Origin of the sequence: Paenibacillus sp. MCAF9, from assembly GCF_052114265.1 — a bacterium.
In the GTDB taxonomy this organism is placed as follows: Bacteria; Bacillota; Bacilli; order Paenibacillales; family Paenibacillaceae; genus Pristimantibacillus.
Map to the genome: position 1 here is coordinate 1 of NZ_JBFREL010000005.1, position 57671 is coordinate 57671.

Consider the following 57671-nt stretch of genomic DNA (forward strand, 5'->3'; position numbering starts at 1 on the left):
CCAGTATGTAAGACCCCTTGAAGACGACGAGGTTGATAGGTTCGGGGTGGAAGCACAGCAATGTGTGTAGCTGACGAATACTAATCGGTCGAGGGCTTATCCTAAACACGTTTACTGTGACCCATACATCCAGTAGACAGCAGCATAAAAGGCTTCAGCAAGCCTAATCTTTCGTATCCAGTTTTCAGGGCGCAACTTGATTGCCTGATTATAAACAATTGATCTTACATAAGATTTATGTTTATGCTTAGGGCCTTTAGCTCAGCTGGTTAGAGCGCACCCCTGATAAGGGTGAGGTCGGTGGTTCGAGTCCACTAAGGCCCACCATATTTTCCCTGATAGCTCAGTTGGTAGAGCACTCGACTGTTAATCGAGTTGTCACAGGTTCGAGTCCTGTTCGGGGAGCCAAGTTTGGAGAGATACCCAAGTGGCTCAAGGGGACCCTCTGCTAAGGGGTTAGACTGCGTAAGTGGTGCGAGGGTTCGAATCCCTCTCTCTCCGTTCCAATTTTTCAAGGCCCGTTGGTCAAGTGGTTAAGACACCTCCCTTTCACGGAGGTAACAGGGGTTCGAGTCCCCTACGGGTCACCATATTTTTTCTTTCAAAATGACGCGGGGTGGAGCAGCCCGGTAGCTCGTCGGGCTCATAACCCGAAGGCCGCAGGTTCAAATCCTGCCCCCGCAACCAAAACACCTTTAAATGGTGAAAAAAATCCATATGCCGTTGTAGCTCAACTGGTAGAGCAACTGACTTGTAATCAGTAGGTTGGGGGTTCAAGTCCTCTCGACGGCACCATTTTTTCTTTCGATGCTCCTTGGTTGCTGCCAGGCAAGCATCAAAACTACCTGCAAAGGTAGACATAACCGTTACGCCGTTGTAGCTCAACTGGTAGAGCAACTGACTTGTAATCAGTAGGTTGGGGGTTCAAGTCCTCTCGACGGCACCATTTTTCTTAAGATGCCTCTTGGTTATGCCAAGCAAGCATCAAAAACCACCAGCATTGGTGGACATAATCGATGTGCCGTTGTAGCTCAACTGGTAGAGCAACTGACTTGTAATCAGTAGGTTGGGGGTTCAAGTCCTCTCGACGGCACCATCTTTTCTCGGGACGTAGCTCAGCTTGGTAGAGCACCTGGTTTGGGACCAGGGGGTCGCATGTTCAAATCGTGTCGTCCCGACCATCTTTTAACAGAATGATTGACAACATAAACCGCTATTTTCAAAGTCTACAGGACTTATGGAAATAGCGGTTTTTTTATGTGTTTGTGGGGAAATATAAACGCAATATGCGGATGAAGTGCAATCACTTCATTGAATAAGGAGGCTTTACTGTTGAAGCAAAGGGTTAGAGTCGCTGTCATGCTTATTGCGATCTTATGGGGCGTTATAAGTCCAGCAGCTGCATTTGGGCAGCCAGGGGTATTCCACTTCGGGTTTAAGAAAAGCGTGGAGGGGCGTCTGCCTTCGATCGATGAGGAGGGCTTTAAAGAAATCGTAATGAAGCACGGCGCTTTGTTTCTAGGGGATACAACGCAAAAGGAGCTATATCTTACTTTCGATAACGGCTACGAGAATGGCTACACACCGCGTATTCTTGATGTATTAAAAGATAAACAAGTACCAGCGGTCTTTTTTGTAACGGGTCATTATGTCAAAGATCAGCCGGAACTTTTAAAGCGGATGGTGCTGGAGGGGCATATTGTAGGCAACCATTCTTGGAGTCACCCGGATATGTCGACCCTCTCAGAAACAAGCATCAAAACGGAGCTCGATAAGGTCAAGGAGCATGTAGAAACGCTGACCGGTCAGAAGGAAATGAAGTATCTGAGGCCGCCAAGAGGCATATTCAGCGAACGGATGCTTGCCGCTAGCAAACAATTCGGCTATACGAATGTATTTTGGTCAGTGGCGTACAAGGACTGGGATGTGAATGCGCAAAGAGGATCACAATATGCGTATAACGAGGTTGTTAAGCAGCTCCATCCCGGAGCGATCATCCTGCTGCATTCCATTTCCAAAGACAACACCGAGGCGCTCGGCAGAATTATAGACGAGGCTCGCCGGCAAGGATATCTATTCAAAAGCTTAGATCAGATGGGCATTGATTTAAATATCTAGTAAAGTACGTCCAAAAGCCTTAACCTCATTACAGGGGTTGAGGTTTTTTTTGTTATTCCGAACCATTTTATATTGCAAACGCAATGTTAAAATCTTTAGAATTCTGTCCTCATCCCTTACTTTGCCGCATGTTTAGCTATTTTAACTTCCATTATAATTAAGTAGAGTGTGCCTAAGCCCACTTAGGCGATGAGAGGTGAATGATGATGTTCAGCAAAAAAAAATGGGGAACGTTTGTTAAAAAGTTATATTATTCTCTATCGCTTAAGCACAGAATATGGCTGACCTTCGTTGTTTTAATCATGTTTGGCCTTACAGCAACAGGAGGGATTGCTTATTGGATCGCTTCGAAGGAAATACAGAGGAATGCGCTCAAAACGAGTCAGGATACGGTCAACCAATCTGCTCAAATCGTAAATGAACGGCTTAAGAACATCGGTATTGCCGTTCGTGCGCTTATGTTCAGCGACCCGTTCAAGCAGGTGATGACCGATGCACAAAACAATGACCGAGACCACTATTACAATACGTGGACCTCACTTCAAGGTGTTTTCTCGCAGGTGAAATTCAATGACTCGATGATTGACAGCATTTTGATTGCTTCGCCAATTGGCGATTATTATCATACCTCCAATGTCCGGGACACGGCAAACTCGTTTTATGATTCGGATCTGTATAAGCATTTCAAGGAAATAAAGCGAGGCTTTTGGACGAAAGGGCATAAGGATGCCTTTTTTATGGACAAACAGGATGTGATTTCCCTTGTTGTGGAGGGAGTCAATGAGCTGGGCGAGAAGCGATCGAATGTTTATGTGGTCATTAATGTGAAGCAAGATGATTTGTATGAGCTGTTCATGGAAAATCTGTCGACAGCGGAGAAACAGTATTATTTTGTAGATTCAGCGGGCGAAGATGTGAATTTGGATAATCGATCGAGTCAGGAGGATCAGTTGACAAAGCATTCTTCATTCACGAAACAGCTGACCGATGAAATGATGGGATCGTTTTTTTATAAGGATAAGAAAAAGGAATATCTGGTGAACTACGCAAGACTGGAGGTAAAAAATGATTGGATGATTGTTGGTATCCAGTCGAAGAGCGACCTGCTAGCGAAACTGAACGGCATCAAGAAAGCAACGATTTACGTCATACTGGGATTGATGGTTCTTTCATTATTCATAGCGAACAACTTGATCTATTTATTGTTAAAGCCGTTGTACAGTCTTCAAAGATTGATGAAACGGGTGGAAGAAAATGATCTGAACGTACGTTTCGAAAGCGAATACAAAGATGAGGTATCCCAGGTGGGGTTTCGCTTTAATCGGATGCTGGACGAAATCAAGCAGCTGATTGAAGACGTCAAGGTGCGGGAGAGTGAGAAGCGAAAGGCTGAGATCAAGGCGCTTTCCGCACAGATGGACCCTCATTTTTTTTACAATACGCTTAATACAATTTATTGCAAATCAGTGCTTGGCGAGAATAAGGACGTTAATGAGATGATTCTGGCTTTATCCCAAATGTTTCAGCTTAGTCTTAGCGGCGGGAGAGACTTAATTACGCTGAAGGATGAGCTTGACCATGTTCGCAAATATTTAGCCATTCAGCAGATTTCTTATGAGGAGCTATTCGTTTGCCATATCGAGGTGCAGCCGGAGCTGCTTGCCTGCGGAATTCCAAAAGTCGTCATTCAGCCGCTTGTAGAAAACAGCATTTTGCACGGTTTCCAAGATCGGGAATCAGGCGGTGAAATTTATATTAATGCGCAATCGGAAGAGGACTGGCTGCATTTGACGGTAGAGGATAATGGGACGGGTCTCGTTCCCGAGCAGCTCATGGCTTCGATTATTCATCCAACGACGATGGATGAGGGCTATGCTCTCCGCAATATATATCATCGGCTCCAGCTGTACTACGGCGACCAGCAGCGCATGATCATAAGCAATAATGATAGTGGCGGAGGCCGGATTGAGATTTGGATTCCGAAGCAGACGGAAGGGATGGGGTAACATGGGTCAACCGGTGAAATTGTGCATTGTAGATGATATTCGAAGTGTAGTAGATATGCTGAAGCACAAAATCCCTTGGGCGGAGCATGGGATCGAGGTGGTCGGCAGCGCCACGAATGGCGAAGAGGGGCTTGTGGTCATCCGGCAAACGTCGCCGGACATAATTTTGACCGATATTCGAATGCCGAAGATGGACGGGCTTGAAATGACGCGGAGCATTGTGGAAATGCTGCCTCATAGCAAAATTATTATTTTGAGCGCTTACACCGATTTTGAATATGCGAAAAAAGCGATCCAGTACGGGGCGCTTGATTATGTGAAAAAGCCGTTTTCAATCGAGGATATTATCAAAGTTGTCTTAAAGGCGAAAGAAGCCTCAGAGCAAGACAAACGGGAGCGTTCGCATGTCATTGGGCTGGAGAAAAAGATCAAGGAAAGCCTGCCCGCGCTGCGGCAGGAGTATATGTCGCTGCTTGTCCATCATCAGACCGAAGAGGCGGATATTTCACAGTGGTGGGGATTTCTAGATCTGCCGCCTTTGCAGGCTCCGCTTGCGGTCATGGTAATTCAAATTGACCAATTTACGGACAAATATGGCGGCTTGGTTGTGAAAGAGCTGGAGCTGGCGCGTTTCTCCCTGCAAAATATCGTTGAGGAGACGATCAAGGAGCATACATCGGCTGTTATCTTTCGGGAGGCGCTTAATCGCTACGTCTGCATTATGCAGGCGCAGCCTGGGGATCGGTTGATGCGGATTGCTGATTCCTGCTGCGAAAATATCGCCAGCTACACGAAGTTTACTATTTCCATCGGCATCGGGATGGAGGCGGGGAGTGTACGTGAGCTCCCGAAGAGTTATCAGCAAGCGCTTAGCGCCTTGTCTTATCATTTCTATACCGGGGGAAATGGCGCATTTAGCTCCCAGCAAGAAGCGCAGGACAGCGCCGCTGGATGGATTTATACGACAGAGAGTGAAAACGAATTTTTATTTGGGTTTCGCTCGGGCAATAAAGAGAAGACACTAGAGTGGCTTGCTTCCATTTTTGATGAAATGCAAAGCTCCTCCGTGCTCCCCGAGCCTAGCGATGTCGAGCATCTCTTTCACGGCCTGTCCCTGAGAATGCTTAGGGTGCTGCTGGAGAAGTTTCCACGCAGCAGCCTGAAGGAGTTTGAGTCGAAGGTGCAGGAGGCGAGACGGGGAAGCCGTTCGTCGCTGCAGGAGTATAGGCAATGGTTGACTGAGCTTTGCGAAATCGGCTGCAGGCTGATCGATAAGGAGAGGGCAAGCGAATCGCAAAAAATTATATATAGATCTATCGATTATATTAAATCGCATTTGCAGCTTGACCTAACTTTGGAGCATTGCGCAAGGCAGGCGAATTTAAGCTGGGGTTATTATTCCAATTTATTCAAGAAAGTGTCGGGAACGACCTTCCAGCAATTCGTCACGCAGGCCAAAATCGAGCGGGCGAAATCGATGCTAATCGAGGACTTTCAAGTGCAGGAAATCGCGCAGGAGCTTGGTTATGAACACCGGCGTTATTTCAGCGAGGTATTCAAAAAGCAGACCGGCCTTACGCCGACAGAGTTTAAGGAAATCTCCTTAGGCAGGTCGCCAAAGCCATAGAAGCAGGGTTTTGATAAACATGAAATATCTGCCCTTATTCGCAAGGTAGCCACATTACCTATGTGGCTCTGATCTCTTATAGTTAAGAAGCAAGCAAACGGTTTCACCTACAAAGGGAGGATCACCAATGTACAAAAAACTCGGAACGATCGTGCTGAGCTCATTTCTAGCCGTATCACTGGCAGCATGCGGAAGCACAAACAACAATTCGCCAGGGGCGGAGAGCGGAGCTTCCAACAAGCCTGCGGAATCGGAGGGCGCAACAACTCCAGCGAAAAGCGGTAAAAAGACAAAAATCGTGTATTGGACCGGAGATCGCCACGATATGGACTATATCAAGGGGGTTGTTCAAAGCTTTAATGACACGAATACGGACAACATCGAGGTGGAAATGGTCGTCAAGACGGATGATTACGATCAGGCAATCGACTTGGCGTTTTCTTCCGGACAGGGACCGGATGTGTTCAGAGTTAAGGAGAATACGATCAAGACTTACGTAACTAAGGGTTATCTTGCACCGATTGATGCAATGCTGACAGACAAGATGAAGGAGCAGTTCCCAGTCATTCAGGACTTTAACCAAATTGATGGCAAAATGTACAGCTTGCCGAACTATGGCTCGACATTAAGGCTGGTGTACAACAAGGATTTGTTCGCCAAAGCAGGCATTGCCGCTCCTCCAACAAGCCTTGCGGAAATGGTCGACGCAGCCAAGAAAATAACGGCTGTCGGCAAGGCAGATGGCGCTTACGGCTTCGCGCAAAACTTCAAAAATGCAGATAGCGCGTTTGGCCGTTCTGCACGTGTCATTGCTGAAGTGAGCGGTTACGGCGGCTTCGGATATGATTTTAAAACTGGAAAATTCGACTTTGCAGGCTTCAAAGACATAATTCAATCCTTCAAACAAATGTATGACGACGGAAGCACGCTGCCGGGCATGGAGTCGCTTGATATCGATCCGCTGCGCGCGCAGTTTGCGGAAGGCAAGCTAGGCATGTACCTTTCCTTCTCTTCCGAGCCGGGTGTATACAAAAACCAATTCCCTGCGAAAATCGATTGGGCTGCGGCACCTGTGCCAACAATTGATGGCACAGTCAAAGGAGCAAGCTCGTTCCTTGGCGGCCAATGGCTGGCGCTGAGCAGCTCCTCCAAAAACAAAGAAGCGTCGTGGAAGTTCATGGAGTATATGTACGGCGATGAAATTTTGAAAACGTATCATGAAAAAGGTTTTGGCATCTCCATGGTACCTTCGATTTCGGCAGTTGCCGCGAAACCGGACATCAATGGCATTGATGGTTTCCTGCCAAGCGACAACGATGCTACGTGGCCATTAAGTCCGGCTGTTACGGTTGAGGGCATTAAGTACAATGATGCATTCTTTAAATATATGCTGGGCGGCGGGGATCTGGGTGCGATCATTCAGGATTTGAACACAAGATACAATGCGGCGCTTGATAAAGCGATTGCTAGCGGCGATGTGACCACGGCAGCGAAACCAGAGTTTGATCCAACGAAGCTGGGTGCCAAATAAAGGCTTCACCATAAGAACAGCAATGCGGGGTGGAGTGCAGACTCCACCCTTTGCTTTCCCCTAAGACAGAGTGTACGGGAGTGGAAACGATGATCAAAGCGCGTCAAATGAGTTTTTCTTATCTTTTTTTATTTCCAAGCTTGCTGCTAACGGTTGTACTAGGCATCTATCCGCTAGGCTGGGCTATCCGGTATATGTTTTATGATTATAAAGGCTATGGCGAAGCTAGATTTACCGGCTTGTACAACTTTCGCAGGCTGCTTGCCGATACCCAGTACTGGGACTCCGTAGTGAATACGTTCATTTATGCGGGAGGCAAGCTGATTGTAACAATACCGCTGTGCCTGCTGCTAGCCGTTATTTTGAACCAGAAGCTCAAAGGCCGCAATGTACTTCGTGCAATCTATTTTATGCCAACGGTCATCAGCTCCGCGGTTATGGCTGTCGTGTTCTTTATTATTTTTAATTCGTATAACGGGGTGCTGAATCAGTATTTGCTTAAGTTTCATATTATCTCCGAGCGAATTGACTGGCTTGGACCCAAAAACGCAATGATGACTACGATTATTATTGCCATCTGGGGCGCCGTGGGCAACTATATGCTGTTGTTCTTGGCCGGACTCCAGAATATTCCGAATGATGTGTATGAGAGTGCTTCGCTAGACGGTGCAAACAAAAGACAGCAGTTTTGGTATTTGACGATTCCGATGCTTGGACCTGTTCTGCAAATCGTTATTATGCTGGCAATTATCAACTCGCTTAAAGGCTATGAAACGATTATGGTACTGACCGAGGGCGGCCCGGTTGGAAAAACTGAAGTTATGTATTTATACGTATATAAGCTATTTTTCCCTACGCCTTCCTCCGGTGCGGTCGTTGACCAGCAGTTCGGCTACGGAAGCGCAGTCGGCTTCACTACAGCCGTAATTGTAGGCATCATTACGCTTGTCTACCATCTGCTGTCTAATCGCATGAATAAAATGCAATAAGGGAGGATGCTATGAAGACGGAAGTTATACCCCATGTTCAAACGAACCAGAAACGAAAACCGCTTCGCACAGGGAAATTAGGCGGTCAGCTGCTGCTCTGGATTTTCTTGATTGCAACGGCGCTCCTGATCTTGTTTCCCATAATCGTTACGTTGTTTGGTTCATTTATGTCGAATGCAGAGATTTCTACGGGCGGCAACATTTTGCCATCGGTATGGCATTTTGAAAATTATGCAGAGGCGTGGGTGCAAGCGAACTTTTCCCGCTTTACTTGGAACAGTCTCATGCTTAGCGGCATGACAACGATCGGTACGCTTATCGTTGCTTCGATGGCTGCTTATGTTGTAGAACGGATGAATTTTCCGGGCAAAGCTTTGTTCGTGGCGATACAGGCATCGACGATGTTTATCTCGATAGGTGCGGTCGTCATTCGCCCCCAATACGAGCTGATGATCAAGCTGCATTTGCATACCTCTTTATGGGGCGTTATTTTGATATTAATCAGCGGCCACGCTTATATTTTTTTCATCCTGCTTAGTTTCCTGAAAGGAATATCCAGAGAGCTGGATGAAGCGGCGCGGATTGACGGCTGTTCTAATGCAGGAATCTTTTGGAAAATTATTTTGCCGCTCCTTAGACCGGGTCTTGGCGTGGGAGCGTTGTTCACGTTCTGCGGGGCGTGGAACGAGTATTTGAGGCCGCTCGTCTTTACGATGAATACGCCCGAGCTTCAAACATTAACGGTGGGACTCTCCTACCTGCGCTATGGAGCGTCGGCAGCGGTTCAGACGCATTATATGCTGGCCGGGGCTTGCTTGTCGATTTTACCGCTGCTTATCGTCTATATGCTCGCGAACAAATCGTTTATGCAGATGACGGCAGGATCACTGAAAGGGTAGGGAAAGAGGCATGCGTTATGAATGATAAACGGCTGGTGAAAATGAGAACAAACGCATGTCTGCCGCAGTTTGAGGCGGCTATGCGGCTGCTGCGACAGGAAGCGGAAGAGGGATCACGCATCTCGTATACGATAGGCCCGGCAGAATATGGAGAATGGATGCATCAGTACTACTGCCATCATGACGGTGCGAAGCTCTCCTTTGAATGGGGGCAGCCGCACGCGCATGTATGTCCGGTATGCGGGACGGTATGGTCTGGCGAACCCTTTGACTCCGCATGGACATCCTTTGTGCATGCGAATATAGGCCGAGCGGTTTTCCATATGGCGATGCTTCACGCTATTGAGCCGGATGAAGCGCTGCTCTATCAAACGAAGCAGTTTCTTCTGTCTTATGCAGACTATTACGAAGGGTATAAGATTCACGGGAGCATCCCGTACAACGGTCCGGGTAAGCTGTTTGCCCAGACGCTTGATGAGGCGCATTGGATTATTGACTTGTCCGTAGGCTTTCAATTCATTCGGGCTTCGTTGTCTGATGAGGAAGAGGCTCATATCCGTTATGGCTTGCTGGAGCCTTGCGTACATTTTTTAATCGCGCACAAGGAGGAGCAAATCCATAACCATGCGGTGCTGATTACTTCCGCGATCGCTTCCCTTGGCATTTTGCTGAACGATGAGGGGATTATTCATGCCGGACTCTCTGGAGAGTATGGGCTATATGACCAAATAAAGCGGGGCCGATTTGCTGATGGACTGTGGTACGAGGGGAATGTTCAGTATCATTTTTATGCGTTCAAGTCGCTGCTGAACTACGCGCTTATGGCAGAAGGAACGCCTTGGGATATTTGGCAGGAGTCTGGCCTCCAATCGATGTTTGATTATCCGGTTCATTGGATATTGCCAAATGGCTATATGCCTTCTTTCAATGATGCAGGAAGCGCGGGCGGCATTCATACCTATGCACCTTATTATGAAATAGCGCTGGATATTTTCGGAGAAGAAATCTATCGCTCGCTGCTGAATACGGCCTATGGCACGCCGTGGGCGGAAACGGCATTTACAGGCGTGAAGACAGTGGAGCGAGACTCTATTCTAGCGTTATTGTTTGGCTGTGAGCTTGCACCTGCGGACGCTTCTGAAGATGAACAGCTGTGGAAGGCAACACACCGTTCGGTATCCATGCCTGTGAGTGGGATAACGAAGCTGGTTAATGCGAAGCGCTGGCAGGCGTTCATGAAGCACAGCAAGTTCGGCGGCGAGCATGACCATATGGACCGGCTCGGCTTGTCTGTCGTATGCGGGGAAGTGCCGCTGATCGTTGATCCGGGCACGACCGCTTATGGCGTGCCCGCGCATTACGGATGGTTTAAGCATACCTTCTCGCATAATACGGTGTGCCTGAATGGCGCCGACCAGCCTCCGGCGGATGGGCGGGTTGTTCGGTTTGAGGAGCATCCGTGGGGAACATGGACTGAAACGATGGTAGACTGGAAAGCGGAAGCGTATGAGATGAAGGACCGGATTATTTTGCCCCCGGAGCTTAGCCCATGGGATCTCTTGGCTTATGAAGGTGCTTCTATTAGAAGAATAAATGTGCTGACTGAGCTTTATTTGCTTGATATGGTCAAGGTAGATGTAAGCGAGCCGCGGGAAATCAGCTGGATGAATCATTTTAGCGGGAGGCTTGAAGAGGAAGAGGACAAGGTCTGGCAATCGACAGATGTATGCTTAAGCAGGCTTGATCAGCAATGGTTTAAGCACAAAAGTAGGTTTGTAGCTGGTGGAATTTCCGAAAGAACGCTAACTTTTCGCTATAAAATGGAGAAAGGGAGCTTGAGGCAGCATTTTTGGAGTTCTCAGCCTGTGGAGATCTATTCGGCTTTGACGCCGGATAACCCGCCGGATCGGGACCGGACCTCACTTATTATGCAGGTGAAAACCAGCCAAACGATCGTTTTTGCGCAAGTGCTGTTTTATGATTCGGAGCAAGAGCCGTTGCCCGAAGGAGCAAAGCTGGTTGGGAACGTTGAATCAGTAGATTATGCTGATACAATAGAGTCTATAGAAACAGTAGAGGTTATTGAAAAAATAGCGAAAACGGAAGCTTTGCAGATAACTGAAATGTCGGATCAGAGCTACCGAATGACAATCACAGCAGATGGTATCAGGGATGAGTACTCGCTGATGTGGGACGATGGCGGAGCATGGCTAGACAAATGGGATGGTAGAAGGTAGAGGAGGAAATCGGATGAGCAATATCGGAGTATGGGAAAATGCGGAGCCTGGCGTTACACGTAAAATTTTGCAGCCGGGGAAAACGCTGATGCTGATGGAGGTTCATTTTGAGCCTGGTGCGGTTGGTTATGAGCATGCTCACCCGCATGAGCAGCTGAGCTATTGCTTGAGGGGCGCCATTGAATTTACAATTGACGGCGAGAAGCAAGTGATCCGGCAAGGAGAGTCCATCGTTATACCAAGCGGGGCGAGGCACGGAGTAACCGCATTGAAAGCCTCGGCGCTGCTCGATTCCTTCACGCCGCTTCGCGATGATTTGATTAAGTAAGGGTTAGTATACAGTTATAGAGAGAAGAGCGATTCCATGGCTGAGCGAGCATGGGTGCTCTTCTTTTTTTTGCAGGATGGTTGTTGCCGCCTTGTAGAGGGTATATTCTTTGTAATAGGGCTGCAATCATTAGAAACTTTGAAAACGTGGTAATATAGAGTAGGATATCCATACAAATAGAAAATGCTGCCTAGTCAAATAGAGCTTGAGCATAGGGTAAGGGGTTTACATATGAGTAAAATGACATTGCTGCGCGAGCCGAAACAGCGGAAACTGTTGTTTAGCGCGGGGCTTAGCTGGCTTTTTGATGCGATGGAGGTCGGAATGATCTCCTTTATCGTAGCTGCTTTGGCAGTAGAATGGCAGCTTGGTTCACAACAAGTTGGGTTGCTGATGGCAATTAATTCGACCGGTATGGCAGTTGGAGCCGCTGTATCCGGTTTGATGGCCGATCGATACGGACGCAGGGCGATCCTGCTCTGGACACTGCTCATCTTCTCCATTGCGAGCGGTCTGTCCGCTCTGGCAACGAGCTTTATCGTCTTATGCGCGCTGCGTTTCATAGCCGGATTTGGGCTTGGCGGGGAGCTGCCAGTTGCGTCGACGCTTGTATCGGAATCTGTGCCTGCCAAGGAGCGGGGCCGGGCAGTCGTCCTATTGGAGAGCTTCTGGGCGATCGGCTGGATTGCTGCGGCTTTGATTGCCTACTTCATCATTCCCGATTACGGATGGAGGATGGCGTTTGCGCTCGGTGCTGTTCCTGCACTTTTTGCCCTATATTTAAGAAGAGCCATTAAAGACTCGCCCAGCTTCAATGCGCAGCAGAGCCGCAAGCTGAGTCTGAGCGACAGAATGAAATCCATATGGTCCTTGCGCTATCGAAAAACGACAGTAACATTGTGGATCTTATGGTTTACAGTCGTATTTTCCTATTACGGCATGTTCCTATGGCTGCCTTCAGTGATGGTACTCAAGGGCTTTGATTTGGTGAAAAGCTTTCAATATGTTCTGATTATGACACTCGCCCAGCTGCCAGGTTATTTCACTGCTGCTTATTTTATCGAGAAGTTTGGGCGAAAATTTGTGCTGGTGGTTTATTTGCTGCTAACCGCGGGCAGCGCCCTTTGGTTCGGCAGCGCAGAGACAGAAGGAGTACTGCTGGCTGCGGGCATTTGTCTCTCATTCTTTAACCTTGGAGCGTGGGGAGGGATGTACGCCTATACGCCTGAGCTCTATCCAGCCGCAGTTCGTGGAACTGGCGTCGGCTTTGCCGCCTCATTCGGCCGGGTCGGGGGTATCATTGGGCCCTATCTTGTTGGGATGCTCGTTGCTAAACAAGTCGCGATACCATCTATTTTTATGATCTTTTTTGTAACGATTGTCATAGGCGCGCTAACGGTTTTATTCTTTGGCAAAGAAACGAAAGGGATCGATCCGGATAATGAGGGCTCTGATTCTGCTCTTACAAGTTGAAGGGATGCTTATTGAAAATGCAAATAAGCCGTCCAGAATGGGTTGAACCCATCGGGACGGCTTTTTTCTGTGGTTTTATTAGGCACCGGTCACTTGCTTGGAGAAAAAGGTTTTAAGCGCTTTGTACACTTCGCCTTTCTCCTTAATGACCGAATACATAAACTTTTTGTGGTTGATGTGTTTGTAGGCGGACATTAGAGTACTGCTTCGATTGTATTGGTTGACCTCTCCGTATCCGAACATATTGCTTCTTTCCATCAGCTGACCGATTAGCTTCACACAGCGTTCGTTGTCTGAGGTTAGGTTGTCGCCATCAGAGAAGTGGAACGGGTATATATTCCAATTGGGAGTCGGGTACCGGCTATCGATGATGTCGATCGCTTTCTGATAAGCGGACGAACAGATGGTGCCGCCGCTTTCCCCACGATTGAAAAATTCCTCCTCAGTAACTTCCTTTGCTTCCGTATGATGCGCGATAAACACAATTTCCACATGCTCATATTTGCGCCTTAAGAAGCGTGTCATCCAGAAGAAAAAGCTGCGCGCGCAATATTTCTCGAACGAGCCCATGCTTCCGGATGTGTCCATGAGGGCAAGAATGACCGCGTTGGATTGGGGTTTGATGACTTCATTCCATGTTTTGTAACGAAGATCGTCAGGCGAAATGCCGCCAATGCCGGATTTGCCCGCATTAGCGTTGCGGCGCAGGTTTTCGATTAATGTTCGCTTCTTGTCAATATTGGACATAATGCCTTTTTTTCGAATATCGTGAAAAACGATTTCGGTAGTTTGCAGCTGATCTTTTTGCTTTTGCTCCAGATTAGGAAGCTCCAGCTCCTCGAACAACATATCCTCCAATTGATCGATACTTATCTCAGTATCAACAACGTCTTCTCCGGGCTGGTCGCCTGCATCCTGACCCTTGCCGGGCCCCTTAGCAGCTTGTGGATCGACGCCGAGCACATCCCCAACCTGAGAGTCGCCATCGCCTTGTCCGACGTGCTGCTTCTTGTTGTAGTTGTATATAAAGTGGGACTCGTCGAGACTTTTAATAGGGACCTTAATCGTTCGCCTGCCATCGGACAATACGATGCTTTCATCGGAAACCAGATCGGGAAGATTTTGCTTAATGGCTTCGTGCACCTTCTCCTGATGTCGCGCTTGATCCTCATAACCTTTGCGGTGGAGCGACCAATCTTCCCTTGAAACAATAAATAGCGGCTCTGACTCCATTTCCCTCACCTCATTCCATTATGTTAACGCTGCAGAATGAAAAAAAGCTTTACATGCTCATCGCTTATTTCTTGTCTGTTACTCAATATATTCAAGAGCAGAGCGGTTATGTGAGGGAAAATGAACAGGGATCACATGAATTTATCCCCATAAACAGCTTCTAGAAGTTTAAATCCGCTTTAAAATAGGTATCTTTTCCGAGCATCCTGCGTTGCTTTACGAGGTTATTTTTGAGTCATAACAGCAATCTCAGAAACAATTTGGAAGAAGCAGCGAAGTAGCCGCATACGCTAGTCTATAAGGACCGCTGATGGTCTCATCCACGGTTCAATCTATTATAGAAGCGGCAGCCGCGAAGGAGGAAAGGAAGGCATGGGCGTGAATGAGGCAGCAATGAATGAAGAAGACAAAGCAGCGCTGTTAGAGAAGGACCGGAACTATTTATGGCATCATATTTCTCCTCATAATGAGAATCCAATGGTTATCGTGTCGGGAGAAGGAAGCTGGCTAACGGATATGGACGGGAATCGCTATTTCGACGGCATGTCCGGGATGTGGTGCGTCAATGTCGGTCATGGGCGGGTCGAAATAGCTGAAGCGGCTGCGGAACAAATGAAGACAGTAGCTTATGCGACGCTCATTCAATCTCATGTTCCGGCAATTGAGCTGGCTGCGAAGCTGAATGAATGGCTCATTGGCGATTATCGATTTTTTTTCTCCAACTCAGGTTCAGATGCCAATGAAGTCGCCTTCAAAATCGGCCGCCAGTATCATCATCAACGTGGGAAGGGCTCTAAGTACAAATACATTTCACGCCACCGCGCCTATCACGGCAATTCTATGGGGGCACTTAGCGCCACAGGGCAAGCGCAGCGCAAGCTGAAATACGAGCCGCTAGGTGTGGGATTTTCCCATGTGCCTCCGCCCTATTGCTATCGTTGTCCTTTCGGGCAAACGAAAGGCTCCTGCAAAATGCAATGCGCTCAAGCCTATGAGGATGCCATCCTATGGGAGGGTGCAGATTCGGTCGCTGGCATTATCGTTGAGCCGGTTATTACCGGAGGTGGAATGATTGTGCCGCCTGATCCATATTTAGCTCGGCTGCGAAAGATCTGCGATAAGCATGATGTCCTGCTCATTGTTGATGAGGTCATTTGCGGCTTTGGCCGCTCAGGAGAAAAATTTGGGCATCAGAACTTTGGGGTAAGGCCGGATATAGTGACGATGGCGAAAGGGCTGACAAGCGCATATTCTCCATTATCTGCAACGGCAGTGTCCGCCGAAATGTATGAAAGCTTCAAAGAAAGCGGAGCAGACAATCACTTCCGTCATGTGAATACCTTTGGAGGCAATCCTGTATCCTGCGCGGTGGCGCTAAAAAATATAGAAATTATAGAACGTGAAAATTTAGTCAGCCGTTCTGCCTATATAGGGAAAGAGCTGTTTAGCCGAATCAAGCCGCTTGAATCACATCAGTACGTAGGCGAGCTTCGAATTTTTGGTTCGGCTATCGGTATCGAGCTGGTTGAGGATAAACGAACAAAGGAGCCGGCATCTGCTGCTAGAGTTGCTGCTATTATTGCGGAGTGCAAGCAAAAAGGACTGCTCATTAGCAAAAATGGCGATACAGTGCCGGGTTTTATGAACATTTTGACGCTGAGCCCGCCTTTGTCGACTACGGATGATGAGATTGTATTTATCGCCGAAACGCTGCTTCAGGTTTTCGGTGTCTGAGGGAGGCGGATAAAAGAGTGGAGAAAGAACTCAGCATTAATGCGGAGCGGCTGCACAAGCGTATTGATGAGCTCGCTCAGATTGGCAAAATTGGTGATACAGGCGTTTGCAGGCTGGCGCTGTCGAAGGAGGATTTGGCAGGTGTAGAGCTGGTGCGGAGCTGGATGCTTGAAGCGGGGATGGAGGCGCGGATTGATCCGTTCGGCAACTTGATCGGCGTGCTGGAAGGAGCTGGCTCGGCAGCACCGGTACTTATGCTTGGCTCCCATATTGATTCGCAGCCGTACGGCGGGCGATTCGATGGCGTTATTGGCGTATTAGGGGCAATTGAAGCCGTTCAAACGATGGTTGAAAAAGGCTTTAAGCCAGCTAGAAATATTGAAGTTGTCGCTTTTTGTGATGAAGAAGGCTGCAGATTTAACAAAGGGTTGTTTGGCGCAAGAGGAATGACCGGGAAGCTTGAGGAGGGGGAGCTTGATCGGACGGATAAAAATGGTGTGACTCGCAGGGAGGCATTGATCGCGTTTGGATGTGATCCTGCTGCGTTTGAAGGATATGTCTTTGAGGAAGGGCGGATAGCTGCTTTTCTGGAGCTGCATATTGAACAAGGTCCAGTGCTGGAGTCGCTCCATGAACCGATTGGAATCGTCAGCGGAATATCCGGCCCTGTCTGGTGGACGGTAGAAATGACAGGTTTCGCAGGACATGCGGGTTCCGTGCCAATGTCTATGCGCCAGGATGCATTGGTCGGCAGCGCTAAGGTTATCATTGCACTCCACGAATTAGCTAGCGCTGAACCTGGCGCACCGACTGTAGGAACGGTTGGTTCGCTGTCGGTATTTCCGGACTCGCGCAACATTATTGCAGAGAAAGTAAGCTTCACCGTTGATTTCCGTGATATTGATCTGAGTCGCAGGAACAGGCTGGAGGAACAGCTTCTTGCGAGGATAGATGCTGTTTGTTTAGAGCATGGCTTGACGTACACGATTCGTGAGGATACGAGGAGTGATCCGCGTTACTGCGCGCCTGAGCTTAGGGAGCTAATGCAGGAGGAAGCGGCGAAAATAGGGCTTGCCCCGCCCGTTCTGATGAGCGGCCCGTTCCATGATTCGTTAACGATGTCTTATGTTTGCAACTACGGAATGATATTTGTTCGCTGCAAGGACGGGATAAGTCATAATCCGAAGGAGTATTCATCGCCGGAAGATATCGAACTCGGTGTAGAGCTTCTATACCGAACAGCGCACAGATTAAGCGGCTAAAAGTGAAAGATTATAGTAGACCAGTAACTCTTGCCCAGGTTATAGACCTGTAAAGCTTTAAGCGCGACTGAATACTTGAAACCTATAAAAATATTGAAGTTGAATAAGGAGGAGATGGGTATGGGCGCGATAGGAAAGTCGGTGTTTATTCCTGTCGAATCACTGCGGCGAAACTTTGCAGAGGTGAAGGCAGGCATGCGGCCAAAGGAAGCTATAGAGGAATCGAACCGCTGTTTGTACTGTTACGATGCTCCGTGCATAAAAGCGTGCCCGACGGGCATTAACATCCCTTCTTTTATCAAAAAAATTGCTTCCGGCAATATGAAGGGATCTGCTCGCGTCATTATGGATGCCAATCCTGTTGGAGCGACCTGCGCCAGAGTATGTCCGACTGAGGAGCTGTGCGAGGGCGCATGCGTAATGAACGAATCCTCAAAGCCTATTATGATCGGCAGCCTGCAGCGCTATGCCACGGATTGGGCGATAAAAAATAATCAACAGTTGTTCGCAGCTGGTCAAAGCAACGGCAAATCGGTGGCAATTATAGGCGGCGGACCAGCAGGTCTGTCTGCTGCGCGCGAGCTTGCGAGATTTGGCTTCGCCGTTACGATATTCGAAGCGAAGGAACAAGCGGGCGGTCTTGATACATATGGCATTGTTTCGTTTCGTTTGCCGCAGAGCATCGCTCTGTGGGAGGTTGAACAGGTGAAGAAGCTGGGCGTTGATATTCGGACGAATACAGCAATTGGTTCTAACGTAGCCACAGATTCGCTGCTTGCGCAGTATGATGCGGTTTTACTGGCGATAGGAATGTCGAAGGTACCTTATCTTAACATCGAGGGCGAACAATTAACCGGTGTGTATGACGCCATTGATTTTGTAGAAGCGACCAAAACGGAGCTTACAAATGATTTTGCTGGCAAACGTGTAGCGGTAATCGGTGCGGGCAATACGGCGGTTGATGCGGCCACCTGCTCGGTGAGGCTCGGGGCTTCGAAAGTGAAGATGGTATACCGCAGGACGAGAGAGGAAATGACCGCCTACGATTTTGAATTCGAATTCGCGAAGCAAGATGGCGTGGAGTTTGAATGGTTAAGCGCTCCCAGCCGGATTATCGGAGATGCTGATGGAAATGTCGAGGCGCTTGAATGCATGAGGATGCAGCTTGAAGAGGATGAACAAGGGGGAAGAAAGAGGGTGACACCAATAGAAGGCTCCTCTTTCCTGCTTGATGTTGATGTTGTCATTAAGGCAATTGGTCAAACACGTCACCTGCCGCTAATTGAGCAGCTGGGCTTGCATCATAAGCGGGGAATGGTGATAGTGAATACGGAAACCTATCAGACCTCAAATCCCAAAATTTACGCTGCTGGCGACGTTATTTTCGGTGAAGGCCAAGGGGATGCGATGGTGGTTGCCGCCGCACAGCAAGGCAAGCTGGCAGCTTATTCGATTTATAAAACGCTAGTTGCAGGGAGGGAAAATGATGGCTGATCTGCGCATTCAATTAGCAGGCATAGCTTCTCCAAATCCTTTTTGGCTTGCATCAGCGCCGCCAACAAACACCGGCTATCAAGTTCAGCGAGCATTTGAAGCGGGCTGGGGCGGAGCGGTATGGAAGACGCTGGGCGATCCAATTATTAATACATCCTCGCGATTTGCAGCTATTCATTTCAATGGACAACGAGTAGCAGGATTCAACAATATTGAGCTGATTTCGGATCGCCCGCTTGAAGTGAACTTAAAGGAAATATACGAGACAAAGAAGCGATTTCCGGAGCATGCGCTTGTCGTTTCATTGATGGTGGAGCCTAAACGCGAGAAATGGCATGAAATTGTAAAAAAAGTAGAGGCTGTCGGTGTGGATGGATTGGAATTGAACTTCGGATGTCCCCATGGCATGGCGGAGCGGGGGATGGGCGCTGCTTCCGGACAACAGCCGGATCTGGTTGAAATGCAGACAATGTGGGTCAAGGAGGCAGCGAGGACGCCAGTCATAGTCAAGCTTACGCCAAATATTACGGACATTACCGCGACAGCGAAAGCAGCCGTTCGCGGAGGAGCGGATGCGATCTCGCTGATCAATACCATTAATTCACTAGCAGGAGTGGATATCGATACATGGAATACGATTCCGCATGTTGGCGGAAAAGGCGCGCATGGGGGCTACTGCGGGCCTGCTGTTAAGCCGATTGCGCTTAATATGGTTGCAGAATGTGCCCGAAATCCTTTAGTCGGGGTGCCCATTTCCGGGATAGGCGGAATATCGAGCTGGCGGGATGCGGTTGAGTTTATTTTGATGGGCTCAACTGGCGTTCAAGTATGTACAGCGGCCATGCATCATGGCTTTAGCATCGTAGAGGATATGATTGATGGTTTAAACAATTATTTGGATGAAAAGGGTTTACAATCAGTCAATGAGCTAATAGGCAAATCGGTAGAGCGCTATTCGGATTGGGGAGATCTTGACCTTAATTACGCGGTCGTTGCACGAATTGAACAGGATACTTGCATCGTTTGCAATAAATGCCATATCGCTTGCGAGGATACTTCGCATCAGTGCATTGAGCGGCATATAGACGATACTGGCGCAGCATACCTGAAGGTTCGCGAAGAAGATTGTGTAGGCTGCAACCTTTGTTCTATTGTTTGCCCGGTTGAAGGTGCAATTGAGATGGTTGAGGTTCCCTCTACGGAGCCGGCTCTAAGCTGGAATCAACGGCAAGCGGCAATTGCGTCACTAGGAAAAAGCAATGATTCTGACGATGGCGATAAGAAGGAGGCTGTATAGGATGACGGTGAAGCTCATTAAAAATGGGGTTATTGTAACGGCAGCCGACACGTATAAAGCTGATGTGCTGATTAAGGAAGGCATCATCGCCAAAATCGGCATTGACCTCGAATCGGAAGCGGATGAGATTATCGATGCTACAGGCAAATACGTATTTCCAGGCGGCATTGATCCGCATACCCATCTTGATATGCCGTTTGGCGGCACGGTTACGGCGGATGATTTTGAGACAGGCACAAAAGCTGCAGCTTACGGAGGAACGACAACGATTGTTGATTTCTGCTTGACGACGAAAGGGAAACCACTGAAGGAATCCATTGCGGCATGGCATCAAAAAGCAGGCAGTAAAGCCGTAATCGATTATGGTTTTCACCTCATGATTAGTGAAATAAACGATGCAGTGCTTGCCGAGCTTCCATCGATTATTAAAGAAGAGGGCATTACCTCGTTGAAGGTGTTTATGGCGTACAAAAACGTGTTTCAAGCGGATGACGGCACGTTGTTTCGGACGATGCTCGCAGCCAAGGAGCATGGAGCGATGGTGATGGTTCATGCTGAGAATGGCGATGTCATCGATTTTCTCATTCATAAAGCGTTGGAGGAAGGCAACACCGATCCTATTTATCATGCGCTTACGAGACCATCGATTATTGAAGGAGAGGCAACTGGACGGGCAGCAAAACTAGCCGAGCTTGCTGGAGCGAGACTGTATGTTGTGCATGTGACATGCGCCGAAGCCGTCCAGCAAATCGCAGAGGCGCGCAATCAAGGCGTGGACGTGTGGGGCGAAACCTGTCCGCAATATTTGGTGCTCGATCAGTCGCAGCTGGAGAAGCCGGATTTTGAAGGGGCAAAATACGTATGGTCGCCGCCTCTTCGTGAAGCGTATCATCAAGAGGAGCTTTGGAATGCACTGAAGAGCGGCCAGTTGCAAACGCTGGGTTCGGATCACTGCTCTTTTAATTTTGACGGACAAAAGGATTTGGGGCGGGGGGATTTCAGTAAAATCCCAAATGGCGGCCCCGTTATAGAGGATCGATTCTCGCTCTTCTATTCGGAGGGCGTTCATCAAGGTCGTATTACGCTTAATCAATTCGTAGACATTGTATCGACGCGCAGCGCCAAGCTGTTTGGTCTTTTCCCCCAGAAGGGCACGATTGCAGTTGGCAGTGATGCGGATATCGTCATCTTTGATCCGCTAGCAGAGCGTATTCTCTCAGCTGAAACACATCATATGAACGTTGATTATAACCCGTTTGAAGGATTGAAGGTGACAGGCTTGCCCGTTAGCGTGCTATCACGCGGTGAATTTGTTATTCAAGATTGTCAATTTGTTGGCTCTATTGGAGCTGGACGATACGTGAAGCGGACTCCTTACAAGGCGGCTAATCGATAGCTGCTTGTCGCAACTCTGTTTCGCGACATGAGGGATAAAGGGAAGCCATAGCGCCAAAGGAGGAAGAGACATGTCCGCCTATGAGCAATACGTCGAGGAGAAAAACAAGATTGATGCGTACTTGAATCAGGAGTATGTCATTACTGGCGTACGTGAAGGACTAAGCGGCGATTGGCTGGAGCTTAAGCACCCCGGCGGGGATGAAGCTTCGCTGCTCATTGAGACGGCGGATGCTCGCAAATATTTTGTTAATGTGCTGCTTAAACAAGATGTTAGAGAACAAAGAGACGCGCAGTAAAAATTGGAGCGTAGTTTTCCAAAAGGAGATAGCTCCTTGAGTGCGACAAAGGGTAAAAGGTTTGTTCCCAACGATAATTAACAAACATAGGAGCTGATAGGATGGCTATAGAACCTATTTCCCTACAGGATTCGCTTAAATTACGTAATTTTATAAACGGTGTTTGGGTGGAGTCTGTAAATGGACGAACAGATAAAGTGATCAATCCAGCTACAGGTGCAGTAATCGCATACGTCCCGTTATCCGTCCAAGAGGATGTTGAGGCTGCTGTGCATGCCGCGGAGCAGGCTTATCCAGCATGGAGCAAAACCCCTGTTCCACGCAGGGCGAGGGTGCTGTTTCGTTACTGGCAGCTTCTGCAGGAGCATGCGGAGGAGCTGGCGGAGATTATAACGATGGAGAACGGAAAAAGCTACAAGGAAGCGTTCGGAGAAGTGCAGCGCGGCATCGAAAATGTGGAGTTTGCGGCAGGAGCGCCGACGCATATGATGGGAGAAACGCTTGCGAACATAGCTACAGATATAGACTCGGAGCTGTTCCGGGTGCCGCTTGGTGTAGTCGGGGGCATCACGCCATTTAATTTTCCGATGATGGTACCGTGCTGGATGTTCCCGCTTGCCATCGCGCTTGGCAACACTTTTGTGCTCAAGCCATCAGAACGTACGCCGCTTACCGTTAACAAGCTTGCGGAGCTATTACGGGAAGCGGGATTGCCGGATGGTGTACTTAATGTGGTGCATGGCGCTCACGATGTTGTAAATGCATTGACGAGCAGTCCCAGTGTTAAGGCCATTTCATTTGTCGGCTCGCAGCCTGTTGCCAAATACGTATATGAGCGAGCTGCCTATAACGGCAAAAGGGTTCAAGCGCTTGCCGGCGCCAAAAACATCCATATTGTAATGCCGGACGCGCATATCGATAAGACGGTTGAGAACATCATAGCCTCATCCTTTGGCAGTGCTGGTGAGCGATGCATGGCTTGCTCTGCTGTCGTTGCAGTTGGTGATGGGAGCAGCTTTATGAAGGCGCTGCAAGCTGCAGCGGAAGCGATGATCATCGGTTCGGGAATGCGCGATGACGTCACCTTAACGCCAGTCATACGCGATGATCATCGCAAGCGCATCGAAAAGTATATTGCGAATGGGACTGCTGAGGGGGCTGTGCTTCTGCTTGATGGCAGGCTTGCAACGGAACGCAGCGGCGAAGGATATTTTCTTGGACCGACGATTTTTGACCAAGTGAAGCCTGAAATGAAGATTGCCACGGAGGAAATATTTGGCCCAGTATTATCTGTCCTGCGCGCGGAAGATTTAAATGAGGCGCTTACTATAGTGAACAGTTCTAGATTTGGTAATTCAGCAGTCATTTATACGGAAAATGCTAAGGCGGTTCGAAAGTTCCGCGAGGAAGCGGAAGCCGGTATGCTGGGGGTTAATGTAGGCGTGCCTGCGCCAATGGCTTTTTTTCCATTTTCGGGCTGGAAGGACTCTTTCTACGGAGATTTGCATGCCAATGGAAAGGACGGAGTGGAATTTTATACGAAGAAAAAAATGATAACATCGAGATATTTTTGATAAGGCTGCCTAGTATAAAAAATGCCCCCGCAGCGTGCTGAGCTTCAGCACTGGCAGGGGCATTTTTATTTACAATATGGCATTCCTATTTCTAAGCATGCGATAAAGAATGATCGAAGTGACCGAGCAGGCAAGCGCACATGCCCCGATGAATAGATAACCTCCTTGCAGACCTGCAACGAGGCTGGCTTGCGAGTTTCCACTTCCGGCGAACAGCTGCTTCGTCCATTCTGTAATGGCGCCGATAGCGAGGTTGCCGATGACACTCGCTATACCCATTAAGGTTACGGTAAAGGTAATAGCGGTATCGGCGTTGTTCGGGTAACGTTTGGCAAGCAAGGCCATGACGGTTGGATAGATTGGGGCGATACCAACTCCTGCGAGTGCAAACAGAAAGGCACCTGGTTCACCGATGATAATGGCTGCAACTGAGCATAACCCAGAAAAAGCAGATAGTAAAATGAGCGATCTCGTGTAGCCAATTTTGTCAGTGACGGGGCCGAGAACGAGCCTTGCGAGCATAAAGCAGAAGAAAAAGGCAGATAGCATTTTAGCCGAAGCATCGCCGCTCCAGCCGTAAGCCTTCTCCAAAAAGTTAACGAGCCAGCCGCCAACAGCAAGCTCCGATATTACTCCGAAAGATAGTACGACGACAATGAGCCAAGCGATCTTGTCACGAGCAAATTCCTTTAAAGTGATTCGTTCCTCGTGTTTTTGCTCATCACCGGCATATTTTGCGAAAAGTCCTGGAAGCATTGGCAAAATCGAGAGCGCGAGCATAAGCATGTACATTCCCCGCCAGCCTAGCGCAGAGCCAAATACTTGAACACCCATCAGCGAAGCAGCGATGATTGGAGCAAAGGTTGAGCTGAGCCCATAAAAAAAGTGTGCGAGGTTCATCATCGTGCCCGTGTTTTTGATGAAAATTCGAGCGGCAAGGATGGCTAGCGCGATTTCCAGCATCCCATTTCCGACATACATGAGGAAATAAGCGGATGAAAGTGAGGTGTAATTGGCTGCAAAATAGATGCAAACACCAGATACCGCCATAGAGCCAAATGTGAGCACCAAGGTGAGTTTCATGCCTGCTTTGCGGGTAAGCCACCCGGTAAAGCTGCATGCAAGCAAATAGCCAAGGGAGTTAAATGCTAACAAAATTCCAACTTGCAGCTCGTCAAGCTTCAATTCACTCTGCATTCTAGGAAGCGCAGGACCTTTAATATTTTCGGAGAAGCCAAAGATGAGAAAACCTCCGAATACGACAGTAAGCAGCAGTATGTAGTTTTTGGATAAAGTAGAAGTGAAACGAGACAATTTGGTAGTCCTCCATCGTTGTCATTATAATAGGAATAGAGTTTGATAAACGTATGCCGTGTCTAACTTTATCGTGTATTTATGCGATGTGCAATAGATAGCGGAAAGCAATCTCAGCTTTACTATGCGGCATGATGAATCGGATGTTAAAATAAATGATAGACCAATAACGTGTTAAGATAGATAGAAATGCAAGGAAGGGATGTTTGTGACGAATGAAGCTATTTCATACTGCGGACTGGCATTTGGGCAAGCTCGTTCAAGGCGTATATATGACAGAGGATCAGCGTTATGTTCTGATGCAGCTGCTGCAAGCGATCGAAATAGAACGGCCGGATGCGGTCATTATTGCTGGCGATCTCTATGATCGGGCTGTACCGCCTACGGAAGCGGTAGAATTGCTGGATGAGCTGCTCAGCCGGATCGTCATCGATTTAGGTACGCCAGTGCTTGCAATATCAGGGAATCACGACAGTCCAGACCGTATTAATTTTGGTACAAAAATGATGGAAAATCGCGGTTTATATTTGGTGGGACAGCTCCGCAAGAAGCTCGGACCAGTTGTGCTAAATGATGAATTCGGCGAGGTTCACTTCCATCTTGTTCCGTACGCAGATCCTGCGCAAGTACGCTACGAGTTTGGCGATGAATCGATAAAAACGCATGACGATGCGATGCGGGCAGTTACAGCAAACATTGCTGAGTCTATGAATCCAGAAGCTCGGCATGTGTTTGTCGGGCACGCTTTTGTTACGGCAACCGGAGAGCCGGAGCTTAATACAAGCGACTCCGAGCGGCCATTGTCTGTTGGCGGTGCTGAACATGTGAGTGCGGCTTATTTTGAGAAATTTAATTATACAGCGCTTGGACATTTGCATCAGGCCCATTTCGTTCGCAATCACAAGATAAGGTATGCGGGTTCCCCGCTTAAATATTCGATTTCTGAGGAGAACCATGCGAAGGGTTATTTCGTCATTGAGCTTAATGAAGCGGGCGATGTGGAGATCGAGAAGCGCGAGCTGCTTCCGCTTCGCAACATGCGCCGTGTAACTGCTACTATTGAAGAGATAACGAAGCATGAAATAAACGAGGATTATGTTTTTGTTACTCTTTTGAATGATAATCCCGTATTGTTTCCAATGGAGAAGGTGCGTGCGGTTTATCCGAATGCGCTTCATGTGGAACGCAGGCCATTATCTTCAGGCAGCCATTCGAGCGATGGCAGCAGCTTGGACGCTGGAGTGGCAAAAGGACGGCGTGAGGCTGATCCAATCGAGCTGTTCGCAGCTTTTTATCAAGAAGTAAAGCAGCAGCCACTCACGGAAGCGAAAAAACAGTTGTTTGCGAATACGTATGCAGAGCTGCTGCGTGAGGAAGGAGGTATCCTATGAGGCCAATCAAATTAACAATGACAGCTTTCGGCTCCTATCGAGACACGGAAACGATTGATTTCAGCATGCTGGAGGATCGACGCCTGTTTGTTATTTCAGGCAATACAGGCGCAGGGAAAACGTCAATTTTTGATGCGATTTGCTTTGCTATCTATGGAACGGCTAGTGGAGAGGATCGAGCTGATCCCCGAATGCTTCGCAGTCATTTTGCTGCAGAAGAGATACACACCGCGGTTCATTTCGATTTCGCTATCGGTCGCAGAAGCTACTTGGTCCTTAGGCAAATGCCTCATCGCAAGGGCGGGAACAAAAGTGAAACAGGCGGTAAATGCGAGCTGTACGAGACGACTAGCGGGGAACCCATTCCAGCTGTAGACCGTTTTATTTTGTCTGACGTGAATGCTAGGCTGGAGCAGATTATTGGCCTCACCAAGGAGCAATTCAGTCAGATTGTCATGCTTCCACAGGGAGAGTTTCGAAAGCTGCTGACTTCCGATACGGATAATAAGGAAGAGATTTTACGCCGAATTTTTCGGACAGAGCTGTATGAGCGTTTGGAAAATCGTTTTCAGCAAAAAAACCGTGCGCTGCAGGATCAGCTGAAAGAAGCAAAAGCGACTCTTAATGCTTATATGAAGCAAGTGCAAGAGGCGCTGCCAGAGCGAGAAAATAGTAAGCTTGTTGAAACTTTTAAGCAGGAAGTATATAGTGCGACGCAAGTGACGGACGCTTTGGGGCTGGAGTTCGAATTTTATAAGAAGCTTGCAGGAGAAGCGGAAGAGCAAAAGGAGCTGCTTGCAGGAAGGCTTGAAGCGGCAGAAGTGCAGCTAAGGCTTGCGATGACGCTGAATAGCAAGTACGAGGAGCATGCGAGGAAGCGGTCGCAGCTTGAGCAGCTGGATGGGCAGAAGCCGGATTATGGCTTGAAGGAGCAGCGGCTGGCGCTTGCTGAAAAAGCAGCCCATTTGGCACCTTATCAGGAGCATGCCGAACGAACCGCTGCTGATGCGAAGTTGAAGCGGGAACAATTTGCTACGAGGCAAGCGGAGCTGGAAACCGCGGAGCGCGACTTTAAGGTTGCAGTTGAGCGGTTTGCAGTAGAAGAGCAGCGCAGCGACGAACGACGAGAAGCGGAACGTGAGCTCAGCAGATTGCTAGAGATGGCTCCAATCGTAAGAACGCTAGCTAGTCAGCAGCAAGCGATCGACAAGCTCGTACTTGCAGAGAAGGGTTGTACAACTAAGCTTGAGGCATTGGATGCAGAGCTTATAAAGCTGCGAGAAGCGAAGCTCGCTGCAAATGCACAAGTGAAGGAAACAGAGCTAGAAACGGCAGAGCTGACAGATAAGCTGGACAAGCTGCGTCTTATTGAGCAGCAGGGGAAACAATTAAAGCGAGTAGTTGACGTCGAGAAGGAAATGACAAAAATCGCTCTATTAGAGAAAGAATTCGCTCAGGCTCTCAGCAAAGAAAAAGACAACCACGATAAGCTTGAGGCTGCATGGCTTGAGGGGCAAGCGTCTCTGCTGGCTGCCCATCTGCATGAGGGCATGCCTTGTCCTGTGTGCGGCAGTGAGGAGCATCCAGCAAAGTCAGTCATACATTCAGAGATTCCTTCTCGTGAACGGCTGCAAGAGGCAAAATTACAATTAGCCGCAGTGGAGCGGGAATGGCTTGAAGCGCGAGCACAAGCAGCTGCAGCACAAGCAACACGCGAGGATGGTGCTAAAGAGCTGGCGGAATTTGGATTGAAAGCCGTCATGCTGGAGGAGCAACGAGCGCAGCTGCTGCAGCTTTGGCGCGGCCTTAAGGAAGAAACGGACAAGCTTCTATTGAAAGTGAAGCAGCTTCCTGAGATCAAGCAGTTGATCGAACGTCAGGAGCAGCAGCTCGAGAAGCAACAGCTTAGTAAGGAACAACTACAGCAGGAGCAGCAGCGCTTAATCGTTGAGCGAACGTCACAGCAATCGGCGCTGCAGCAGGAGCTGGGCCGCATCCCAGAAACGCTGCGTACTCCTGAGAAGCTGACTGAAAAACTAAACGAGCAGCAGGTAGTTTATGACCGAATGTCAGCAGCATGGAAATCTGTTCAAGAGCAGCAGCAAAAAATGACAGCGAAGCTGGCCGAACAGAAAGCATATGCCGTGCAATCCGAGCAGCAGCAGCAAGAATCGGAAAAAAACAGGCAGTTAGCAGAGCAGCGATTGCTGGATGAGCTCGTGAAAGCGGGCTTTGACACGGTTCAGCAATATCGAGAAGCAGCTTTGCTTGACTCAGCTAGAGAACAGTTGAAAAAAGAAATTGCTGCATACCAAGCAGCCGTTGCTTCACTTATGCAGCAGCTGGTTGAACTGCAAAGCGAGCTTGCAGGCAAACCTAGAGTTGATCTGTCGCAGCTTCAAGAGCAGCTTGCTGCTTTGAAGCAGCAGCAGGAGAAACTATTTGCCGCCGCACAAACGGCAATGCGGACCGGTCAAGTTGCTGAGCGACTTGCCATCTCAATTGGAAAAGCCAATGATTATGTGAGCGAGCTTGAGGCTAAGCTAGAAGAGGTCATGGATGTATTCCAGATGCTGAAAGGAGATAATGCGCTCAAGGTATCGTTCGAGCGCTATATTCTAATCGAGTTTTTGGAGCAGATTCTCTTTGCTGCCAATTCGCGTTTGCATGATTTATCGAATGGACAGTTTATGCTGCAAAGAAGTGATCGCCTTGAAACTCGCGGCAAGCAAAGCGGGCTAGGACTCGATGTCTATGATGCGTATACAGGTCAAAATCGTGACGTGAAAACATTGTCCGGCGGTGAGAAATTTAACGCCTCGTTATGTCTTGCACTTGGAATGACGGATGTTATTCAATCCCACATGGGCGGCGTGACGATTGAAATGATGTTCATTGATGAGGGCTTTGGTTCACTGGATGAGGAATCGCTTCAGAAAGCTATTACAGCACTTGTTGATTTACAGAAATCGGGAAGGATGATCGGTGTTATTTCTCATGTTCAGGAGCTTAAGGATGCATTCCCGGCTTGCCTTGAGGTTAATAAGACGAAGGAAGGTTTTAGTCGGACGAAATTAACGGTGAGATAAGCGGCTTGAAAAAGAAAAGCCTGCTTCGAGCACTCCATTGAGGCTGAGACAGACTTTTTACAGCTGGCCGAAATTTAATTAGGCAACAGACGAAGCAATAGAAGCAGAGCCTACAAAAAATAAGGCAATACCGCCTACAAATACAACAACGTTAAGTACAATGCCAATAACGCCAAACGTTTTACGACGCTTGCTGGAGACGGCACCGATAATGGCTAATATAAGACCTGCAAGGGAGAGTAGTCCTGCTCCAAAAATACAAACGATGGTAAGCATCATAGAAACAAGAACTTCTTGACCAAGCGCTTCGATTGAAGCTTTAAAAGCTGCACTATCAGAAGGGTCTGCTATAATGACGTCTGTATTTGCGATCTGATCAGCGAATGAGAAGCCTGAGACGATTGCAATAATAAGCAATACGGCTGAGAGCAGCCCAATGATGAAGGATGTAATGCCAATTCCTGAATGCTTCTTAGGACCTTCATAGATGGTTTGGTCGTTTGAGAAAACGGGTCTTGAACCATAAGGCTCATTGCTGGAAGATGGATTAGCATTGTTATTGGTTTCATTTTCCATTTATATCAGCTCCTTTACTAATTACGGTAAAATTATACACAAATACGAGAGGATTGAAAACAAATGTTTCCAAAATATTTTGCAATCGGAGCAATAAACGCGGCTTTAGCCATTGCTTTAGGCGCATTCGGAGCACATGGATTAGAAAAACAATTGAGTGATCATTATTTAGAGGTTTTTGAAACAGGCGTTCGTTACCACATGTACAGCGCACTCGGTTTAATGCTAATTTCCTTGTTCGCCAAACAAATGGGGACAAGCAAGCTTGCTTTAAATGGCGGCCGATTAATTCTAACAGGAATGATCATTTTTAGCGGCAGTTTGTACGTATTATCAATTACGAGCTTCAGCAAGCTTGGCATGATTACACCTATTGGCGGCGTTGCGATCATTGCTGGCTGGATATGTATTATTACTGCAGCATTTAAGAAAGAAAGTAATTAGTTAGAAATAAATAATGAATTGACGACATATTACTCTGTAATACAACAAAAAAACAAGTTGCTTTAGTAAATATTTCTATACCAGAGCGCGTACATCGTTTATAATAAAGCGAACACTGACTTGACTCGAAATAGAGGAAGGACGTTTGTGCGTGACGAAACGGATAGATGGTTTTCCTGATAGAAAGCGGCAACTCCTCAAGCAATCATTGAATGGATCGTTGGTTATTAGCTGTTTGCTGGCAGCACTCGGGTTGGTCTGGATTATCGTTTCATTTATATTAATTTCTAACTCGATGTACAAATGGACCGCTTTGGCCATCGCTGCATCATTAATCGTAACTGCAGTAATTGTTTATATAAAGCGAAATGTGACGTTTAGCTTCCAAAATTATCATACGGCAATTGTAGAGACCTTGCTTCGTTCAGATGCCGTTCCACTTGCGATATTAGATAAAAATGGGATTGTCATGGAGTTGAACGAGGCTTCTGGCCGTACACTTGGTTATGACCGAACCGAGCTTCTCGGTGAAACGATCTTGCGACTAGTTGAACCGGGCAGCCGGCAATTGCTGCAAGAAACATTTGAGCAGGCTTTGCTGGGTGAAACGAAACAGATCAATATTAACATTACGCATGGTTCAGGTTTTCCGCTCGAGCTTCAGGTTGTTTGCTCTCCTATGATACAGATGGAAGAAGTCATCGGAACGGTAGTGATAAGCCAGGATCTAAGCGATCGTAAACGTAATCTTGAACGAATTCGCTACATGGCCTATCACGACGATATGACCGGATTGCCGAATCGCACTTTGTTTCAAATGAAACTGACGGAGACGTTGACAAGGGCGAAGGAAGAAGAACGTATCGTTGGTATTTGTTATTTGGATTTGGATCGCTTTAAGCTGGTTAATGCATCCTTTGGACGCGAATTTGGTGATATTCTTCTCATGCAAGTTGCAGAAAGACTAAATCGAGATCTTGATGACAATGATTTTGCAGCGCGTATGGAAGGCGATGAATTTGCTTTATTATTTTGCAATTTACGATCGGAGAAGCATTTGCTTGAGCTGTGCAGAAATCTCCTCAAGTCGATTGAAGAGCCCTATGAGCTGAGCGGCTTCCCGTTACATATTACAGCGAGTATTGGTTTGGTTACAAACCGCAACGCGGATGATGATAGTTATTCGCTTATCAAGAAAGCAGATATGGCGCTTGTCAAAGTGAAGGAAAGCGGGAAAAATGATTGCCTAATTTATTCGGAGGACTGGAGCAATTCGTCATTGGAGCGACTTACGCTGCAGCATGAGATGTACCGTGCGATTCAGCGCGAAGAATTTATTTTGCATTATCAGCCGCAATATGATTTGAGCTCAGGTACTATGGTTGGCGTAGAAGCGCTTGTAAGATGGAATCATCCGCTTAAAGGCATGATACCGCCAGGAAACTTTATCCCGTTAGCTGAAGAGAGCGGCATGATTGTCCAAATTGGCGATTGGGTGCTGGAAGAGGCCTGCCGTCAAAACAAAGCATGGCAAGACGCTGGATTGCCGCTAATGCCGGTATCCGTCAATTTATCGATTAGGCAATTCGTTCAAACGGATCTCGCAGGCAAGGTAGCGGCAGTACTTGAGAAAACAGGCCTCGATCCAAAATATTTGGATCTGGAAATCACGGAGTCGATGACGATGGATGTTAGCCATGTGTCTCGCTGTTTGCTCGATTTAACGGAACTAGGCGTTAATATTAGCGTTGATGATTTTGGCACCGGTTATAGTTCATTTCATTATTTGAAAAACTTCCCGATTGATCGGTTGAAAATTGACCGCTCCTTCGTACGTGATATTCAGCAGGACCCGAGTGATGCAGAAATCGTTGCAGCAATTATTGCAATGGCTCATAACCTGAATATTCAGGTTATCGCAGAAGGCGTGGAGACTGAAGGGCAAATGGAGTTTCTTCGCAAGCACAAATGCGATGAAATGCAGGGCTTCTTCTGGAGTCCGCCTGTATCAAGTGACAACATTGAACAAATGTTATCTCCGGGTTATGCCTAAAAAAACCGTTCTATGGCTGATAAACAGTCATTGGAACGGTTTTTTTTCTTCACGCGTGGATTAGTATGAGAAGTCTTCAATTTCGTTCATTCGAAACGTATACACTTGCTTCTCGTCGACATGATAAACGGTAATAATATTTTCCGACTCATCCATATTAATGATTCGGCATGGAATGCTGAGCGTAATACCTAAGCCTTTATTAACGAGGAGCCGGATTAAGGTATTGTTTTTCATGAGCGCTCTTATTTTGTCGTAATAGCTCAAAGCTTCTAGAGCATCTGCTGCTGGTTTGTCGGCCTTTTTAGCTTCTTTTGTTTGCTCAGGAGTGGTGGTTGAAGTTCTGTTAGGTTGTACGTTGTCAGCATCTTTAGTTAGGTTAGGCGACAAAGGAATTTCTCGGGTGGAGCTAGTATTGTTCTTGCGATGTTCGATTTGCTCTCCAAGTTGGATGCCGGATAATATACGGAAATCAACAAAGTCAGAACCATTTAGCGAATGAAGCAATTGCTCAAGCGCTGCAGCGTTGTTTTTCCCTTCTACAAGCACCTCAATATTAAAAATAAAGGATGCTCGGTCTTGTGAAGAGTTATGTTTTTCCATAGGACCTCCGGACGATTCGATATAGTACTAATATACCACTAAATCGATTTTTCATGTAGTAGTGAGCAGCGACAACTCGAGTGATGCAAGAAAATGTATCCGCATTCAAATGGATAGATACAGGATTTAGATTAAATCTGTGCTATACGGTATAAAGACCTAACTACTTATAATAAAGTTATGGCTGATCTATTTTAGCATATATTATTATTTCTTTGAAACATTAAACGGAAGTTGTGATGTAAAGATTAAATGCAGAATAAATGTAAAATTTTATAAAGAAATAAAAAATGGATTGTTGGTCTCGATATATTATGTGGTCTTTGTATGGGAAGGATTAGACAGGTTAAAAGTAGTGAAAAAGCTAGAGACACTTTGCCTTGATGAAGGCAAAGTGTCTCTATTTTTAGGTATGTACTAAATGACTATTATTTGGAAAATACGGCTTGAGTACAATCAAAAACTGAGGAAAATTCATTTACTATTAATAGAGTCTGCCGATAGAGGGGTAGAATGTTTTCTGTTTCTGGGAGAATTTTTATTTTAGATGATAAGTTTTATATAAATTCAATGATAGGAAAATTGGAATTGAAAATTTTCATCGATTCTAATTTTTAATGATATATGTATTCGAGATTGTTGTACAAAGGATGGGGGGCTAATGGATATGTATTGTGGCAGCTCAAAACTTAACAGATCGCAATGTTCAAGTAGCAATTGTTCATGCTCCGGTTCATTAAGCTGCGACGGGACGCGTAAGAAAGGCATAACTGGCGCGACGGGGGCGACAGGTGAAACAGGGGCGACAGGTACAACGGGAGTAACGGGAGTAACTGGAGTAACTGGAGTGACAGGAGCAACTGGGGAGACAGGGGCGACCGGGACGGTAGGAGCAATCGGAGCAACTGGCGTAACCGGCGCTACAGGAGGGACGGGAGAAGGAGTAACGGGAGCAACTGGAGTGACAGGAGCTACAGGTGCGACGGGAGTAGGAGTAACGGGAGCAACAGGGGCAACCGGCGCTACAGGAGCGACGGGAGTGGGAGTGACTGGAGCAACAGGGGCAACCGGCACGACAGGAGCAACGGGAGTGGGAGTGACAGGAGCAACTGGAGCAACCGGCGCTACAGGAGCAACGGGAGTGGGAGTGACAGGAGCAACTGGAGCAACCGGCGCTACAGGAGCAACGGGAGTGGGAGTGACAGGAGCAACTGGAGCAACCGGCGCTACAGGAGCGACGGGAGTGGGAGTAACAGGGGCAACCGGCGCTACAGGAGCGACGGGAGTAGGAGTGACAGGAGCAACAGGGGCAACCGGCGCTACAGGAGCGACGGGAGTAGGAGTGACAGGTGCAACAGGTGCAACCGGCGCTACAGGAGCGACGGGAGTGGGAGTAACAGGTGCAACAGGTGCAACCGGCGCTACAGGAGCGACGGGAGTAGGAGTAACGGGTGCAACAGGAGCAACCGGCACGACAGGAGCTACGGGAGTAGGAGTGACCGGAGCAACAGGGGCAACAGGGGCAACCGGGGCAACCGGCGCGACAGGAGCGACGGGAGCAACGGGAATAACAGGGGCGACGGGAGTAGGAGTGACAGGAGCAACAGGGGCAACCGGCGCTACAGGAGCAACGGGAGTAGGAGTGACAGGAGCAACCGGCGCTACAGGAGCGACGGGAGTGGGAGTGACAGGAGCAACAGGGGCAACCGGCACGACAGGAGCTACGGGAGTAGGAGTGACCGGAGCAACAGGGGCAACAGGAGCAACCGGCGCTACAGGAGCGACGGGAGTAGGAGTAACGGGTGCAACAGGAGCAACCGGCGCTACAGGAGCGACGGGAGTAGGAGTGACCGGAGCAACCGGGGCAACCGGCGCTACAGGAGCGACGGGGGTAGGAGTGACAGGTGCAACAGGAGCAACCGGCGCTACAGGAGCGACGGGAGTGGGAGTGACAGGTGCAACAGGGGCAACCGGCGCTACAGGAGCGACGGGGGTAGGAGTGACCGGAGCAACTGGAGCAACCGGCGCTACAGGAGCGACGGGAGTAGGAGTGAGCGGAGCAACAGGTGCAACCGGCGCTACAGGAGCGACGGGAGTGGGAGTGACAGGTGCAACAGGGGCAACCGGCGCTACAGGAGCGACGGGGGTAGGAGTGACTGGAGCAACAGGAGCAACCGGCGCTACAGGAGCGACGGGAGTAGGAGTGAGCGGAGCAACAGGGGCAACCGGCGCTACAGGAGCCACTGGTCCGAACTTTGCTGCTGAAGGATTTTCAGCATTTTTATCTTCTCTTACTTTATCAGCAACGGGTCAGCTTATTAACTGGTCTGTAGCGAATCCTTATTATGGAAATGCGAATTTCAATGCCGCAACAGGCAATTACACGATACCGGTCACTGGTAGATATTCTATTTTAGCAACAGTAAATTATATAACCACTGCAGCTATTGGCATAAGCCTCGGAGCTGGAATAAACCCCTTTTTTCTAGTTCAAAGAACAGCGCCTACAACAACAAGTCTTGTTACGGGATTATTACCTATTTTAAATGTTAATATTGCATTGCTTCTAACCTTAAGAGCTGTACTCGGTAACGGAACAGTAACCTTGGCAGGTGAGGTTACGCTCACTGCTGGTGATGTTGTTGGGCTTTACTATAATGCGAACGGTCTGACAATCTCGCTTAATATAGGTGGCGGATCTACAAATGGTGTAGTTTGGTCCATGCATGAACTTACGTAATAATCAATCATGCATTTCGTTTCGTTAATGGAGGTTAAATCTACTAGGCATATGACTTCTTTTGGAATAAATTCAGATAATGTATAACCATGTGCCGGAAAGATACATTTAATATAAGTATGAATTGGAATATGCTTTTTTTGAAAGAGGGGGGAATATGCTGAAAAGGAGATTCTGTTCAAAGACAAAGCCCTTATTTGAATCAATGAATGTTCTCATGGTGAAACCCTCTTTTATTCAAATAAATAAGCAAAAATCAAAATATATAATAAAGAAAAAATGCTGTAAGAAAAGAGCCCGAAGGAAGAGATGTTTCCCGATATTTCCGTGTCCTCCTAAGCGATGTCACAGGCCAAGACCGAGACCATGTCCAAGGCCTAGGCCGTGTCCTTGCCCGGATTCACCTTGCGTTGATCCTGCGACTATGCTGGTCGAAAAAGAATGCTGTGGAAATATATTACTTCAAGGTAATCTAACGGGACTTCAAATATGGGAAACAGATATTGAAGCAAAAGTTAAGTTGGCGCAAATTACTATATACTCGAGTCCATCGAGCACAGATCCTTTGGAAGTAGAAATTGTTGGTACAGAAACTAAACTAATGATTGTACCACCTGGTAATACAGTTAATTTTATTGGTGAAGGCATTAAATCTGTAAAGGTTTCTGCAAAAGGTAATGAGTTACTTTATATTGAAGGAAAATATGTAATTTCAACTACCATTGGTCTGCATTCAAACCCCATTCCATTAAATGAACAATAATAAAGGGTGGTTCTTCAATAAATGAAGAACCACCCTTTATTATTAAGTTATAAGATTAAAGACTATAACGGACAGTAATACAAAACTCCCCTTGTGCTGCTGCCGTCGTAGTTAAGGAAATGGTATTAAATCGTGCTACCGTAAATGATGCACTGCCTCCAACAGGAATAACTATGGTTTGAATAGCTGCTACGATTCCTGTTCTGAAGAAGTTTACTGTTAATGGTGCTGTACCGGTTTCGTACGAAACATACCCTGTACCGGTAATGATTTGCGAAATGTTGTCCGTATATAAAGTTTGGGTACCAGCTGCAGCCAACTGCCAATTCAAGCACACTTTATCTTGCACAATGATTTTTTCTGAGCAGCAACTAAGTGTAGAATTTGTTTCACACATATTCCTTTATCCCTCCACTCGTTTATTTTATTGGACAGGGTAACGGGTAGTTATGCAGAATTCACCTTGATAAGTACCTGGTGATGCTGCGGGAAGCGTTATTTGAATGGCACTAAAGCGCCTATACGTAAAAGCAAGACTAGTTCCTGGAGAGAGTGAAAAAGGAGCAGCATTAATCGGAGTTCCTGTGCTGTCAAGAAAATCAAATGTGATAGCAGCTGGACCGATGTCATATTGCAAATATCCGGTACCCACAATATTTTGGTTAATGTTATTTGTGAAGACGACAACTAGGACATCAGCAGCGACAACGGTGCCACTCCATGGTGTACATACTTTATCTTGCACAAAGTTTTTATCAGCACAACAAGTTAAAGCAGTTGCAGAATTATTACAACCCATATCTAAATCCCTCCTAATTATAATTTCTAACTATTTAATGCAGGCATTAACCTGCCCGCTTGGACATCTGCCTGAGGTGAGAAATATCTTTTAAATATGGCGACATACGATAATGCGATTTCTATGGGTAGTAGACTAGAGAGAGGAAGTAGAACCATACAAGATGAAGAGCGTAGGGATTTATCATTGGAGAAGCATAATTAGAGACTAGCATTTTCAGAAGAATGCAGGAGCATAAATAAGCAAACATCCAATAATGCCAACTTACTTTTGCATATACTGATGTTGCAGTGCCTTGCTTTTTACTTTATGTAAAAGAAGGGGGCCAAAACCCTCGGAAAAAACAAAAAAGCCCAATCATAACAAGCTTTCATATGGTTTTTCATGATTATTATCTTTAATGAATATTAAGTATAAACTTTTTTAAATAACTAGTTTTTTCCCTAATCTTGTGACCAGTTTGTGAGTTTGGTGAGTCGAATTGTGATTGTGAAAACTATATGTAGCTGGCTTTCCTTGACTGAGGGGAGTCTTTTATTGATTCATTTTGATTCGACATAGTTTGCGACAAATTATTATTAAATCATTTAATTTTTAGGAAGATAGGAAGGTATAGTTAAATGGTTGTTTTATGGGGAGGAGAAATGTTTAGAATGATGTAAATACATATAAAGAGTGGCTGAGGAACTTGAGTGAAGGTGACGATGTTGTAGTCATAGGAGGCCATAGGACGGCTTCATACACAATCACCAAAGTAAAGAAAATAAATCCCAAAGGGAAGATACGTACAGAGTATGGAGACTTAATGTATGATGAGAATGGGAGAGTAACGGGTGGCAGTTGGAATAAAACTTCACTATCGCCAGATACCTCTGAAATAAGAGAGGAAATTTGGAGAGGTAATATAATAAAAAAACTTTCTGGAACGGATTTTTCAACACTTTCATCGGAACAGCTGACAGAGATATATGATATTACATAGGCAACGAAAGACTAGTTTTATCATCAGAAAGGGGCGCCAATTGTGAAATTTATTGAAGATGCTGAAAGAGAAGAAGCACTTGAAATGAAACCAGATTTCAAACGTGGTCATGTTTGGACTGACAATCGACAGATACTAACAATCGAACGCAGTATGACATAGATTCCACTGAGTAAGGCTTCATTAATTAAGTAAGGAGTGTGCACATAATGAGCTTGTTTTCGAGAAAACCAAAAGAACCGAAAGACAATTAGGCTGATATAAGTTTAATTTTCTTTTTTGAAGAGGTAAAGTGCAGGAGTACCTGACGTATAAGTATAAGGATAGTAAGTATCCGTTTTGTTGTGATTAGTTTGATTAGAAAGGCAAGAAAAGGTTAATTTCAAAGGGAGAGGTTCGAGATGAAAAAAGAAGAAGTTTGTCCCGAATGTGGAGGAACCAACTTTGGGAAAGGTAAGTCTCACGGTGAAGCCAGAGTATACCCTATGAAAAAAATGCTAACTTTAGGATCAGATGTTACTCATGTAATTTGTATGAAGTGTGGATATATTTTAAAAAGTTTTGTTATTGAGCCACATAAATTTGAGGATAAATAAAGTGAATATCGACATTTGTGAATATATTAAAACATGTGTTTCATCGAAAACTCAACATGAAGAGGAAGTATGCGAAAATGACTTTTAAATGGTCTAAAGATATTGAATGGAAATAAGTTTGTGACCGCATTTGTGATTTCACCCCTCAACCACTGCATAAATAAGCAAACATCCAACACTGCAAACTTACTTTTGCATATACTGATGTTGCAGTGCATTGCCTTTTACATTATGTAAAAGAAGGGGGTGGATCCTATATGATGCGGATGGTTCCTTTCACACTGGAGAATGGAGAAACCGTTCTTGGCGTTGAAGTGAAGCTGCCCAAAACAACTTTGCTCGCCATCATGACGGACAAAGGATATATTATGTGCGGTGCGCTTGATGTTTCTCTGCTTAATGAGCGACTCAAAGACCGGGAAATTATAGCTGGCAGAGCTGTCGGAGTAAAAACGTTGGAAGAGTTGATGGAAGCCCCTTTGGAATCCGTTACTTTAACAGCAGAGACAAAGGGTGTTGTAGTTGGCATGAAGGGCTCGGAAGCGCTCCAATTGATGCTTTAACAAAAAGAAAACAAAGAGCCCCAATCAAGCTGTACGCGTGAATGCCGCGAACAACCGATTAGGGCTTTTATTATCTAATGATTATTCAAACAGCTTGCGAAGGTTAACATCGTATGGCGCTTGGACGATGCCTTTTTCAGTAATAATGGCTGTTACATATTCATTAGGCGTTACGTCAAAAGCGGGATTGTATACTTTAATGCCCTGAGGAGCAGTACGTTTGCCGAAGCCTTCTGTAATTTCTTCCGCATTGCGCTCTTCAATAGGAATTTCAGAACCAGTCGGCGTATTCAAATCAATTGTGGAAAGAGGACTTGCTACATAAAAAGGAATGCCATGAGCTTTAGCTAGTACAGCTACGCTGTACGTTCCGATTTTGTTAGCTACATCACCATTTGCAGCAACGCGGTCAGTACCTACGATAACCGCATCTACCCAGCCCTTAGCCATAATCATACCCGCCATGTTGTCGCAAATAAGCGTTACATCGACGCCTGCCTGCTGCAGTTCAAATGCTGTTAACCGAGCGCCTTGAAGGACAGGACGCGTCTCGTCAGCATATACACGCAGTGTAATACCGCGTTCCAAGGCTAAGTAGAAGGGTGCAAGAGCTGTGCCGTATTTAGCCGTAGCCAAGCCGCCAGCATTGCAGTGTGTCAATACGCCCATATCATCTTTAAACAATGATAGGGCATGTTCACCGATCATTCTGTTTGTTTCTTCATCTTCGCTTTGAATCGCGATTGCTTCCGTTAGCAAAGCGGCTTTGCTTTCCTCAAGCGACAAGCCTTTCTCGATGTAAGAAGCGGCAGCGGCTTTCATGCGATCAAGTGCCCAGAACAAGTTAACAGCGGTTGGTCTTGAAGTCGCGAGATATTCTACTTGCTTGACGACTTGCGCGAGCCATGCCTCAGTGGTTTGCTCATCTCGGCTGCCCAGAACGACGCCATAAGCTGCTGAAATGCCGATGGCTGGAGCTCCGCGTACTTTTAAGTGGCGAATCGCTTCCCATACATCCTCTGCTGTCGTTAAAGGCAAATAAACGATTTCTTCTGGCAAAAGCCGTTGGTCAAGTAAATCAAGCCTGTCTTCGGTCCAGATAACCGATTGCAAGCCAGCATAATTATTTGTTGTCATGGTGTCATTTCCTCTCTGTGTTCAATCATTTATTTGCAAGTGATAAGGCAACGTCAATAATTTCCTCAATGGATTGCGTATTGCGGTTGTTGCGAATCAGCGATGTTCCAATAGCAAGAGCGAGGCGCTGAGCTTTCTCTTTAGCAGCTGCATCAGGGATGCGATCTACATCGATTACATGAGACAAACCGACGATTCGGCGTACGATTTTGCAGCCTGCAAAACCAACAGCGTCCTGCAGCAAACGATTCATATAGTAATCTTGATAGCCTGGTGTTGAAGAAGCAATACGATCAAGACCATGCTCATCCCATAATGCACGGAATTTTTGATCGAATAGGTTCCACACATCACGCACCGAATCGGTCAAATAACGACGGAAGTCATTTCTCGTTTCTGTATCCGTGCTCCAATGCTCTTGCCCTGCAAAGTTGAGAAGCAAATTCGCAATAACAGCACCGATGTCGAAGCCAATTGGACCATAATAAGCGAATTCAGGATCGATGACCTTTGTAGATTCAGGCGTTACGAAAACACTGCCCGTATGAAGATCGCCATGCAACAGCGCTTGTGCATTTGTTAAAAATTTGTCACGCAGAATCGCTACTTCAAAATGAAGCTGCGAGTCCTGCCAAAGCGCCTCAGCAGCATCTTGAATAGCTGGATCAAAGCTGTTGTTAGGCGAATTCGTATAAGGATCGTCGAATATAAGATCCTCTGTTATTTTGCATAACTCAGGATTAATAAAAGCTTTTACGCGCTGCTTCTTTTCCTGCTGGTTCATGCCAAGATCAGAGGTAAAAAATAAAGTCCGTGCCATAAATGTTGAAATATCGTCCGCGAATTTAGGATAACGTGTTCCGCCGATCAACCCTTGACGCATGATAATATGATCGCTGAGATCCTCCATAATGGTTAGATAGAGCTCTGGGTCATATTTATAAACGTTTGGAACGAGTCCAGGAGCAAGCTCCCCTTCCAAAATAAGCTTATCACTTTCAATACGTGCACGATCGAGTGTAAGCGGCCAAGACTCACCAACAACTTTAGCATAAGGAAGCGCCTGTTTCATAATAAGGCTCTTGCCGCTGCTAGAATCAACGATGTGGAAAACCAAGTTTAAATTACCGTCTCCAATTTCTCGGCTGGTTAAACTTGCTCCCTCTGGGAAATAACCGTCAAGCGAAAGAGCTATTTGAATGGCTTCTTGTTCTGATAATGGATGATATGCAGACACGGCTGTCCACCTCCGGTTTATAGTAGTTGGGCAGCAATGCCCAGTATTCATCTCAACATAGTATAATGTATATTATTTCGCCTTGGAATACCCTCATTTGATATAATGTTATCAATTATAGACAAGTTGGATGGAGGAAGTATAGTGACTGCACAAAAAGAACAACAGTCGATCGCTTTGAAAGAGTGGGCTGTCAGTGTAAAAGCGCTCGCAGAGGGGCAGCAAATTATCGTTATGCGTAAAGGCGGAATCATTGAAGAAACGCGAGATTTCCAGCTTATTAGCCCTAGCTTTTATTTAATGCCTGCGTACGAGCACCAGAAGAAGCATCTTTTAAAGGAGCAATATGTTGACGGTTTGGATGAAACGTTAGCGAATTGGTCGATAGACATGGAAACGATTAAGCTAGAAGCTTACGCCGAGGTCGTTGAAGATATTGAAGTAACGGATCAAGAAAAACTCGATCGTTTACGCGATTTGCATATATGGACAGATACGTTTGCAGAGGAAAGATTGCGATGGAAAAAAACCAAGCCGCTGCATGTTTTATTGCTTCGAGTTTACCGATTGGAGACGCCTTTGGAAATTTCGATGAGGCCTGCTTATAATGGATGCAAATCTTGGGTAAGAATGGAAGATGAAATACCATCTCCAAAAATGTTGCCTGTACTGGATGAAGAAACATTTCTGTCAGAAGTTCAAAAAATTAAAAATGCATTGGCATAAAAGATTTATTTTGATCAAAGGATCATACGAGGAAAACCCATCTAGTTGCCGATTAAAGGTGAAATAGGAGAAATATAAGCCGAAATCAACCTTTAGCTTTTCGTTTTATATCTACAATAAAAAGACATTATCAATGAATCAAAGACATCTCACATTGATTTATAACAAAAACTATATTAAAATGATTATTGAGAATCATTGAGAATCACTCTATAATAGAAAGTCTATTATTTATAGAAGTGACTGAGCGAATTAAACCAACCTTGGAGGGATCAGCATATTATGTCTACTCATTTTGTCATTGATGGTCTGAAAGCGGCTATCGACGGAAAAGAGATTTTGAAAGGTATTAACCTAGAAATTAAAGGTGGAGAAATTCACGCGATCATGGGCCCGAACGGTACCGGTAAATCTACACTGGCATCCGCTTTGATGGGACATCCTAAATATGAAGTAACAGAAGGAACGGCAGTACTAGATGGCGCTGACATTCTTGAAATGGGTGTTGACGAGCGCGCGCTTGCTGGTTTGTTTCTTGCAATGCAATATCCGAGTGAAATTCCAGGCGTAACGAATTCTGACTTTCTACGCAGTGCGCTAAATGCACGTCTTGGCGAAGGCAATGAAATCTCGTTGATTAAATTCATTCGCAAAATGGAAAGCAAAATGAAAGAGCTTGAAATGAATGCTGAATTCGCTCACCGTTACCTTAACGAAGGTTTCTCAGGCGGCGAGAAAAAACGTAACGAAATTTTGCAAATGATGCTTCTTGATCCAAAAATCGTTGTTCTTGATGAGATCGATTCAGGTCTTGACATAGATGCACTTCGTATCGTATCACAAGGCGTAAATGCTATGCGTTCGGAAGATCGCGGTTTCCTTATCATCACTCACTATCAGCGTTTGCTTAACTATATTACTCCAGACTATGTACATGTTATGATGCAAGGCCGCATCGTTAAATCGGGTGGTCCTGAGCTGGCTGAGCGTTTGGAAAACGAAGGTTATGATTGGGTAAAAGAAGAGCTTGGAATCGAAGATGAAACGGTCGGTCAGGCTTAAGCAGAGAAGGGGGCAAAACGGATGAGTACACAACTATCAACGCAGGCCAACCGTCAAGCTGCTGAAGCGCTGGCACGTAGTAAAGGCGAGCCGAACTGGCTTGTTGAACTGCGCGGAGAAGCGGCAGACCTTGCCGGAACACTCGGATGGCCTAAGCCGGAGAAGGTTCGTATTGAACGGTGGAATTTGACAGCACTAGGAAACTACGAGCAACCGACAACGGTTGGAGCAATTAGCGAACTTCCACAAGCTGTTCGTGAATTGATCACAGAAGGAACTGAAAATTTGCTTGTTCAACGTAATTCCGGCATCGTATGGAATCAGTTTTCAAAAGAATTGGCTAGCAAAGGCGTTATTTTCACAGATTTGGAGACGGCATGCAAAGAGCATGGCGACCTCGTTCAAAAATATTTGTTCCAAGCAGTAGCGAAGGACGAAGATAAGCTTACAGCACTTCATGCAGCACTTTGGAACGGCGGCGTATTCGTTTACGTTCCTAAAGATGTCGAAGTCGAGCTGCCGCTACAAGCGATTTTCTACAATGATAATGCTGAAGCGACATTTGCTCCGCATATCTTGATCGTAGCAGACAATAATAGCCGAGTGACATATGTGGATTGTGTTGTATCCGAACCGGGAGCAAACAGTGCTCCTTTCGTACATCCATCTGTTGTTGAAGTGTTCGTGAAGCCAGGCGCTCATGTTCGTTTCAGCTCCATCCACCATATGGCTGAGACGGGCGTGGATATGTCAATCCGTCGTTCGGTTATTGAAAATGACGGCCAAATGGAATGGATTATCGGTGATTTGAATGACGGAAATACGTTGTCAGACACGAAATCCATGTTGAAGGGCACAGGCTCTACTTCTGATGCAAAAGTAATCAGCGTAGGCAAAAATGCTCAACAAAACAGCTTGACGACGCAAGCCGTTCACTTCGGCAAAAGCTCCGACAGCAACATGGTAACACGTGCAGTAATGAAGGATTCCGCTTCAGCGATCATTAACGGAATTACAAAAATCGAGAAGGGTGCGACGAAAGCGAACGGTGTACAAACCGAGAAGGTGCTCATGCTGAGCCCTAAAGCGCGCGGCGATGCCAATCCGATTTTGCTTATAGATGAAGATGATGTAACAGCAGGCCACGCAGCAAGCGTGGGGCAAGTAAACCCTGAGCAGGTATATTACCTAATGTCTCGCGGTATATCTAAGCAAGACGCTGAACGTCTAATTATTTACGGCTTCTTGGCTCCAGTCGTATCGGAAATTCCAGTCGAGGCGGTACGCGGTCAGCTTCAGCGTTTGCTCGAAAGGAAGCTAGAGGGATGAATATAAATGCGATTCGGGAGCAGTTCCCGATATTGCATCAAGAAATAAACGGGCACCCGCTCGTTTATCTGGACAGCGCGGCATCTTCGCAGAAGCCGCGCTCCGTCATTGATGCGGTTAATCGGTACTATGAGCTGGATAACGCGAACGTTCATCGCGGTGTGCATACACTTGGTTCCAGGGCGACTGATGCCTATGAGGGAGCGCGCGAGAAGGTAGCGAAGTTTCTGAATGCGGGAGCACCGGAGCAAATTATTTTCACACGCGGTACTACAACAGCACTAAACTTGGTTGCTTCAAGCTATGCACGCAGTGTATGCGGTGAAGGTGATGAAATTGTCATCACACCGATGGAGCATCACAGTAATTTAATTCCGTGGCAGCAGGCTGCTAAGGCCACTGGCGCAACGTTGAAATATATCCCGATGCAGCCCGATGGTACCATTTCTCTTGAGGATATTGAGAAGACGATTACTCCACAGACGAAGGTGGTTTCCATCACTTACGTCTCGAATGTGCTCGGTCTCATAAATCCGATTAAAGAAATTACCCAAATTGCACATCGTAATGGTGCCATTATGGTCGTGGATGGTGCACAGAGCACACCGCATATGAAGATCGATCTCCAAGATTTGGATGTTGATTTTTATGCTTTTTCTGGTCATAAAATGTGTGGTCCTACGGGCATCGGCGCATTATATGGCAAGAAGGCACTGCTTAACAAGATGGAGCCGATTGAGTATGGCGGCGAGATGATTGATTTTGTTGATCTTTATGAGTCTACGTGGAAAGAGATTCCGTACCGCTTTGAAGGCGGCACTCCCATTATTGCGGGTGCGGTTGGACTCGGTGCTGCAATTGACTTCCTACAAGAAATTGGACTAGATGAAATTGATCAGCATGAGAGACGTTTAGCCACATATGCTTACGAGAAGCTATCTTCGCTGGAAGGCATCACATTGTACGGTCCGAAGCAAAATCGTGTAGGACTCATCACATTCAACTTGGATGATGTACATCCGCATGATGTTGCGACCGTGCTTGATTCCAAAGGCATTGCGATTCGTGCAGGCCATCACTGCTGCCAGCCGCTAATGCGTTGGTTGAATGTATCGGCAACGGCAAGAGCAAGCTTTTATTTATATAATACTGAAGATGAAATTGACCGCTTAGCCGATGCCTTACTACAAACAAAGGAGTTCTTCGGTCATGCAATTGGATGATTTATATCGCAGAGTCATTATGGATCATTATAAAAATCCTAGAAATCGCGGAACCTTGGATGAAGAATCAGTTACCATCAACCTGAATAACCCTACTTGTGGCGATCGTATATCGCTGCAGCTGCAGGTCGTAGACGGCAAAGTTGCCAATGCGAAGTTCAGTGGTGAAGGCTGTTCGATCAGCATGAGCTCTGCATCGATGATGACAGAGGCGATAAAAGGAAAAACATTTGATGAGGCGCTCGCCATGGCTGAGAAATTCTCAGCTCTAATGAAAGGCGAACCGGTTGAATTTGATGAATATGAGGAGTTGGATGCACTTTCTGGTGTAAACAAATTTCCTGCAAGAATTAAGTGTGCAACACTTGCGTGGAACGCCTTGCGCAAAGGGATCGAGCAGCAAGAATCACATTAAACTAGATTTATGAGGAGCGTGAATGACCATGGCTAAATCAATGCCGGAAATGGAAGATTATAAGTATGGTTTCCGTGACGAGCACAAAGCCGTATTCGAATCAGGCAAAGGTTTGACGGAAGAAATCGTGCGTACGATTTCGGATATTAAAGGTGAGCCGGAGTGGATGCTGGACTTCCGCTTGAAATCACTTGAGCAATTTTTCAAAATGCCGATGCCTAAATGGGGCGGCAACATGGATGAGCTTGATTTTGACGACATCCAATATTATGTTCGTGCTTCAGACAAGCAAGGGAAAACATGGGAGGAAGTTCCTTCCGAAATTAAAGAAACATTCGACAAGCTGGGTATTCCAGAAGCTGAGCAAAAGTTTCTAGCCGGCGTATCGGCTCAATATGAGTCCGAGGTCGTTTATCACAGCATGCAAGAGGATCTTGAGAAGCAAGGTGTTATCTTCACAGATACGGATACTGCGCTTCGTGAGTATCCTGAGCTTATGAAAGAATATTTCGGAACGATTATTCCTCCGAATGACAATAAATTTGCTGCTTTGAACAGTGCGGTATGGTCAGGCGGAAGCTTTATCTACGTACCAAAAGGCGTAAAATGCGAAGTGCCTTTGCAGGCATACTTCCGTATTAACTCCGAGAACATGGGTCAATTTGAGCGTACGCTTATTATTGCCGATGAAGACAGCTCCGTTCACTATGTAGAAGGCTGTACAGCTCCCGTTTACAGCACAAATTCTTTGCACAGTGCGGTAGTTGAAATCTTGGTTAAGAAAAATGCACGCGTTCGTTACACAACGATCCAAAACTGGGCACCGAATATCTACAACCTGGTTACAAAACGTGCGGTAGCTGATGAGAATGCAACGATGGAATGGGTAGATGGAAACATCGGCTCCAAGCTGACGATGAAGTACCCAGCTGTTGTCCTTCGCGGTCGCGGCGCAAAAGGTATGGTATTGTCCATTGCCGTTGCCGGCAAAGGCCAGCATCAGGATGCAGGAGCAAAAATGACTCACCTTGCTCCAGATACGAGCTCTACAATTATTTCCAAATCAATCAGTAAGCACGGCGGTAAAGTAACATACCGTGGTCTTGCATCCTTCGGACGCAACTCCGACGGCGCGAAAGCTAATATCAAATGTGATACGCTTATTCTCGATAACGAATCAACGTCAGATACGATTCCTTATAACGAGATTTTGAACGATAACATCACACTTGAGCATGAAGCAACAGTGTCGAAGGTTTCTGAGGATCAATTGTTCTACCTCATGAGCCGTGGTCTGAGCGAAGCGGAAGCAACGCAAATGATCGTAATGGGCTTCATCGAGCCGTTCACGAAAGAACTGCCGATGGAATATGCGGTAGAGATGAACCGTTTGATCAAGTTCGAGATGGAAGGTTCAATCGGTTAACGATAGAGCCAATAGGAAGAGGGGCTGTCCCAAAGTAGAATTTTCTACTTTAGGGCAGCCCTTTTCTATGTGCATTTTCATCGTCTATCTTTCCTTTAGGAGCTTTACTGCTTTCTCGAAGTAGCTGCCAAGCTTAGCGGGTTCTTCCATGTTGCCATAAGCCCAATAAAAGATCATCGCGTTGTTTAACTTATAAATACGAGGATACAGCATATTAATCAATTCGGTTTGTTTTTGAAAATCCTTTAGACCCTCTTCAAGCTGCTGCTCCGAATTAAAAATATAGATGGAAACCTGTTCTAGGCGAGTAGAGTCAGCTTCATTGTTTATAGGACTAACCGTATATCTGCTTGGCTTAATACCATCCAAAATCCATTCCTTATCTGGTCGGATCGGAGCCAAAAGCAGCTGCTGATTGCTTAATTCTTCTTCGATTAGATTTAAATAAAGGGATGATTTGGTTATTATTGGATCAATGATTTGTGCCGTAATGGAGAACCGAATGGGTGGCGATGAATCAAGCTGCATTGCTGCTGCTCTTATAGCCACTGGCTGACCAATATGCAGCTTGCCGTAGACTTCTTTATCGATGGTGTACCACACTAGCTCGCGGTTCTGTTCTGCTTTTGAAAACCAATCATCCATCGAATAGCTTTTTCTCTCGTCTTCTGACCAGTTCGCAGCCACTAAAATTCGATTCGACGCATCTCGGGCCATGACTTTTTTGTCCATTACAAGTCCTTCGACCACTTTCTCTGGCTCTGACCAAGAAAGTATTTCTCGAATCTTATTCGTGTCAGAAGGCGATAGCCTGAACATCGTATGCGAGTCATCTAAATCAACGATTGAATCTGTCTTATCTTCACCGATCAAAAGATAATATTCAGAGCTGCCGATTATTACTTTATAAGTTGGAGCTGCCATTTTCACTATACCTTTTAATGGTTCAGCTTCTTCAAAAGCTTTTTTAAATATTTCTACTAGATCCGCTTCGGTTATAGTCTGATAGATCGTTTCAATAGCTTCCTTGCTGCCATCAGCACTTTTGAGGTTATAAATGACAACTTTTTCACTGACTCGATTCGGCTGATCGTTCGGTTCAATGATTGTTAGCTCGCTTGGTTGAACAGTTGGTGTATTACTAATTGCTTCGGATTTGCATCCGGTCATCATTAAAGCAATAATGATTATTGCTAAAATGCTTCTCACTCCATCACCTCTAGTCTTAATTTGCATATTGGGTATCATTTACAATAACAACGATAAAATCATTGTATAAGTTGCGTACGTGGTTGATAAGAATAAGCGGCAGCATAAAAACAACCCGCAATCGCAGGTATGATCTGCAATTCGGGTTGTTTTTTTAAACATTTAAATATAAACCTGCTGGATTTCATACTCACGCTCAATGGCCATATCGATGAATTCTTCACCAATTTGAATAAGCGGGCGGAAAAACTCGGTAGGGTGAGTCATGACAATAATTCCACTTTCTCCACCTACAAGCTCGATTCTTTTGCCTATGAAATTAGGCATCATATGTTTAATAAAGGTGTGGGTTGTATAGGGATCAAGCTCTTTGAAGCTCAGCTGATAAAGTTCCTTTAGTACAAAAAGCAAATCACGCTTCTGTTGATACACGCGCTGGGAAATCATCGCACTGTAAATATCGACTACGGCAATGATTTTGGATACGGGATGAATCTCATCACCCTTCAGACCTTGAGGATATCCAGTGCCATCATTTCGCTCATGATGTTGAAGTGCTCCAATGGCTACAAATGGTTCATCCAGAGAGTCTAAAATAATTTCATGTCCGTACACGGTGTGTCTCTTCACTTCTTCGTACTCTTCATCAGTCAGCTTCCCAGGCTTATTTAAAATGCTCTCTTCAATTCGGCATTTTCCGATATCATGAAGGAAGCCGGCATTGCCGATACGAACAGCTTCTTCATTGGAGTACCCGACCCAAGTAGCGAGATAATAGGACAACATACCGACCTGCACGGAATGCTGATACGTATAATCGTCTTTAGAATTGAGCAATAGCAGCATAGATACAACATCGCGTTCCATTTGGAGGTTGCTCAGTAGAGGCTGGAAGATGGACGTTACTTCCTCGACATCCACTTTTCCTTGCTGATTCGCTTTCGTGAATAATCCCTCAAAGCTTTTGACAGCGTTTTCGTAAAGGGGCTGAACGGTAGGAAGCCACTTGGGATTTATAGTAGATTCAAGTGTACGACCTTCCGTTTCTTCGCTTGCTCTTTCATCTATATCAATATAGTCCATTTGATGTTGAAATAATCTTGATATATCCTGGTTATTGAGTACTGTTCCTTTGGAGAGTACATGAAGTCCGTAATTGTTGAAAGTGTCATTGCTTAAACGGTCTCCATTAATTAATTCTGTAACATGAACTCTCATCGAGACACCTCATTGGTAGTAGTAGAAAAGATATACCTACAATAGTAGCAATGATTGATCGGATTGGCAATATGAGGGTATTATAATAGCGACTAATTACCTAATAATTCAGCATAAAGCGACCTTGCTTTTGATAATTGATCTGTGCCTTGGACGATGGCTCGGCCATCCTGGAACAGGACTAAGGTCAAATCAGCCTCAAGTTCAATTCGGAGTAAAAAACGATTGCGTGTTATTGTGCCAACCGGCTTTAAGCGTTCAGCTAACTCTTCCAAGTTCAGTAGAGCATCTTGACTCGGTGTAATTTGCACAGAATGGCGACCGCATAAAGCAGCAGCTGATCCCGACATTTGGTCTTCCAAAAATGCGAACTGCCTATTTCCGCAGCAGTAGCAATGGCTTCGCTTCGATTTGGCCACAGAAATAGGAAGCCAAGCATGATTCCAAAGGTCAACTTGAAATAAGGTGCCGTGAAGTGCGTTTTTGTTGCCTGAGAGCAGCTTAATGGCTTCCGTTGCTTGAAGAGAGCCGATGATGTCAACGACTGGAGAGATGACACCTGCCGTTTCACAAGTATCGGTCGTTCCAGGCGGAGGCGGTTCATTGAATAAGCATCGGTAGCAGGGGGATTCGCCTGGTATAATCGTCATCGTCATGCCCGATGCGCCGACGGCTCCGCCATAAATCCAAGGAATGCTGTACTTCACGCTATAATCATTAATTAAATATCGAACAGAGAAGTTGTCACTGCCATCAACAATAAGATCAACATCAGCGAGTAATTCCTCCGCATTCATTGCCGTCAAATCAGCAACTATCGGATCAATGAAGACAGAGCTGTTCATGGCTCGCAAATGCGCAGCAGCGGCCTCTGCTTTGGGAAGCAGCGATAATACATCTTCTTCGGTATACAGCATTTGCCGCTGTAAATTACTCCATTCAATAATGTCCCGGTCTATAATACGCACATATCCAACGCCGGATCTGACCAAATGCTGGGCGATGACAGAACCAAGCGCACCCATGCCAACGACCGCTGCGCGACTGCCGGTAAGCAGCTGTTGTCCTTTCTCTCCAACTGGTGAGAAGCGGACTTGTCTCGCATAACGAGCTGATCCCACGCCCGATATTTCAGGCGCAGCGTTATTTTGTGTGATTGGTTTGTTCATTTTTGCTAATCTCCTTAAAAGCATCGTGAAGCCATGTTCGACACGCCTAGTTGTAATTCTAAAAGTCCTTTAATTGTTCAGTAGGATTCCACGGGCCAAGCTGATGCCCTTTCCATTCTGATCCGTCTTCCCAAATTTCTTTCTTCCATATAGGGACGATTTGTTTAAGACGTTCAATGGCATAGCGGCTCGCCTCGTAACAGCTGTCACGGTGGGGGGATGACACCGCGATAACGACGCTTGTCTCAGCGAGGCCAACAACGCCAATTCTATGGCTGATGGCACATAAGGCGCCATGCCATCGCTCGGCAATTTCATTGCCGATTTGTTGCATCGTTGCAACGGCCATTGGTGCATACGCTTCATATTCAAGCCGTACCGTACGCTGCCCATGTGTCCATTCACGCGTTGTTCCAACAAATGCAATTGAGGCGCCATTTTCCGGTACAATAACCTTTGCAAGCACAGCATCGGAGCTAATGACATCGTTTGTTACGATATAGCGCTCTATAGGCTCCTTGGCAAGCTCTTGTTTCTCTTCTCCTCCGGATACTGGCGGAAGCAGGGCTAGCTCGTCAGAGGCGTGTATGATCGTATCCTCGGCGGCGTAAACGTGGTTGCATGCGATAAAAGCTATTTGTATTAATGCTTGATGATCTGGGTATTCGTCAGAAATGGCGGCCTTTAGATCGGCTACGCTCATTTTCTCCAAATCAGATTGCAGCTGTATGGAAGGGGCCCCAATTCGTTCGGGAAGCCCTGCAAATAATTTAATAATCCAGTCATATTTCATGGTATAAAACCTCTCATCGTATAGGCTTGAAGCTGTTTATAGAATATCATAATTCAAGAAAAAATGTTATGCTTATACTCGTACAGAAAGGGAGTGAAGGTCATGCCGACATTGACGGATCGTTTTGGACGGGTACACGATTACTTACGTATTTCAGTAACGGATCGTTGTAATTTGCGATGCTTGTATTGCATGCCAGAGGAAGGAATGGAATTCACAGAATCAGAAAATTTACTTTCCTATGATCAAATTGTCGAGGTAGTTGAAGCGGGTGCGGCGCTTGGCATTACGAAGCTGCGCATTACCGGAGGCGAGCCGCTTATAAGGCCGGGTCTCGATGGTTTAATTAAAAGATTATCTGCCATAGCTGGCATTAAAGATATAGCATTAACGACGAATGGTGTTTTTCTAGCCAAACAAGCGGAAGCGCTACGAGCAGCAGGCTTGAATCGTGTCAATATTAGTTTAGATACGCTGGACTCCGCAAGATTTCGTTTTATTGCAAGAAGCGGGGAATTAAAACGTGTGATGGAAGGAATCGAAGCGGCAGCAGCAGTAGGCTTCGATCCAATTAAGCTGAATTGCGTGCTTCTTAAAGAAGTAAATGAGGATGAAATTGCTGCATTTTTAAAACTCGCTTACGAGCAGCCGATGCATGTTAGATTTATTGAATATATGCCAATCGGCCATGCGGATGAAAATTGGAAAAAGCATTATTTGCCGCTTTCGCGTGTACTGGAAGTAGCAGAGCAAGAGGGCTATACGATTAGCCGCGGACCAAACGTGCATGGAAACGGTCCTTCAGAGGATTGGCAAATGAAGGGCGGCCGCGGCTCCTTCGGGCTTATTCATCCTATCAGCGATCATTTCTGCAGCAATTGCAATAGGCTGCGCTTGACTGCGGATGGGTCCATTAAGCCTTGCCTATATTGGGTAGATGAGCTGAATGTAAGAGAAGCATTCGGGCATCCAGAGGAAATGCAGCAGTTGCTGCTGAAATCGATGGACATTAAGCCGGAAAATCATGAAATGGCGGCTAAGCTGGCTGACAGTGCACAAACTCATATTCCTACCGAACGGCGGATGTCGCAGATTGGAGGCTGACGAGCAGCTGATGCATGAGATCAAGATTGAACATTCTGAGATAGGAATGTCCGTTACGACCCCAGAGGAGATGGCAAAACTTTCGGGCGCAAGCTTCCTTATTGCAGGCAGAGTGCCGGATGCTGAAGGTGAAGCATTTGACTTATATCAATGGTACGCTGCATGGATGAGGGACAATAATTCTGAGAATGCTGCAGCGTCCAAGACGCCATCTTATTTAATTGTAGAAGCGGCGGATTCTTTCGAGGCTACTATTCCATGGGAGCAGCTTGATCAGGCGGCTGTGCTTTACCGAATTAATGGCTTGCCTTTGCAGAAGGCAGGCCCTATCCGCCTTTATGTGCCCAACGGCAGCAGCAAATGCTTAAATGTGAAAAGCATCGTTAAACTCAAAATGGGACACGATGAGCCAAATACGCAGGTTGAAGCAGCATATGGTTTTAAGCATACATTTTCGATGAATGATTTGCGTAATAACAAGTAGACTGGTTTTGTGTCGCTGAGTACAGGCATTAAGGAGGCGTGCATGAATTTGACGGACAGTTTTCGTACACGGGTAGTGCTTCTTCATAGCAATGATATACATAGTCGTCTGGAGCATGCCGCCAAGATCGCTTCATTTATCGCAGAGGAAAGACGAAGCTGGGGCAATGAGCGAGTGCTTGCGGTAGATTGCGGAGACCATATGGATCGCATGCGAGTGGAGACCGAAGGCAGCGATGGGATTGTTAATGTAGAACTTTTAAATCAAGCTGGTTATGAAGTAATAACACTTGGCAATAATGAAGGGCTTACTTATTCTTCTCAGACGATTTCGGAGGCGTATACCGATCGCGCTCAGTTTACTGTCGTTTGTGCCAATATGCACGAGGCTGCTACGGGTGAGCAGCCTGATTGGCTGCTGCCAAGTACGATCATTGATAAAAATGAACTTCGAATCGGTATCATAGGCGTCACAGCGGCCTTTTCTGACTTTTATTCATTGCTAGGCTGGCAGGTATCTGATCCATTCGCGGCGGTGCAAGAACAGGCGGCAAAGCTGAGAGATAAGGTAGATGTGCTGGTAGTGATGTCCCATATTGGGATTACCTTCGATAAGCAAATGGCGGAGAAGCTTGAGGGCATCGATCTTATTTTGGGAGCACATACCCATCATTTATTGGAAGAGCCGATTGTTATCGGTGATACGACGATTTGTGCAGCCGGGAAATTCGGCGAGTATATTGGGCGAGTAGAAATCGGAATGGACAACGTTTCCTCACGCCCAATGTTCCGCGCAACCTGCGTTCCTACGGCCGCAATGGCAGAGCATCCCGAAGCTGCCGCCATCATCGGCAGCTACCTAAAGGCGGGACAGCAGCGCCTAAGCCGGGTTATCGCCCGGCTTTCTGCGCCGCTGCCCGCCAGAGCCGAGCGGGAATCACCGCTCGGCAACCTGCTGGCCGCTGGCTTGCGCCGCTGGACCGATGCCGAAATCGGCATCGTCAACGCAGGACAGCTGCTCGGCGGCCTCGCGCAAGGGGACGTGACAGCGGGCGAATTGCACGCCCTCTGTCCGTCGCCGATTAATCCGTGCCTCATGCTCATTGCAGGCACGGATATAAGGACAGCGCTGGAGCAAGCGCTGCTGCCCGAATTTATCCATAAGCCGATCAAAGGATACGGCTTTCGCGGTGAAGTGCTTGGAACGCTTGCCATAGATGGCTTGACCGTTACCTATGACTCGAACAGAATGCCGATGGATAGACTCCTTCAGGTTACGGTCAATGGAGAAACGCTGGATGATGAACGGCTGTATAAGCTGGGAACGATCGATATGTTCAGTTTCAAGGCGGGTTACGAGTCGCTCGCTAACGCGGTGCAAGTGAATTATTACTTGCCAGAATTCATCCGAGACGTGATTGAAGCGCAGCTGCAAAATTCGTCTGAATTAACGGAATGTTGTCAGTTTAGATGGGAAAATGCCTCGATTTGACAAAGAATATGAAAAATATCGACAAATCATGTCGAAAAAATAGTATAAAATGGTTGCGATTTTCCCGTATATCCCGTACATTAACATTACGAACGATTTTTTCCGATGTAATAGTTAGCTGACTTTTAATGGGGAAGGATCGAGAAAATGCGGTTGTTGCCAATAGCGAAATGCAGGCCGGGTATGAAGCTGGCCAAAAAGATATTTTCTCAAGAGGGTATAGTGCTTCTTGGCGAAAACATAGAACTGACAGAGAGACTTATATCCCGCTTGGATCAATGCGGAATTCAATATGTTTATATAACAGATCCGAAGACGGATGATATTGTGCTGCCTTCTTTAATTAGAGAGGAAACGATGCAAATCGCGCTGAAGGAAATTCGAACGAATTTCCGCGAAATGATGGATCGTCCTAAACGCAAAAAAGGCGTAACCTACCCCTATATCGCACAGCCATTTAAAAATATGATGAATATGATTATCGATGACCTCTCCGGTCATAAGGATGCGATGATCATGTTAATGGACATGAGCTCCGTTGATCATTATTTGTTCCAGCATTCTTTAAACGTCTGCGTTTATACAACACTGCTCGGTATGTCGAACGGCTATTCCAAGGAAGAGCTTACGACGCTTGGCATGGGCGCTCTCCTTCATGATATCGGCAAGACGCAGATTGCGATTGATGTGTTAAGAAAACCAGGCTCCCTCTCCAAAGAGGAGTTCGAAGCGATGAAGCAGCATGCGAGAATCGGTTACGAGCTGCTCAAGGATGAGCCTAACCTGCCGCTGCTTGTTGCCCACTGTGCATTCCAGCATCATGAGCGAATTGACGGAAGCGGTTATCCACGCGGAATCAAAGGCAATGAAATTCATGACTATGCGAAGTGGATCGGGTTGGTCGATTCGTATGACGCCATGACAACAAATCGGGTCTACAGTGCTCCAATGCTTCCGCATCACGCGATTGAGCGGCTTTATGCCGGTACGGGAACGTTATACGAGCAGCGAATGCTGCAGCTGTTCCGCGATAAGGTTGCTATTTACCCGATTGGAATAACAGTTAAGCTGCAAACAGGAGAGTCGGGTATCGTAGCAGATCTTAATCATTCTTACCCGCATAGACCTATTATTCGTATCCTATATAATGAAGCGGGCGAGGAACTGAAATCGCCTTACGAGATCGATTTGTCGAAGCAGCTCACGATGATGATCGTCAGCGTGAACGACGACGCGAGCGAAGTGCAGTTTGCCTCAGGCATTTAACGAAAGACAGATTGGGAGCCGCCTAGGCTCCTTTTTGCTTCTTTTTTTGCCGTTTTATTTGCTTCCTTTGCAGTCGCGCATTACAATAACTAAAGAATGATTCATTCCAGAAAATAAGTCAGGTGCTGAAGAAAAATGAACACAATACAATTTCAACAATCAAGAACACCGTTATCCACACTTTCGCCATCGAATGATCCGTGGGATCCCATTCGTTCGTTGCAGCAATATGGAAGACATCGCTTAACAAGCGTCGAAATGACCGTTTCCAACCTATGCAATATGCGCTGTGAGCATTGCGCTGTTGGAGATACACTTGTAATGACAGAACCCGCCAAGCTGCCGCTTAAGCAGATGCTGGACCGACTGGATGAAGTGGAGCATCTCGAAACGATAAGCATTACAGGCGGGGAGCCATCCTTCTCCGACCGAACGGTTCGTGATTACATGGTGCCGTTGCTTCAATACGCCCGCAGCCGCGGCATTCGCTCCCAAATCAATTCGAACGTGACGCTGCCATACAGCCGTTATGAGCAGCTAGCTCCTTATCTAGATGTCATGCACATTTCGTTTAACTACACGTCTCCGGAAGATTTTCACCAAATTGGATTTGCGAAAGCCAATCACCATGTATCGCTCGAAGCTGCGACCAAGCTTTATGAAAAAATGATCGAAAACACACGTCGCCTTAGCGAGACAGGTGTACTCGTTTCTGCGGAGTCTATGATCAATTACAAAACGTATAACAAAATTGATGAGATTCATCAGCTGATCGTGGATATGGGCTGTCAGAGGCATGAGGTGCATCCGATGTATCCTAGCTCCTTTGCGAAGGATTTACCGGTTCTCTCACGCGAGCAAATGCTGGAAGCTATTGAACGCTTGCTGAAAGCGCGAGACCAATCCGTATGGATGCTGTTCGGTACACTTCCCTTTTATCCATGCAGTGACAGCAAATCAGAACGTGAGCTGC

Annotated in this window: 48 protein-coding genes, 9 tRNA genes and 1 rRNA gene (1 of these 58 running past the window's edge); 46 read left to right on the plus strand and 12 right to left on the minus strand. The window is 46.4% G+C overall.

Going from position 1 to position 57671, the window contains the following annotated elements; all coding sequences use genetic code 11:
• The 19 genes from AB4Z45_RS10330 to AB4Z45_RS10420 all read left to right on the plus strand — a co-directional run.
• Positions 1-104 (plus strand): 23S ribosomal RNA (locus tag AB4Z45_RS10330); the annotation flags it as partial.
• Between the two features lie 146 nt (positions 105-250).
• A tRNA-Ile gene (locus tag AB4Z45_RS10335) sits at positions 251-327 on the plus strand.
• A gap of 5 nt (positions 328-332) precedes the next feature.
• Positions 333-408, plus strand: a tRNA-Asn gene (locus tag AB4Z45_RS10340).
• Positions 409-413: 5 nt separating this feature from the next.
• A tRNA-Ser gene (locus AB4Z45_RS10345) sits at positions 414-501 on the plus strand.
• A 14-nt stretch (positions 502-515) separates the two neighbouring features.
• Positions 516-590: transfer RNA gene (locus tag AB4Z45_RS10350), tRNA-Glu, on the plus strand.
• 20 nt (positions 591-610) lie between these two features.
• Positions 611-687, plus strand: a tRNA-Met gene (locus AB4Z45_RS10355).
• A gap of 32 nt (positions 688-719) precedes the next feature.
• Positions 720-795: transfer RNA gene (locus AB4Z45_RS10360), tRNA-Thr, on the plus strand.
• Between the two features lie 75 nt (positions 796-870).
• Positions 871-946, plus strand: a tRNA-Thr gene (locus AB4Z45_RS10365).
• 74 nt (positions 947-1020) lie between these two features.
• Positions 1021-1096 (plus strand) — tRNA-Thr (locus AB4Z45_RS10370).
• A gap of 8 nt (positions 1097-1104) precedes the next feature.
• A tRNA-Pro gene (locus AB4Z45_RS10375) sits at positions 1105-1181 on the plus strand.
• 178 nt (positions 1182-1359) lie between these two features.
• Positions 1360-2118: a delta-lactam-biosynthetic de-N-acetylase gene (gene pdaA, locus AB4Z45_RS10380; protein WP_441909522.1), complete on the plus strand. Its 759-nt coding sequence runs from the start codon at positions 1360-1362 to the stop codon at positions 2116-2118.
• 200 nt (positions 2119-2318) lie between these two features.
• Positions 2319-4124: a sensor histidine kinase gene (locus AB4Z45_RS10385; RefSeq protein ID WP_441909110.1), complete on the plus strand. Its 1806-nt coding sequence runs from the start codon at positions 2319-2321 to the stop codon at positions 4122-4124.
• Between the two features lies 1 nt (position 4125).
• Positions 4126-5751: a response regulator gene (locus AB4Z45_RS10390; protein ID WP_441909112.1), complete on the plus strand. Its 1626-nt coding sequence runs from the start codon at positions 4126-4128 to the stop codon at positions 5749-5751.
• 127 nt (positions 5752-5878) lie between these two features.
• Complete coding sequence (locus tag AB4Z45_RS10395; RefSeq protein WP_441909114.1) at positions 5879-7282, plus strand: ABC transporter substrate-binding protein; 1404 nt, start codon at positions 5879-5881, stop codon at positions 7280-7282.
• An 89-nt stretch (positions 7283-7371) separates the two neighbouring features.
• Positions 7372-8271, plus strand: coding sequence for a carbohydrate ABC transporter permease (locus AB4Z45_RS10400; RefSeq protein WP_441909116.1), 900 nt, complete (start codon positions 7372-7374; stop codon positions 8269-8271).
• 11 nt (positions 8272-8282) lie between these two features.
• Positions 8283-9170, plus strand: coding sequence for a carbohydrate ABC transporter permease (locus AB4Z45_RS10405; RefSeq protein ID WP_441909118.1), 888 nt, complete (start codon positions 8283-8285; stop codon positions 9168-9170).
• A 17-nt stretch (positions 9171-9187) separates the two neighbouring features.
• Positions 9188-11407, plus strand: coding sequence for a heparinase II/III domain-containing protein (locus tag AB4Z45_RS10410; protein ID WP_441909119.1), 2220 nt, complete (start codon positions 9188-9190; stop codon positions 11405-11407).
• A 13-nt stretch (positions 11408-11420) separates the two neighbouring features.
• Positions 11421-11735, plus strand: coding sequence for a cupin domain-containing protein (locus AB4Z45_RS10415; protein WP_441909121.1), 315 nt, complete (start codon positions 11421-11423; stop codon positions 11733-11735).
• Between the two features lie 231 nt (positions 11736-11966).
• Positions 11967-13208 (plus strand): MFS transporter, encoded by a 1242-nt coding sequence (locus AB4Z45_RS10420; protein ID WP_441909123.1) that lies wholly within the window; start codon positions 11967-11969, stop codon positions 13206-13208.
• A 78-nt stretch (positions 13209-13286) separates the two neighbouring features.
• Here AB4Z45_RS10420 and yhbH read toward each other — a convergent pair whose 3' ends face one another.
• Positions 13287-14441, minus strand: coding sequence for a sporulation protein YhbH (gene yhbH / locus AB4Z45_RS10425; RefSeq protein ID WP_076270296.1), 1155 nt, complete (start codon positions 14439-14441; stop codon positions 13287-13289).
• A 372-nt stretch (positions 14442-14813) separates the two neighbouring features.
• Here yhbH and AB4Z45_RS10430 point away from each other — a divergent pair, with 372 nt between their 5' ends.
• The 7 genes from AB4Z45_RS10430 to AB4Z45_RS10460 all read left to right on the plus strand — a co-directional run bounded on the left by AB4Z45_RS10430 (position 14814) and on the right by AB4Z45_RS10460 (position 23496).
• Positions 14814-16175 carry an aspartate aminotransferase family protein gene (locus AB4Z45_RS10430; protein ID WP_441909124.1) on the plus strand — a complete coding sequence of 454 codons (1362 nt, stop codon included), beginning with the start codon at positions 14814-14816 and terminating at the stop codon, positions 16173-16175.
• A 17-nt stretch (positions 16176-16192) separates the two neighbouring features.
• Positions 16193-17437: a M20 family metallo-hydrolase gene (locus AB4Z45_RS10435; protein ID WP_441909126.1), complete on the plus strand. Its 1245-nt coding sequence runs from the start codon at positions 16193-16195 to the stop codon at positions 17435-17437.
• 120 nt (positions 17438-17557) lie between these two features.
• Complete coding sequence (locus tag AB4Z45_RS10440) at positions 17558-18931, plus strand: NAD(P)-dependent oxidoreductase (protein WP_441909127.1); 1374 nt, start codon at positions 17558-17560, stop codon at positions 18929-18931.
• Complete coding sequence (gene preA, locus AB4Z45_RS10445) at positions 18924-20228, plus strand: NAD-dependent dihydropyrimidine dehydrogenase subunit PreA (protein WP_441909524.1); 1305 nt, start codon at positions 18924-18926, stop codon at positions 20226-20228. The genes AB4Z45_RS10440 and preA overlap by 8 nt, the downstream gene beginning before the upstream one ends.
• Position 20229: 1 nt before the next feature.
• Positions 20230-21624: a dihydropyrimidinase gene (gene hydA, locus AB4Z45_RS10450; protein WP_441909128.1), complete on the plus strand. Its 1395-nt coding sequence runs from the start codon at positions 20230-20232 to the stop codon at positions 21622-21624.
• Positions 21625-21694: 70 nt separating this feature from the next.
• The gene (locus AB4Z45_RS10455) at positions 21695-21922 is read left to right on the plus strand and encodes a hypothetical protein (protein WP_441909130.1); all 228 of its coding nucleotides are present in this window, start codon (positions 21695-21697) and stop codon (positions 21920-21922) included.
• Positions 21923-22023: 101 nt separating this feature from the next.
• Positions 22024-23496: a CoA-acylating methylmalonate-semialdehyde dehydrogenase gene (locus tag AB4Z45_RS10460; protein ID WP_441909132.1), complete on the plus strand. Its 1473-nt coding sequence runs from the start codon at positions 22024-22026 to the stop codon at positions 23494-23496.
• A 69-nt stretch (positions 23497-23565) separates the two neighbouring features.
• Here AB4Z45_RS10460 and AB4Z45_RS10465 read toward each other — a convergent pair whose 3' ends face one another.
• Complete coding sequence (locus tag AB4Z45_RS10465) at positions 23566-24810, minus strand: MFS transporter (protein ID WP_441909134.1); 1245 nt, start codon at positions 24808-24810, stop codon at positions 23566-23568.
• A 215-nt stretch (positions 24811-25025) separates the two neighbouring features.
• Between AB4Z45_RS10465 and AB4Z45_RS10470 the strand changes: the two genes are divergently transcribed.
• Both AB4Z45_RS10470 and AB4Z45_RS10475 read left to right on the plus strand, forming a co-directional pair.
• Positions 25026-26201 (plus strand): exonuclease SbcCD subunit D, encoded by a 1176-nt coding sequence (locus AB4Z45_RS10470; protein WP_441909135.1) that lies wholly within the window; start codon positions 25026-25028, stop codon positions 26199-26201.
• Positions 26198-29290, plus strand: a complete 3093-nt coding sequence (locus tag AB4Z45_RS10475; RefSeq protein WP_441909137.1) for an AAA family ATPase — start codon at positions 26198-26200, stop codon at positions 29288-29290. The genes AB4Z45_RS10470 and AB4Z45_RS10475 overlap by 4 nt, the downstream gene beginning before the upstream one ends.
• Positions 29291-29368: 78 nt before the next feature.
• On the opposite strand, the gene AB4Z45_RS10480 is transcribed toward AB4Z45_RS10475, so the two are convergent.
• A complete protein-coding gene (locus tag AB4Z45_RS10480; RefSeq protein WP_441909138.1) occupies positions 29369-29866 on the minus strand; it encodes a hypothetical protein in 498 nt (165 codons plus the stop codon).
• Between the two features lie 63 nt (positions 29867-29929).
• On the opposite strand from AB4Z45_RS10480, the gene AB4Z45_RS10485 reads away from it, so the two are divergent.
• Positions 29930-30310 carry a DUF423 domain-containing protein gene (locus AB4Z45_RS10485; protein WP_441909139.1) on the plus strand — a complete coding sequence of 127 codons (381 nt, stop codon included), beginning with the start codon at positions 29930-29932 and terminating at the stop codon, positions 30308-30310.
• A 151-nt stretch (positions 30311-30461) separates the two neighbouring features.
• Entirely contained in the window at positions 30462-32363 is a 1902-nt protein-coding gene (locus tag AB4Z45_RS10490; protein ID WP_441909140.1) for a putative bifunctional diguanylate cyclase/phosphodiesterase, read from the plus strand.
• Positions 32364-32423: 60 nt separating this feature from the next.
• On the opposite strand, the gene AB4Z45_RS10495 is transcribed toward AB4Z45_RS10490, so the two are convergent.
• Entirely contained in the window at positions 32424-32966 is a 543-nt protein-coding gene (locus tag AB4Z45_RS10495) for a hypothetical protein (RefSeq protein WP_441909141.1), read from the minus strand.
• 661 nt (positions 32967-33627) lie between these two features.
• Here AB4Z45_RS10495 and AB4Z45_RS10500 point away from each other — a divergent pair.
• Positions 33628-35706, plus strand: coding sequence for a collagen-like protein (locus tag AB4Z45_RS10500; protein WP_441909142.1), 2079 nt, complete (start codon positions 33628-33630; stop codon positions 35704-35706).
• A 424-nt stretch (positions 35707-36130) separates the two neighbouring features.
• Positions 36131-36469 (plus strand): S-Ena type endospore appendage, encoded by a 339-nt coding sequence (locus AB4Z45_RS10505; RefSeq protein WP_441909144.1) that lies wholly within the window; start codon positions 36131-36133, stop codon positions 36467-36469.
• A 55-nt stretch (positions 36470-36524) separates the two neighbouring features.
• On the opposite strand, the gene AB4Z45_RS10510 is transcribed toward AB4Z45_RS10505, so the two are convergent.
• Together AB4Z45_RS10510 and AB4Z45_RS10515 are read right to left on the minus strand one after the other, a co-directional pair.
• Complete coding sequence (locus AB4Z45_RS10510) at positions 36525-36866, minus strand: DUF3992 domain-containing protein (RefSeq protein WP_441909146.1); 342 nt, start codon at positions 36864-36866, stop codon at positions 36525-36527.
• 27 nt (positions 36867-36893) lie between these two features.
• Complete coding sequence (locus AB4Z45_RS10515; RefSeq protein ID WP_441909147.1) at positions 36894-37268, minus strand: DUF3992 domain-containing protein; 375 nt, start codon at positions 37266-37268, stop codon at positions 36894-36896.
• Between the two features lie 688 nt (positions 37269-37956).
• On the opposite strand from AB4Z45_RS10515, the gene AB4Z45_RS10520 reads away from it, so the two are divergent.
• The 3 genes from AB4Z45_RS10520 to AB4Z45_RS10530 all read left to right on the plus strand — a co-directional run bounded on the left by AB4Z45_RS10520 (position 37957) and on the right by AB4Z45_RS10530 (position 39409).
• The gene (locus tag AB4Z45_RS10520) at positions 37957-38250 is read left to right on the plus strand and encodes a hypothetical protein (RefSeq protein ID WP_441909149.1); all 294 of its coding nucleotides are present in this window, start codon (positions 37957-37959) and stop codon (positions 38248-38250) included.
• A gap of 401 nt (positions 38251-38651) precedes the next feature.
• Entirely contained in the window at positions 38652-38846 is a 195-nt protein-coding gene (locus tag AB4Z45_RS10525; protein ID WP_441885455.1) for a transcription initiation factor TFIIIB, read from the plus strand.
• Between the two features lie 257 nt (positions 38847-39103).
• Positions 39104-39409 (plus strand): YunC family protein, encoded by a 306-nt coding sequence (locus tag AB4Z45_RS10530; RefSeq protein WP_076270277.1) that lies wholly within the window; start codon positions 39104-39106, stop codon positions 39407-39409.
• Positions 39410-39490: 81 nt separating this feature from the next.
• Here the strand turns inward: AB4Z45_RS10530 and mtnA are convergent, their stop codons facing one another.
• Positions 39491-40546, minus strand: a complete 1056-nt coding sequence (mtnA, locus tag AB4Z45_RS10535; RefSeq protein WP_441909151.1) for an S-methyl-5-thioribose-1-phosphate isomerase — start codon at positions 40544-40546, stop codon at positions 39491-39493.
• A 25-nt stretch (positions 40547-40571) separates the two neighbouring features.
• Positions 40572-41783: an S-methyl-5-thioribose kinase gene (gene mtnK, locus AB4Z45_RS10540; protein WP_441909153.1), complete on the minus strand. Its 1212-nt coding sequence runs from the start codon at positions 41781-41783 to the stop codon at positions 40572-40574.
• Between the two features lie 144 nt (positions 41784-41927).
• Here mtnK and AB4Z45_RS10545 point away from each other — a divergent pair, with 144 nt between their 5' ends.
• The 6 genes from AB4Z45_RS10545 (at position 41928) to sufB (ending at position 47964) form a co-directional block, all read left to right on the plus strand.
• Positions 41928-42509: a DUF1802 family protein gene (locus AB4Z45_RS10545; RefSeq protein ID WP_441909154.1), complete on the plus strand. Its 582-nt coding sequence runs from the start codon at positions 41928-41930 to the stop codon at positions 42507-42509.
• Between the two features lie 282 nt (positions 42510-42791).
• Entirely contained in the window at positions 42792-43571 is a 780-nt protein-coding gene (sufC, locus tag AB4Z45_RS10550; RefSeq protein WP_076270273.1) for a Fe-S cluster assembly ATPase SufC, read from the plus strand.
• Positions 43572-43592: 21 nt separating this feature from the next.
• Positions 43593-44900: a Fe-S cluster assembly protein SufD gene (sufD, locus tag AB4Z45_RS10555; RefSeq protein ID WP_441909155.1), complete on the plus strand. Its 1308-nt coding sequence runs from the start codon at positions 43593-43595 to the stop codon at positions 44898-44900.
• Positions 44897-46123 carry a cysteine desulfurase gene (locus AB4Z45_RS10560; RefSeq protein WP_076270271.1) on the plus strand — a complete coding sequence of 409 codons (1227 nt, stop codon included), beginning with the start codon at positions 44897-44899 and terminating at the stop codon, positions 46121-46123. Before sufD ends, AB4Z45_RS10560 begins: the two co-directional genes overlap by 4 nt.
• Positions 46110-46538 carry a Fe-S cluster assembly sulfur transfer protein SufU gene (sufU, locus tag AB4Z45_RS10565; RefSeq protein WP_441909156.1) on the plus strand — a complete coding sequence of 143 codons (429 nt, stop codon included), beginning with the start codon at positions 46110-46112 and terminating at the stop codon, positions 46536-46538. The genes AB4Z45_RS10560 and sufU overlap by 14 nt, the downstream gene beginning before the upstream one ends.
• Before the next feature lie 28 nt (positions 46539-46566).
• The gene (gene sufB, locus AB4Z45_RS10570; RefSeq protein WP_076270269.1) at positions 46567-47964 is read left to right on the plus strand and encodes a Fe-S cluster assembly protein SufB; all 1398 of its coding nucleotides are present in this window, start codon (positions 46567-46569) and stop codon (positions 47962-47964) included.
• An 84-nt stretch (positions 47965-48048) separates the two neighbouring features.
• Here sufB and AB4Z45_RS10575 read toward each other — a convergent pair whose 3' ends face one another.
• From AB4Z45_RS10575 to AB4Z45_RS10590, 4 genes are all read right to left on the minus strand, one after another.
• Positions 48049-49173 carry a hypothetical protein gene (locus tag AB4Z45_RS10575; RefSeq protein ID WP_441909157.1) on the minus strand — a complete coding sequence of 375 codons (1125 nt, stop codon included), beginning with the start codon at positions 49171-49173 and terminating at the stop codon, positions 48049-48051.
• A 162-nt stretch (positions 49174-49335) separates the two neighbouring features.
• The gene (locus AB4Z45_RS10580) at positions 49336-50391 is read right to left on the minus strand and encodes an HD-GYP domain-containing protein (protein WP_441909158.1); all 1056 of its coding nucleotides are present in this window, start codon (positions 50389-50391) and stop codon (positions 49336-49338) included.
• A 92-nt stretch (positions 50392-50483) separates the two neighbouring features.
• Positions 50484-51560 carry a ThiF family adenylyltransferase gene (locus tag AB4Z45_RS10585; RefSeq protein ID WP_441909159.1) on the minus strand — a complete coding sequence of 359 codons (1077 nt, stop codon included), beginning with the start codon at positions 51558-51560 and terminating at the stop codon, positions 50484-50486.
• Positions 51561-51618: 58 nt separating this feature from the next.
• A complete protein-coding gene (locus tag AB4Z45_RS10590) occupies positions 51619-52353 on the minus strand; it encodes a molybdenum cofactor biosynthesis protein (RefSeq protein ID WP_441909161.1) in 735 nt (244 codons plus the stop codon).
• Positions 52354-52455: 102 nt separating this feature from the next.
• On the opposite strand from AB4Z45_RS10590, the gene moaA reads away from it, so the two are divergent.
• The 5 genes from moaA to yfkAB all read left to right on the plus strand — a co-directional run.
• On the plus strand, positions 52456-53457 hold the full coding sequence (gene moaA / locus AB4Z45_RS10595; protein ID WP_076270264.1) for a GTP 3',8-cyclase MoaA: 1002 nt from the start codon (positions 52456-52458) through the stop codon (positions 53455-53457).
• Positions 53447-53941, plus strand: coding sequence for a hypothetical protein (locus AB4Z45_RS10600; protein WP_441909162.1), 495 nt, complete (start codon positions 53447-53449; stop codon positions 53939-53941). Before moaA ends, AB4Z45_RS10600 begins: the two co-directional genes overlap by 11 nt.
• A 42-nt stretch (positions 53942-53983) precedes the next feature.
• A complete protein-coding gene (locus AB4Z45_RS10605) occupies positions 53984-55432 on the plus strand; it encodes a bifunctional metallophosphatase/5'-nucleotidase (RefSeq protein WP_441909163.1) in 1449 nt (482 codons plus the stop codon).
• 147 nt (positions 55433-55579) lie between these two features.
• Positions 55580-56698: an HD-GYP domain-containing protein gene (locus AB4Z45_RS10610; protein ID WP_441909164.1), complete on the plus strand. Its 1119-nt coding sequence runs from the start codon at positions 55580-55582 to the stop codon at positions 56696-56698.
• Between the two features lie 135 nt (positions 56699-56833).
• On the plus strand, positions 56834-57671 hold the 5' portion of the coding sequence (yfkAB, locus tag AB4Z45_RS10615; RefSeq protein WP_441909165.1) for a radical SAM/CxCxxxxC motif protein YfkAB. It continues 302 nt past the right edge of the window; the window shows 838 of its 1140 coding nt (coding positions 1-838); its start codon is at positions 56834-56836; its stop codon lies beyond the right edge, outside the window.

What these genes read in the sequence shown, in the direction of transcription:
- AB4Z45_RS10455 (WP_441909130.1), top strand. Translation starts at nt 21,695, where the DNA reads ATGTCCGCCTATGAGCAATACGTCGAGGAGAAAAACAAGATTGATGCG.
- AB4Z45_RS10390 (WP_441909112.1), top strand. Translation starts at nt 4,126, where the DNA reads ATGGGTCAACCGGTGAAATTGTGCATTGTAGATGATATTCGAAGTGTA.
- AB4Z45_RS10400 (WP_441909116.1), top strand. Translation starts at nt 7,372, where the DNA reads ATGATCAAAGCGCGTCAAATGAGTTTTTCTTATCTTTTTTTATTTCCA.
- AB4Z45_RS10560 (WP_076270271.1), top strand. Translation starts at nt 44,897, where the DNA reads ATGAATATAAATGCGATTCGGGAGCAGTTCCCGATATTGCATCAAGAA.
- sufC (WP_076270273.1), top strand. Translation starts at nt 42,792, where the DNA reads ATGTCTACTCATTTTGTCATTGATGGTCTGAAAGCGGCTATCGACGGA.
- AB4Z45_RS10430 (WP_441909124.1), top strand. Translation starts at nt 14,814, where the DNA reads ATGGGCGTGAATGAGGCAGCAATGAATGAAGAAGACAAAGCAGCGCTG.
- pdaA (WP_441909522.1), top strand. Translation starts at nt 1,360, where the DNA reads ATGCTTATTGCGATCTTATGGGGCGTTATAAGTCCAGCAGCTGCATTT.
- AB4Z45_RS10500 (WP_441909142.1), top strand. Translation starts at nt 33,628, where the DNA reads ATGGATATGTATTGTGGCAGCTCAAAACTTAACAGATCGCAATGTTCA.
- AB4Z45_RS10530 (WP_076270277.1), top strand. Translation starts at nt 39,104, where the DNA reads ATGATGCGGATGGTTCCTTTCACACTGGAGAATGGAGAAACCGTTCTT.
- AB4Z45_RS10605 (WP_441909163.1), top strand. Translation starts at nt 53,984, where the DNA reads ATGAATTTGACGGACAGTTTTCGTACACGGGTAGTGCTTCTTCATAGC.
- AB4Z45_RS10510 (WP_441909146.1), bottom strand. Translation starts at nt 36,866, where the DNA reads ATGTGTGAAACAAATTCTACACTTAGTTGCTGCTCAGAAAAAATCATT.
- AB4Z45_RS10580 (WP_441909158.1), bottom strand. Translation starts at nt 50,391, where the DNA reads ATGAGAGTTCATGTTACAGAATTAATTAATGGAGACCGTTTAAGCAAT.
- AB4Z45_RS10415 (WP_441909121.1), top strand. Translation starts at nt 11,421, where the DNA reads ATGAGCAATATCGGAGTATGGGAAAATGCGGAGCCTGGCGTTACACGT.
- sufU (WP_441909156.1), top strand. Translation starts at nt 46,110, where the DNA reads ATGCAATTGGATGATTTATATCGCAGAGTCATTATGGATCATTATAAA.
- AB4Z45_RS10515 (WP_441909147.1), bottom strand. Translation starts at nt 37,268, where the DNA reads ATGGGTTGTAATAATTCTGCAACTGCTTTAACTTGTTGTGCTGATAAA.
- AB4Z45_RS10440 (WP_441909127.1), top strand. Translation starts at nt 17,558, where the DNA reads ATGGGCGCGATAGGAAAGTCGGTGTTTATTCCTGTCGAATCACTGCGG.
- yhbH (WP_076270296.1), bottom strand. Translation starts at nt 14,441, where the DNA reads ATGGAGTCAGAGCCGCTATTTATTGTTTCAAGGGAAGATTGGTCGCTC.
- AB4Z45_RS10395 (WP_441909114.1), top strand. Translation starts at nt 5,879, where the DNA reads ATGTACAAAAAACTCGGAACGATCGTGCTGAGCTCATTTCTAGCCGTA.
- AB4Z45_RS10585 (WP_441909159.1), bottom strand. Translation starts at nt 51,560, where the DNA reads ATGAACAAACCAATCACACAAAATAACGCTGCGCCTGAAATATCGGGC.
- AB4Z45_RS10485 (WP_441909139.1), top strand. Translation starts at nt 29,930, where the DNA reads ATGTTTCCAAAATATTTTGCAATCGGAGCAATAAACGCGGCTTTAGCC.
- AB4Z45_RS10420 (WP_441909123.1), top strand. Translation starts at nt 11,967, where the DNA reads ATGAGTAAAATGACATTGCTGCGCGAGCCGAAACAGCGGAAACTGTTG.
- AB4Z45_RS10470 (WP_441909135.1), top strand. Translation starts at nt 25,026, where the DNA reads ATGAAGCTATTTCATACTGCGGACTGGCATTTGGGCAAGCTCGTTCAA.
- AB4Z45_RS10385 (WP_441909110.1), top strand. Translation starts at nt 2,319, where the DNA reads ATGATGATGTTCAGCAAAAAAAAATGGGGAACGTTTGTTAAAAAGTTA.
- moaA (WP_076270264.1), top strand. Translation starts at nt 52,456, where the DNA reads ATGCCGACATTGACGGATCGTTTTGGACGGGTACACGATTACTTACGT.
- hydA (WP_441909128.1), top strand. Translation starts at nt 20,230, where the DNA reads ATGACGGTGAAGCTCATTAAAAATGGGGTTATTGTAACGGCAGCCGAC.
- AB4Z45_RS10480 (WP_441909138.1), bottom strand. Translation starts at nt 29,866, where the DNA reads ATGGAAAATGAAACCAATAACAATGCTAATCCATCTTCCAGCAATGAG.
- sufD (WP_441909155.1), top strand. Translation starts at nt 43,593, where the DNA reads ATGAGTACACAACTATCAACGCAGGCCAACCGTCAAGCTGCTGAAGCG.
- AB4Z45_RS10410 (WP_441909119.1), top strand. Translation starts at nt 9,188, where the DNA reads ATGAATGATAAACGGCTGGTGAAAATGAGAACAAACGCATGTCTGCCG.
- mtnA (WP_441909151.1), bottom strand. Translation starts at nt 40,546, where the DNA reads ATGACAACAAATAATTATGCTGGCTTGCAATCGGTTATCTGGACCGAA.
- AB4Z45_RS10460 (WP_441909132.1), top strand. Translation starts at nt 22,024, where the DNA reads ATGGCTATAGAACCTATTTCCCTACAGGATTCGCTTAAATTACGTAAT.
- AB4Z45_RS10495 (WP_441909141.1), bottom strand. Translation starts at nt 32,966, where the DNA reads ATGGAAAAACATAACTCTTCACAAGACCGAGCATCCTTTATTTTTAAT.
- sufB (WP_076270269.1), top strand. Translation starts at nt 46,567, where the DNA reads ATGGCTAAATCAATGCCGGAAATGGAAGATTATAAGTATGGTTTCCGT.
- AB4Z45_RS10610 (WP_441909164.1), top strand. Translation starts at nt 55,580, where the DNA reads ATGCGGTTGTTGCCAATAGCGAAATGCAGGCCGGGTATGAAGCTGGCC.
- AB4Z45_RS10475 (WP_441909137.1), top strand. Translation starts at nt 26,198, where the DNA reads ATGAGGCCAATCAAATTAACAATGACAGCTTTCGGCTCCTATCGAGAC.
- AB4Z45_RS10505 (WP_441909144.1), top strand. Translation starts at nt 36,131, where the DNA reads ATGCTGGTCGAAAAAGAATGCTGTGGAAATATATTACTTCAAGGTAAT.
- AB4Z45_RS10405 (WP_441909118.1), top strand. Translation starts at nt 8,283, where the DNA reads ATGAAGACGGAAGTTATACCCCATGTTCAAACGAACCAGAAACGAAAA.
- AB4Z45_RS10590 (WP_441909161.1), bottom strand. Translation starts at nt 52,353, where the DNA reads ATGAAATATGACTGGATTATTAAATTATTTGCAGGGCTTCCCGAACGA.
- AB4Z45_RS10525 (WP_441885455.1), top strand. Translation starts at nt 38,652, where the DNA reads ATGAAAAAAGAAGAAGTTTGTCCCGAATGTGGAGGAACCAACTTTGGG.
- preA (WP_441909524.1), top strand. Translation starts at nt 18,924, where the DNA reads ATGGCTGATCTGCGCATTCAATTAGCAGGCATAGCTTCTCCAAATCCT.